Annotated in this window: 49 protein-coding genes and 5 tRNA genes (1 of these 54 running past the window's edge); 13 read left to right on the top strand and 41 right to left on the bottom strand. The window is 54.0% G+C overall.

Annotated features, from left to right (window positions below):
* A protein-coding gene (gene pldA / locus TU92_RS06765; protein WP_112165541.1) for a phospholipase A crosses the window boundary here: on the bottom strand, positions 1-591 show its 5' portion. It extends 288 nt beyond the left edge of the window; only the first 591 of its 879 coding nucleotides appear in the window; the start codon lies at positions 589-591; the stop codon falls past the left edge of the window.
* A 238-nt stretch (positions 592-829) separates the two neighbouring features.
* On the opposite strand from pldA, the gene TU92_RS06760 reads away from it, so the two are divergent.
* Together TU92_RS06760 and rarD are read left to right on the top strand one after the other, a co-directional pair.
* On the top strand, positions 830-1,312 hold the full coding sequence (locus TU92_RS06760; protein WP_112165540.1) for a thioesterase family protein: 483 nt from the start codon (positions 830-832) through the stop codon (positions 1,310-1,312).
* An 80-nt stretch (positions 1,313-1,392) separates the two neighbouring features.
* On the top strand, positions 1,393-2,301 hold the full coding sequence (rarD, locus tag TU92_RS06755; RefSeq protein WP_112165538.1) for an EamA family transporter RarD: 909 nt from the start codon (positions 1,393-1,395) through the stop codon (positions 2,299-2,301).
* A gap of 51 nt (positions 2,302-2,352) precedes the next feature.
* On the opposite strand, the gene corA is transcribed toward rarD, so the two are convergent.
* Positions 2,353-3,303 carry a magnesium/cobalt transporter CorA gene (gene corA, locus TU92_RS06750; protein WP_112165536.1) on the bottom strand — a complete coding sequence of 317 codons (951 nt, stop codon included), beginning with the start codon at positions 3,301-3,303 and terminating at the stop codon, positions 2,353-2,355.
* Between the two features lie 419 nt (positions 3,304-3,722).
* On the opposite strand from corA, the gene TU92_RS06740 reads away from it, so the two are divergent.
* Complete coding sequence (locus TU92_RS06740; protein ID WP_112165532.1) at positions 3,723-4,199, top strand: WbuC family cupin fold metalloprotein; 477 nt, start codon at positions 3,723-3,725, stop codon at positions 4,197-4,199.
* Between the two features lie 121 nt (positions 4,200-4,320).
* On the opposite strand, the gene uvrD is transcribed toward TU92_RS06740, so the two are convergent.
* The 7 genes from uvrD to TU92_RS06700 form a co-directional block, all read right to left on the bottom strand.
* Entirely contained in the window at positions 4,321-6,486 is a 2,166-nt protein-coding gene (uvrD, locus tag TU92_RS06730) for a DNA helicase II (protein ID WP_112165529.1), read from the bottom strand.
* A gap of 97 nt (positions 6,487-6,583) precedes the next feature.
* Entirely contained in the window at positions 6,584-7,300 is a 717-nt protein-coding gene (yigB, locus tag TU92_RS06725) for a 5-amino-6-(5-phospho-D-ribitylamino)uracil phosphatase YigB (RefSeq protein ID WP_112165527.1), read from the bottom strand.
* Positions 7,300-8,211, bottom strand: a complete 912-nt coding sequence (xerC, locus tag TU92_RS06720; RefSeq protein ID WP_112165525.1) for a tyrosine recombinase XerC — start codon at positions 8,209-8,211, stop codon at positions 7,300-7,302. The genes yigB and xerC overlap by 1 nt, the downstream gene beginning before the upstream one ends.
* Positions 8,208-8,912: a DUF484 domain-containing protein gene (locus TU92_RS06715; RefSeq protein WP_112165523.1), complete on the bottom strand. Its 705-nt coding sequence runs from the start codon at positions 8,910-8,912 to the stop codon at positions 8,208-8,210. Before TU92_RS06715 ends, xerC begins: the two co-directional genes overlap by 4 nt.
* Positions 8,909-9,733, bottom strand: a complete 825-nt coding sequence (gene dapF, locus TU92_RS06710) for a diaminopimelate epimerase (RefSeq protein WP_112165521.1) — start codon at positions 9,731-9,733, stop codon at positions 8,909-8,911. The genes TU92_RS06715 and dapF overlap by 4 nt, the downstream gene beginning before the upstream one ends.
* Positions 9,734-9,830: 97 nt before the next feature.
* Positions 9,831-10,034: an LPS translocon maturation chaperone LptM gene (gene lptM, locus TU92_RS06705; protein ID WP_112165520.1), complete on the bottom strand. Its 204-nt coding sequence runs from the start codon at positions 10,032-10,034 to the stop codon at positions 9,831-9,833.
* 158 nt (positions 10,035-10,192) lie between these two features.
* Positions 10,193-12,751 (bottom strand): class I adenylate cyclase, encoded by a 2,559-nt coding sequence (locus tag TU92_RS06700; RefSeq protein ID WP_112165518.1) that lies wholly within the window; start codon positions 12,749-12,751, stop codon positions 10,193-10,195.
* Between the two features lie 330 nt (positions 12,752-13,081).
* On the opposite strand from TU92_RS06700, the gene hemC reads away from it, so the two are divergent.
* From hemC to hemY, 4 genes are read left to right on the top strand one after another with little or no spacing between them, the layout of a single operon-like run.
* Entirely contained in the window at positions 13,082-14,023 is a 942-nt protein-coding gene (hemC, locus tag TU92_RS06695) for a hydroxymethylbilane synthase (protein ID WP_112165516.1), read from the top strand.
* Positions 14,020-14,769: a uroporphyrinogen-III synthase gene (hemD, locus tag TU92_RS06690; protein ID WP_112165514.1), complete on the top strand. Its 750-nt coding sequence runs from the start codon at positions 14,020-14,022 to the stop codon at positions 14,767-14,769. Before hemC ends, hemD begins: the two co-directional genes overlap by 4 nt.
* Before the next feature lie 13 nt (positions 14,770-14,782).
* Positions 14,783-15,934, top strand: a complete 1,152-nt coding sequence (gene hemX, locus TU92_RS06685) for a uroporphyrinogen-III C-methyltransferase (protein WP_112165512.1) — start codon at positions 14,783-14,785, stop codon at positions 15,932-15,934.
* Positions 15,935-15,937: 3 nt separating this feature from the next.
* Positions 15,938-17,134: a protoheme IX biogenesis protein HemY gene (hemY, locus tag TU92_RS06680; protein WP_112165510.1), complete on the top strand. Its 1,197-nt coding sequence runs from the start codon at positions 15,938-15,940 to the stop codon at positions 17,132-17,134.
* Between the two features lie 661 nt (positions 17,135-17,795).
* Here hemY and TU92_RS06675 read toward each other — a convergent pair.
* From TU92_RS06675 to trxA, 17 genes are all read right to left on the bottom strand, one after another.
* A tRNA-Pro gene (locus TU92_RS06675) sits at positions 17,796-17,872 on the bottom strand.
* Positions 17,873-17,933: 61 nt separating this feature from the next.
* Positions 17,934-18,019: transfer RNA gene (locus TU92_RS06670), tRNA-Leu, on the bottom strand.
* A 31-nt stretch (positions 18,020-18,050) separates the two neighbouring features.
* Positions 18,051-18,126: transfer RNA gene (locus tag TU92_RS06665), tRNA-His, on the bottom strand.
* Positions 18,127-18,198: 72 nt separating this feature from the next.
* Positions 18,199-18,275 (bottom strand) — tRNA-Arg (locus TU92_RS06660).
* Positions 18,276-18,418: 143 nt separating this feature from the next.
* Positions 18,419-19,813, bottom strand: a complete 1,395-nt coding sequence (gene thrP / locus TU92_RS06655; protein WP_112165508.1) for a bifunctional threonine/serine APC transporter ThrP — start codon at positions 19,811-19,813, stop codon at positions 18,419-18,421.
* Positions 19,814-20,057: 244 nt separating this feature from the next.
* Positions 20,058-20,801: a lipopolysaccharide N-acetylmannosaminouronosyltransferase gene (gene wecG / locus TU92_RS06650; protein ID WP_112165506.1), complete on the bottom strand. Its 744-nt coding sequence runs from the start codon at positions 20,799-20,801 to the stop codon at positions 20,058-20,060.
* On the bottom strand, positions 20,791-22,164 hold the full coding sequence (gene wzyE, locus TU92_RS06645; RefSeq protein ID WP_112165504.1) for an ECA oligosaccharide polymerase: 1,374 nt from the start codon (positions 22,162-22,164) through the stop codon (positions 20,791-20,793). Before wzyE ends, wecG begins: the two co-directional genes overlap by 11 nt.
* The gene (locus TU92_RS06640) at positions 22,161-23,243 is read right to left on the bottom strand and encodes a TDP-N-acetylfucosamine:lipid II N-acetylfucosaminyltransferase (RefSeq protein ID WP_112165502.1); all 1,083 of its coding nucleotides are present in this window, start codon (positions 23,241-23,243) and stop codon (positions 22,161-22,163) included. Before TU92_RS06640 ends, wzyE begins: the two co-directional genes overlap by 4 nt.
* A complete protein-coding gene (gene wzxE, locus TU92_RS06635; RefSeq protein ID WP_112165499.1) occupies positions 23,240-24,490 on the bottom strand; it encodes a lipid III flippase WzxE in 1,251 nt (416 codons plus the stop codon). The genes TU92_RS06640 and wzxE overlap by 4 nt, the downstream gene beginning before the upstream one ends.
* A 1-nt stretch (position 24,491) precedes the next feature.
* Positions 24,492-25,622, bottom strand: a complete 1,131-nt coding sequence (gene rffA, locus TU92_RS06630) for a dTDP-4-amino-4,6-dideoxygalactose transaminase (RefSeq protein WP_112165497.1) — start codon at positions 25,620-25,622, stop codon at positions 24,492-24,494.
* Positions 25,623-25,626: 4 nt separating this feature from the next.
* On the bottom strand, positions 25,627-26,331 hold the full coding sequence (rffC, locus tag TU92_RS06625) for a dTDP-4-amino-4,6-dideoxy-D-galactose acyltransferase (RefSeq protein WP_208640485.1): 705 nt from the start codon (positions 26,329-26,331) through the stop codon (positions 25,627-25,629).
* On the bottom strand, positions 26,322-27,584 hold the full coding sequence (gene wecC / locus TU92_RS06620) for a UDP-N-acetyl-D-mannosamine dehydrogenase (RefSeq protein WP_112165493.1): 1,263 nt from the start codon (positions 27,582-27,584) through the stop codon (positions 26,322-26,324). Before wecC ends, rffC begins: the two co-directional genes overlap by 10 nt.
* Entirely contained in the window at positions 27,581-28,711 is a 1,131-nt protein-coding gene (gene wecB / locus TU92_RS06615; RefSeq protein ID WP_112165491.1) for a non-hydrolyzing UDP-N-acetylglucosamine 2-epimerase, read from the bottom strand. Before wecB ends, wecC begins: the two co-directional genes overlap by 4 nt.
* Positions 28,708-29,760 carry an ECA polysaccharide chain length modulation protein gene (gene wzzE / locus TU92_RS06610; RefSeq protein ID WP_112165489.1) on the bottom strand — a complete coding sequence of 351 codons (1,053 nt, stop codon included), beginning with the start codon at positions 29,758-29,760 and terminating at the stop codon, positions 28,708-28,710. Before wzzE ends, wecB begins: the two co-directional genes overlap by 4 nt.
* A 41-nt stretch (positions 29,761-29,801) precedes the next feature.
* Positions 29,802-30,887 (bottom strand): UDP-N-acetylglucosamine--undecaprenyl-phosphate N-acetylglucosaminephosphotransferase, encoded by a 1,086-nt coding sequence (gene wecA, locus TU92_RS06605; protein WP_112165488.1) that lies wholly within the window; start codon positions 30,885-30,887, stop codon positions 29,802-29,804.
* A 298-nt stretch (positions 30,888-31,185) separates the two neighbouring features.
* Positions 31,186-32,445 carry a transcription termination factor Rho gene (gene rho / locus TU92_RS06600; protein WP_056772325.1) on the bottom strand — a complete coding sequence of 420 codons (1,260 nt, stop codon included), beginning with the start codon at positions 32,443-32,445 and terminating at the stop codon, positions 31,186-31,188.
* Between the two features lie 414 nt (positions 32,446-32,859).
* Entirely contained in the window at positions 32,860-33,186 is a 327-nt protein-coding gene (trxA, locus tag TU92_RS06595; RefSeq protein ID WP_013577537.1) for a thioredoxin TrxA, read from the bottom strand.
* A 118-nt stretch (positions 33,187-33,304) separates the two neighbouring features.
* Between trxA and rhlB the strand changes: the two genes are divergently transcribed.
* Positions 33,305-34,597, top strand: a complete 1,293-nt coding sequence (gene rhlB / locus TU92_RS06590; RefSeq protein WP_112165487.1) for an ATP-dependent RNA helicase RhlB — start codon at positions 33,305-33,307, stop codon at positions 34,595-34,597.
* A 6-nt stretch (positions 34,598-34,603) separates the two neighbouring features.
* Positions 34,604-36,097, top strand: coding sequence for a guanosine-5'-triphosphate,3'-diphosphate diphosphatase (gene gppA, locus TU92_RS06585; protein ID WP_112165484.1), 1,494 nt, complete (start codon positions 34,604-34,606; stop codon positions 36,095-36,097).
* A gap of 66 nt (positions 36,098-36,163) precedes the next feature.
* On the opposite strand, the gene rep is transcribed toward gppA, so the two are convergent.
* On the bottom strand, positions 36,164-38,188 hold the full coding sequence (gene rep / locus TU92_RS06580) for a DNA helicase Rep (RefSeq protein ID WP_112165482.1): 2,025 nt from the start codon (positions 38,186-38,188) through the stop codon (positions 36,164-36,166).
* Positions 38,189-38,364: 176 nt separating this feature from the next.
* On the opposite strand from rep, the gene ppiC reads away from it, so the two are divergent.
* Positions 38,365-38,646 carry a peptidylprolyl isomerase PpiC gene (gene ppiC / locus TU92_RS06575; protein WP_112165480.1) on the top strand — a complete coding sequence of 94 codons (282 nt, stop codon included), beginning with the start codon at positions 38,365-38,367 and terminating at the stop codon, positions 38,644-38,646.
* A gap of 136 nt (positions 38,647-38,782) precedes the next feature.
* Here the strand turns inward: ppiC and ilvC are convergent, their stop codons facing one another.
* Positions 38,783-40,258 (bottom strand): ketol-acid reductoisomerase, encoded by a 1,476-nt coding sequence (gene ilvC / locus TU92_RS06570; RefSeq protein WP_112165478.1) that lies wholly within the window; start codon positions 40,256-40,258, stop codon positions 38,783-38,785.
* Positions 40,259-40,444: 186 nt separating this feature from the next.
* On the opposite strand from ilvC, the gene ilvY reads away from it, so the two are divergent.
* On the top strand, positions 40,445-41,326 hold the full coding sequence (gene ilvY, locus TU92_RS06565) for an HTH-type transcriptional activator IlvY (protein WP_112165476.1): 882 nt from the start codon (positions 40,445-40,447) through the stop codon (positions 41,324-41,326).
* 58 nt (positions 41,327-41,384) lie between these two features.
* Here the strand turns inward: ilvY and ilvA are convergent, their stop codons facing one another.
* From ilvA to TU92_RS06530, 7 genes are all read right to left on the bottom strand, one after another.
* Positions 41,385-42,929, bottom strand: coding sequence for a threonine ammonia-lyase, biosynthetic (gene ilvA / locus TU92_RS06560; protein WP_112165474.1), 1,545 nt, complete (start codon positions 42,927-42,929; stop codon positions 41,385-41,387).
* 5 nt (positions 42,930-42,934) lie between these two features.
* Complete coding sequence (gene ilvD, locus TU92_RS06555) at positions 42,935-44,785, bottom strand: dihydroxy-acid dehydratase (protein ID WP_112165472.1); 1,851 nt, start codon at positions 44,783-44,785, stop codon at positions 42,935-42,937.
* A gap of 72 nt (positions 44,786-44,857) precedes the next feature.
* The gene (locus tag TU92_RS06550) at positions 44,858-45,787 is read right to left on the bottom strand and encodes a branched-chain amino acid transaminase (RefSeq protein WP_104924025.1); all 930 of its coding nucleotides are present in this window, start codon (positions 45,785-45,787) and stop codon (positions 44,858-44,860) included.
* An 18-nt stretch (positions 45,788-45,805) separates the two neighbouring features.
* Entirely contained in the window at positions 45,806-46,069 is a 264-nt protein-coding gene (ilvM, locus tag TU92_RS06545; protein WP_013577547.1) for an acetolactate synthase 2 small subunit, read from the bottom strand.
* Positions 46,066-47,712 (bottom strand): acetolactate synthase 2 catalytic subunit, encoded by a 1,647-nt coding sequence (gene ilvG / locus TU92_RS06540; RefSeq protein ID WP_112165470.1) that lies wholly within the window; start codon positions 47,710-47,712, stop codon positions 46,066-46,068. The genes ilvM and ilvG overlap by 4 nt, the downstream gene beginning before the upstream one ends.
* A gap of 147 nt (positions 47,713-47,859) precedes the next feature.
* Positions 47,860-47,961 carry an ilv operon leader peptide gene (ilvL, locus tag TU92_RS06535; protein WP_112165468.1) on the bottom strand — a complete coding sequence of 34 codons (102 nt, stop codon included), beginning with the start codon at positions 47,959-47,961 and terminating at the stop codon, positions 47,860-47,862.
* A gap of 132 nt (positions 47,962-48,093) precedes the next feature.
* The gene (locus tag TU92_RS06530) at positions 48,094-49,332 is read right to left on the bottom strand and encodes an MFS transporter (protein ID WP_112165466.1); all 1,239 of its coding nucleotides are present in this window, start codon (positions 49,330-49,332) and stop codon (positions 48,094-48,096) included.
* A 364-nt stretch (positions 49,333-49,696) separates the two neighbouring features.
* On the opposite strand from TU92_RS06530, the gene TU92_RS06525 reads away from it, so the two are divergent.
* On the top strand, positions 49,697-51,232 hold the full coding sequence (locus TU92_RS06525; protein ID WP_112165463.1) for a YifB family Mg chelatase-like AAA ATPase: 1,536 nt from the start codon (positions 49,697-49,699) through the stop codon (positions 51,230-51,232).
* A 24-nt stretch (positions 51,233-51,256) separates the two neighbouring features.
* Here the strand turns inward: TU92_RS06525 and TU92_RS06520 are convergent, their stop codons facing one another.
* Entirely contained in the window at positions 51,257-51,595 is a 339-nt protein-coding gene (locus TU92_RS06520; RefSeq protein WP_112165461.1) for a MaoP family protein, read from the bottom strand.
* A gap of 118 nt (positions 51,596-51,713) precedes the next feature.
* Between TU92_RS06520 and hdfR the strand changes: the two genes are divergently transcribed.
* Positions 51,714-52,538, top strand: a complete 825-nt coding sequence (hdfR, locus tag TU92_RS06515; RefSeq protein ID WP_112165626.1) for an HTH-type transcriptional regulator HdfR — start codon at positions 51,714-51,716, stop codon at positions 52,536-52,538.
* A gap of 11 nt (positions 52,539-52,549) precedes the next feature.
* Here hdfR and yjfF read toward each other — a convergent pair whose 3' ends face one another.
* From yjfF to TU92_RS06490, 5 genes are all read right to left on the bottom strand, one after another.
* The gene (yjfF, locus tag TU92_RS06510) at positions 52,550-53,536 is read right to left on the bottom strand and encodes a galactofuranose ABC transporter, permease protein YjfF (protein WP_112165459.1); all 987 of its coding nucleotides are present in this window, start codon (positions 53,534-53,536) and stop codon (positions 52,550-52,552) included.
* The gene (gene ytfT, locus TU92_RS06505; RefSeq protein WP_112165457.1) at positions 53,536-54,555 is read right to left on the bottom strand and encodes a galactofuranose ABC transporter, ATP-binding protein YtfT; all 1,020 of its coding nucleotides are present in this window, start codon (positions 54,553-54,555) and stop codon (positions 53,536-53,538) included. Before ytfT ends, yjfF begins: the two co-directional genes overlap by 1 nt.
* Positions 54,556-54,565: 10 nt before the next feature.
* Positions 54,566-56,047 (bottom strand): galactofuranose ABC transporter, ATP-binding protein YtfR, encoded by a 1,482-nt coding sequence (ytfR, locus tag TU92_RS06500; RefSeq protein ID WP_208640486.1) that lies wholly within the window; start codon positions 56,045-56,047, stop codon positions 54,566-54,568.
* A gap of 111 nt (positions 56,048-56,158) precedes the next feature.
* Positions 56,159-57,115 carry a galactofuranose ABC transporter, galactofuranose-binding protein YtfQ gene (gene ytfQ / locus TU92_RS06495; RefSeq protein WP_056772381.1) on the bottom strand — a complete coding sequence of 319 codons (957 nt, stop codon included), beginning with the start codon at positions 57,113-57,115 and terminating at the stop codon, positions 56,159-56,161.
* A 406-nt stretch (positions 57,116-57,521) separates the two neighbouring features.
* Positions 57,522-57,597: transfer RNA gene (locus TU92_RS06490), tRNA-Trp, on the bottom strand.
* Positions 57,598-57,671 lie beyond the last annotated feature (74 nt).

The raw sequence follows: 57,671 nt of genomic DNA, 5'->3' as shown, positions 1-57,671 counted from the left end.
ATACCACGGCTTGAGATCTACCTGCCAGTTGCCGTGCTGGGCCATAAAGCGCGCATAGACGCGGTTCCAGCTGCGCGACGTCGGGTCTGAGCGACCGTTTGACTGGTGGCTCACGCCGTATTCAGCTTCACGCAGCGTCCAGCCCAGGAAGTCGTAATCCGTCGCCCACGCCAGGAATAGCTGCGGTTCGTAGTTAGTTTCACGGAAAGGTGAAGACTGCCCACTGTTAGAAAGCTGCCAGAAGGATTTCTGTGTATAGGATGCACCGAGCACCGAGTTATCACCGGCAATGCCACGCCACAGCGGGAAGGCCAGGCTCAGCTGGAAGGCGACTTCGTCATGACGCGCTTTATTTGCCCAGTCATAAGACTGGATGGCTTTCTTGTTGATATTGCTGGTATCGGTATAAAGCAGGTAGTTCGATTCGTAAGGATAAAGCGTGAACGGGTTATCGTGATCCTGCAACATGCTGGCGATGATGCTGCCACGCACTGCCGGTTTATCATGCACTTCCTGTACCGTTGCTTCTTCTGCATGTCCCAGCAATGGCAACGCCAACATGGTGGCCCCGACAGCCCAAGTTTTACGCATTTTTTCCTCACCCTATAGTGTTTAATGTTTTTTAGAATTGATGGTTTGAAATAGCCAGCTAAAGGCCGGTATTCAGAAACAAAGCAGAGCATTTTACACACATATACATTCGCGCAAGAGTAATGAATAGATTTATCATGCACGAGGTAGAATTCACTGTCCTTGGCACATAAAATCAACATTTCGTTAACTAGTTGGGCGACTATAACGCTCAGTCGTTTGGATCAGGAAACCTTTCATGTCCGCGTCATCCCTCAGCCACGAAGCTGCCCTGCAGCTGATTGGCAATATTTTCGTTTATGACATGCCTTTTAACCGCGAACTCGGTCTGGAGCTTAAACGTCTCGACTGCGATTACGCGGAGCTGAAATTCGCTAATCAAACCAAACTGGTTGGCAACGCAGCACAAAAAATCTTACACGGTGGGGTGATCGCCGCAGTGCTCGACGTCGCTGCCGGGCTGGTGTGCGTCACCAGTTCGTTGATCCGCCGCGACAAACCCGACCACCCGTTGCTCGAAGCAGAAATGCGCCAGCGCCTGTCAAAAATGGGTACTGTCGATTTACGGGTCGATTACCTGCGCCCCGGCCGTGGCGAATATTTTATCGCCTCAGCCAGCCTGATCCGCGCCGGGAATAAAGTTTCTGTCGCCCGCGTCGATCTGCACAATGACACCGGCGTACATATAGCGACAACGACCGCGACCTACATGGTTGGCTGAGACGTCGAAAAAGAAATCAGGCGACGTAAACCCGTTACACTCGCAACCTTTCCTTCTTATTTTTTACTTCAGGTACCCACATGGATGCACAACGTACCCGGCAAGGCGTCATTTTTGCCTTTATCGCCTATTTGATTTGGGGGATCGCTCCGGCGTATTTCAAGCTCATCAAAGAAGTGCCTGCCGATGAAATCCTTACCCATCGGGTCATCTGGTCGTTCTTCTTTATGTTAGTGCTCCTGTCCGTCAGCCGCAGCTGGGGTGACGTCCGGCGGGTACTCGCACAACCAAAGAAAGTCGGCATGTTACTCATCACCGCCCTGTTTATCGGTGGGAATTGGCTGATTTTTATCTGGGCGATTAACAATAACCACATTCTCGAAGCTAGCCTTGGTTACTTTATCAGCCCGCTGGTGAATGTCGTGCTCGGCATGCTGTTTTTGCGCGAAAGGTTCCGGAGTTTGCAATGGCTCGCGGTGGTGCTGGCATTTGCCGGTGTGCTGATTCAGGTCTGGATGTTTGGCTCGGTGCCGATCATCGGGCTGGGGCTGTCGCTCACGTTCGCTTTTTACGGCCTGCTGCGTAAGAAAATCGGTGTGGATTCTCAGACCGGCATGCTCATCGAAACACTTTGGCTGCTGCCGCTGGCGGGCGTTTATCTGTTCTTTATCGCTAACAGCCCGACCAGCAATCTGTCGGCGAATCCATGGTCACTGGATTTACTGCTGATGGCGGCGGGGATCATCACCACCATTCCGCTACTGTTCTTTACCGCAGCGGCTGCACGGCTGAAGCTCTCGACGCTGGGCTTTTTCCAGTATCTCGGCCCGACGTTGATGTTCCTGCTGGCGGTGGTGTTCTACGGCGAAACGGTAAATACCTCGCAGCTCATCACCTTCGGCTTTATCTGGGCCGGCCTGCTGTGCTTTATCACCGACGCGCTTTACACGCAGGGCCGTCTGCGTCGAGGTATGACGGCGAAAGCCTAACAGCAACAAAAAGCCCCGTTCAGGGGCTTTTTGTTGTCCGCGTAAAAACGATTACAGCCAGTTTTTACGTTTGAAATACAGGTACGGCGCCAGCCCGGCGATGATCATCAGACCGATTGCGCCCGGATAACCAAATGCCCATTTCAGCTCAGGCATGAATTCGAAGTTCATCCCGTAGCTTGATGCCACCAGCGTCGGCGGCAGGAACACCACGGAAACGACCGAGAAGATCTTGATGATGCGGTTCTGCTCGATGTTGATAAAGCCCATCGCCGCCTGCATCAGGAAGTTCACCTTCTGGAACAGGGATTCGTTGTGCGGCAGCAGGGATTCGATATCGCGCAACACTTCGCGCGCCTGCTCCAGCTGGCCTGCGGGTAAGCGGGCTTTGCGCACCAGGAAGTTCAGCGCGCGTTGGGTATCCATCAGACACAAACGCACTTTCCAGCCGATATCCTCCAGCTCTGCCAGCGTGGACAGCGCGGCGTCATATTCGTCGCCCTGATGCCCTTCCATGATCACGCGGCTGAGTTTTTCCAGATCGCTATAAATATTTTCGATTTCATCCGCCAGCTGTTCGATTTTGGTTTCGAACAAATCCAGCAGCAGCTCGTAAGCATTGCCATCGACCAGCGTCTGGTTTCTGGCGCGCATACGGTAAAGACGAAACGCCGGTAACTCACGCTCGCGCAGGGTGTAAAGACGACCTTCACGCACGGTAAATGCTACGGTGCTGTTGCCCGCGTGGTCTTCGGCATCTTCATAGTAAAAGAAGGAGTGAATGTGCAGGCCGTCTTCGTCTTCGAAGAAACGTGCGGAGGCTTCGATGTCATCCAGTTCGGGACGCGTCGCCAGGCTTTGCCCTAATTCATGTTGAACGCGCTCGCGCTCTTGCTCATCAGGCTCGACCAAATCAACCCACAATGAGGTTTTGAGATCGTCTGCCTCGTCCAGCTCTAAACGGGATAAGCGGCTGTTTTCTAATTTAAAAGCACTCAGCATGTGCCCGTTCTCCCAAGAATGACAGAAAGTGGACAACGCGTTGAAGCACAGAAAATCACGGGGCGAAAAGAGTCACCGGCGTAATTCAGACCAAATTCAGATCCGACTCACAGCGACAGAACGGGGGTCGCTGACAACCACTAAGGCCATCAGCATAGAGGAGGGCCTTAGAAGTGGTACCTAACGAACAGGTTATTGAGCCAGTATCTACTGGGTGTGTCCAAGGCGCAGTTCCTCATTGATAATAGTGCGCGCATGTTACGCCGAGAAGAAAAAGACTGTCAACCGCGAACAAATCTATTCCCGCAACATTTATGCATAAAATACAGACGATATTGGCAACCTTTGACCGCTTATGTCAGAACCCTTTTTTGGCTACACTCAGAGACCTGAGCCCCTTTCTATTTCTGAAGCCAACTATGATTAAGCAGATTACCCAAGACACGCTGTGCGACCTGATCACTCAGGCCGCGCATTCACCGCGACTGCGCCAGAATCTGAACATCCATCCGGTACCGGAAGATGACGTACAACGCCTGGCGATCGCCATGGAGCCGGGGACTTACGTGCGCATACACCGTCACCCGCACACATGGGAAATGCTGACCGCGCTGCGTGGCCGTTTTCTGGTGCTGACTTACGATGAGAGTGGCAAGGTCACCGAACGCCTGTGGCTCGGCGCTGAAACCAAACTGCTGGAAATCCCGGCCAACACCTGGCATAGCGTATTATCGCTTGATGAAGGTGGCGTGATTTTCGAAGTGAAACACGGCGCGTATCAACCCGTTCAGGAACAAGATTACCTGCCCGGCACACCGCCAGAAGGCGACGAACGCGTGAAAGCAATGCTGGAATGGTATGCAAAAGCGGAAGTGGGCGACGTTTATACCCTTTAATACACCGTGATGCACGCGTCAGCGGCGCAGCGAAATTGAGCCCGGCCAGCGCGGAGACACCGGAATGGACACGCAGTCCATGAGGATCTCGGGCACTGCCTGGGCTCAGGACGCAAGTAAGCTAGCTTGCGGCTTCCAGCTTAGCGTAGGCGGCGACCAGCCATTTGATCCCTTCTCCCGGGAACGCCACCTGAAGGCGGCTGTGTTCGCCGCTGCCTTCCATGTTCACGATGGTGCCTTCGCCGAATTTAGGATGTACGACGCGCTGACCGAGTTTGAAGCCAGTATCGCTGACGCTGGTTGGGGTGCCGACGCTGCGGTTGTTCATCGGGCGCGAGACGTTAGCGCGCATTCGCACTTCTTCCACGCAGTCTTCTGGCAGCTCGCCGACAAAACGCGACGGCTTGTGCGAGACTTCTTTGCCATACAGACGACGAGTTTCAGCAAAGGTGAGCGTCAGTTTTTGCATCGCCCGCGTCACACCCACATAGGCCAGACGGCGCTCCTCTTCCAGACGACCGCTTTCTTCCAGCGACATCTGGCTCGGGAACATGCCCTCTTCCATCCCGACGATAAACACCTGCGGGAATTCCAGCCCTTTTGCCGAGTGCAGCGTCATCAGCTGCGCGGCGTCCTGATTGGCGTCGGCCTGACCTTCGCCCGCTTCCAGCGCAGCATGTGACAGGAACGCCTGCAACGGCATCAAATCTTCGTCTTCATCCTGATAGCTGAACTGGCGTGTTGCCGTCACCAGTTCCTCTAAGTTTTCGATTCGCGCCTGGCCTTTTTCACCCTTTTCCTGCTCATACATGATGAACAGGCCGGAATCTTTGATCACGCGGTCAGTCTGAACGTGCAGCGGCATATCGGCGGTTTCATGCGCCAGCGCATCCACCAGTTCAGTGAAGCGTTGCAGCGAAGAGGCTGCGCGGCCCGCCAGCACTTTGTCTTGCAACAGAGCGCGCGTCGCCTGCCACATGGTCAGCTGACGGTCACGGGCAGTGTGACGAACGACGTCCAGCGTGCGGTCACCGATGCCGCGCGTCGGTGTATTCACCACGCGCTCAAAGGCGGCGTCGTCATTGCGGTTAGCCATCAGACGCAGATATGCCAGCGCATCTTTGATCTCCTGACGATCGAAGAATCGCTGCCCGCCATAAATGCGGTACGGCATCGCCATCTGCAATAACGCTTCTTCCAGCACGCGCGACTGGGCGTTGCTGCGATAGAGAATGGCGCAGTCTTTCAGCGCACCGCCGTTGTCCTGCCACGTTTTGATGCGGTTCACCACAAAGCGCGATTCATCGAGCTCGTTGAAGGCGCAGTAGAGGGAAATTTTTTCGCCCTCACCGTCTTCGGTCCACAGGTTCTTACCCATACGACCGCTGTTGTTCTCGATAAGCGAGTTGGCGGCTTTGAGAATGGTGCTGGTGGAGCGGTAGTTTTGCTCTAAGCGGATGGTTTCCGCGTTCGGAAAATCTTTCAGGAAACGCTGGATATTCTCAACCTGCGCACCGCGCCAGCCGTAGATCGACTGGTCATCGTCGCCGACGATCATCACGTTATTATTGTCACCCGCCAGCAGACGGATCCACGCGTACTGAATGCTGTTGGTGTCCTGGAACTCATCCACCATCAGGTTGGTAAAACGCTCACGGTAATGTTGCAGGATATGCGGCTTGTTCAGCCACAACTCATGCGCGCGCAGTAACAGCTCGGCGAAATCCACCAGTCCTGCGCGGTCGCAGGCTTCCTGATATGCCTGATAGATACGCAGCCAGGTGGCTTCAATCGGGTTGTTGTAGGTTTCGACGTGATGCGGGCGCAGACCTTCGTCTTTTTTGCCGTTGATGTACCACATCGCCTGACGCGGCGGCCACTGCTTATCGTCGATGTTCAGCGCTTTGAGCAGACGCTTAATTAAGCGCAGCTGATCGTCGCTGTCGAGGATCTGAAAATCCTGCGGCAGTTTGGCGTCCAGATGGTGCGCACGCAGTAAGCGGTGCGCGAGCCCGTGGAAAGTGCCGATCCACATGCCGCCCTGACTGGTGCCAATCAGGTGTTCGATACGGTGACGCATTTCCGCCGCCGCCTTGTTGGTAAAGGTCACCGCCATAATGGAATACGGCGAGCAGTTTTCTACCGACAGCAACCAGGCGATGCGATGCACCAGCACGCGGGTTTTGCCACTGCCTGCCCCGGCCAGCACCAACAGATTGCTGCGCGGCGCGGCCACGGCTTCACGTTGTTTTTCATTCAGGCTGTCGAGCAGGTCAGAAACGTCCATAGGCACCGTTTGTCAGGATGAGAAAAGCACCCCGGCGATAAATGCCGCCATGAACGCTTTTCTACTGTGAATTTATACAGAGTAATTGATGAGGGGATTATAGCAATGCTGTCAGCGATGCCAACTGCGAAATCTCAATATGCGGTAACAGGCGGGCATCACGGATGTGCATCAGGTTGCCTTCGCGCAGGTTTATCCAGCACGCCTGCATTCCGCAGGCCACGGAACCCGCGACGTCGGTCGTGAGATCGTCGCCTACGTGCAGAATATTTTCCAGCGGAATGCCAAGCTTATTCGACGCCTTTTTATACATGTCGGCATACGGCTTCGCCCGGCCATGATCGCCCGCGCGCAAGGTAAACTGGAAATACTGCGCCAGACCGCAGGCATGCGGATCGGCATTACCATTGGTGACGGCCACCAGCGGCCAGCGTTCGGCGAGAGCGGCCAGCGCATTATGATTTTCTTCCGGCACATAAATCTTACTACGCCAGTAGGCGAAGGTTTCCATAGCGGCTTTCGTGCCCTGCCTGGCATCACTCTCACTCAGACCGGCGCGGGTCATGGCCAGCAAAACTGCCTGACGCCGCCATTCGGTCACGTCATGATAAATCTGTGCATCTTCTGCCAGCAATTCGGCGCGCATCAGGCGGATGGCATCCGGCGACATCTCAGCCAGTGCGGGGTGGAAACCCTGAATAAACTTCAGCGTTTCGGAATCGGTACGGCGGATAACGTCATAATTGTCATACAACGTGTCGTCTAAATCGAAAGTGATCGCTTCAATGCGTTTCAGCGGACGATAGAACTTCATCAGGATTTGCCTCGTTTTGCGCGGGGATGGGCGGCATCGTACACCGTCGCCAAATGTTGAAAGTCGAGGTGGGTATAGATTTGGGTGGTAGACAGATTGGCGTGGCCCAGCAACTCCTGCACCGCACGCAGATCACCACTCGACTCCAGAACGTGTGTCGCAAAGGAGTGCCGCAACTTATGCGGATTGATATGGCTGTTCACACCCTGTTTTACGCCCCACTCGGCAAAGCGTTTTTGTACGTTGCGCGCTGAAATGCGGTTACCCTGACTGGATAAAAACATCGCATCATCCTGCGGGCCAAACAGCGGACGTCGTTCCAGCCAGTGTTCCAGCCAGGTGACGGCGGTGCGGCCAATCGGCACCTGACGCTCTTTGCTGCCTTTACCCATGACGCGGACTTCGCCAGAGGCCATATCGACATGTTTACAGTCGATACCGACCAGTTCCGATAAACGAATGCCAGCGCCGTACATCACTTCCAGCATCGCGCGGTCACGCACTGAAAGCGGATCGTCGAGATTGATTTCCAGTAGCTTATTCACTTCATCGACGTCGAGATTCTTTGGCAAATGCTTCGGCGAACGCGGCGTGGATATGCCTTTGGCAGGATTGGCGCTCAGGACGCCCTGACGCACCAGCCAGTCGAGGAAACTGCGCAGCGAAGACATGCGCAGCGCCAGACTCGCCGGACCTAAACCCGCGCGTTTGCTACGCGCCAGCAGCATACGAACTTTCGGCGCATCAAGCTGTTGCCAGTGGGAAATACCGATTTCAGCGGCCATCTCGATCAGTGCGTCAAGCTGGCGGCTGTAGTTGGTCGAGGTCAGCGGACTGAGCTGACGCTCGACGTGCAGATAACGCAGAAACGCCTCAACTGCGGGATACAGGGGCGATTCAGTCTGTGTCATACCCGTTCTATCCAGCGTTCCAGTAAACCAGGCAGCATTTTTGCCAGCTGGTCGAGCAACACGGTGCCCATTCCCGGCTGATAGTGCTGCGGATCGCGGCTGCTGAAGATGAGAACGCCCAGTTCACCCTGCTCGCCCATCAGCGATAACGCGACGGAACCGACGGCTTTCGCCTGCGGCAAGAGTAACAGTAATTCCGGGCCGTTCAGACTGCCGAGGTAATGCGGAGTTTCGCCCAGACGCTGAATGCGCATGGATTCAAACGCGCTGCGGCTGACCGCCAGATGGGTGAAATCCGATGGCGCGCCGATGCGCCAACTTTCACTGAACAGGCGCACGTTCGCCCCTGCCAGACCGAGGCTGCGCGACCAGCGTTGCAGGCGGTTGAGCATATCCTGCAAGCCACTGGCGGCGGCAAGCGTCGCCTGCAGCTCGATCATCCGTCCGAAGAGGGATTCGTTGATCGACGCCTGTTCCATCAGCAGTGTGATTTCTTCTTCAAGCTGAGCAATCTGATGACGCTGACGCCCGAGTTGCCATTCAACCAGCGAGGTGCTGCCTTTCACCGGATGCGGTACGTGCAGTTGCTCGACGCTGCGGGCATTGCGAATAAAGAAATCCGGGTTTTGCAGCAGATACTGCATCACGCTGTCATCGTCGAGTGCTATCACCGGGTCAATCTGGTCATCAAGATTGTTCATAGATGAATAAATCCGTCGTAAACATGAGTGGCAGGTCCGGTCATATACAGCGGATGACCCGGCCCTTGCCAGCGAATTTCGAGGCTGCCTCCCGGCAGTTCCACCTGTACTTCTTCTGCGAGTAATCCTTGCTGAATCCCAATGGCCACCGCAGCACATGCGCCGCTTCCGCACGCCTGTGTTTCGCCAGCGCCGCGCTCGTAAACACGTAACTTGATGGTATCCGGGCTGACTATCTGCATGAAACCGACGTTCACGCGCTCAGGGAAACGTTCATGGCTTTCGAGGATCGGCCCGAGAATATCGACTTCGGCCGTCAGCACGTCTTCAACCTGCAACACGCAATGCGGATTGCCCATTGAAACCACACCGCAAAATACTGTGCGCTCTTCGGCGCGCAGAATATAGGTCTTTTCCGGTTTCGCGGCACGGAAAGGTACCTGCTGCGGTTCAAAGACCGGCTCGCCCATGTTCACCTGAACATCTTCATCTTCGGTGACCGTCAGCGTCATGCGACCTGTCTGCGTACTGACGCGGATATCGCGTTTGTTGGTCAGCCCTTTGATACGGACAAAACGGGCAAAACAGCGCGCGCCGTTGCCGCACTGCGCAACTTCACTGCCGTCGGCGTTGAAGATACGGTAATGAAAGTCTAACTCAGGATCGTAAGGTGGCTCTACCACCAGCAGCTGGTCAAAACCCACGCCACGATGGCGATCGGACAAACGGCGGATCAACTCAGGGGAGAAATAGACATTTTGAGTAACGGCGTCAACAACCATAAAGTCGTTGCCCAGACCGTGCATTTTGGAGAACTGCATAACTGACTCCGTTTACCGCTGGTCAAATCCAGTCGCGATGATCCCTTAATGAGACGGACCCGGCGGAAACCCGCCGGAACCTCAGCCCGAGGGCTGATTAATCTCTGGAATTCGTCGAGAGATCTTCTGGTGATACACCTTTTTGCTGCGATGAACCGTCGTTAGCGGTGCCCGGAACCTGACTGGTTTTCTGCGTGGAAGATTTATCCGCAGGCGGGAAATATAACGGCCCTTTCAGTCCGCAACCGGAGAGAGAAAATAATATCGTCGCGGCCAGAGACCAGCGTAAAGCGTTTTTCATTTTATGAATGCCTGTAATTCATGCGACCAAGCTCTCTATAATCGCAGGTGGATCATGAAAAGCAACAGGAATCGATAAAACCCGCAGGCACATTTTCAGCAGTGAAAGGGAAGGAAAGCCGGATAATCTGCCGCGCGCAGGCGATGCAGAACCTTTTTCTAATGGAGCTGAAATTGCTGTGTCAGCCGGGAAGGTTCGATCTCGCTTTCGGGCAGCGTGGCGCAGACGGCAGATAACGCATTGCTGCGAAAAGGGATCACCTGAATACGATCATCAAGGGACACTATCTGATAGAACTGCGGCAGGTTGAAGTTGATGAAGCTTGAGCCGTATGTGAAACGGTCGTGCGAGGAAGAATAGAAGCGGCTGACGTCGCGCACCAGATCCTCTTTACTGCCTTCGCAATGGTGGTACACCTCAACGCGGTTCGACTCATCGAGAATATAGATGTTAAAACCGATTTCATCCGCGCTGTCTTCAAAGAAGAACTGAATAATCCCTTCGCTGGCGTAGCCGTCAATCACCGCAGGCAGGTGCGCCTGATCGGTCTGCAATTTCACCGACAAACCGTGCAGTTTGTTATTAGAAATTGCGCCGTAGAATTCGATCGCATTTTCCAGCTTCTGCACCGACACGCTCAGGCGTTCGAAGAACAGACCCCAGGTTTGTCCGGCAACGCGCACGGCTTTGAAACGGCCCGGTTCGAGGCGTTTACTCGACAGACGCAGCTCGATGCACTCAGTCACCAGCTGCTGAATACGCGTGCGGATAAGGCCGCGCAAATGCTGGCTGTAGCAGAATACTTCCACCGACTCCGGCGGTGCTGCGTCCTGATGCATTTTGCCCAGAATGGTTTTCAACGCTTCCAGCACCGCCTGCTCACCGCTGAAATGCAGCGTACGCACTTCGTTCCACGAGTTGCGATACAGCAAATCAATACTGCCGACCATGCATTCCTGATTCTGCCCGAAGCTGAACACATCCAGCTTACGGAAATCAAAATGCACCACCTGGTTACGGAAGGCGGCGGTCGGATCATGTTCGAGATTGACGATGATCGCCAGATGACGGATTTCACACGGGCTGTACAACGCTTTTGGCGTCGGTGCCGCTAAACGCAGCGGGAAGTTGTGCGAGACATCCGCCACCAGCTCGCGCAGTTTGGCGATGTCGCACAGGCCGCCACTTTTGATGTGCAGGCGCGTGGTGGACGTCAGCAACCCGTTGAAATATGCCCACGCCACCAGTTTATTGAGGTAGCGGTTATATTCCAGCGGCTGATGGCTGACGATCGATTCCATCGACGGTGACTGGTTATACAGATACCAGCCGGTGCGGTTGGCGCGGCCAATCGGCACATGAATAAAGGTTAAATCGTTCTCTGACAGGTCAGGCGAGATCTGCGGGTTCACGAGTGTCACTTTGCCCGGCAGCGCTTCGAAAGCTGCGTACAACTTACGGGTCAGCACGCCGATATCCTGCGGGCTGGCGCTGACGCTTAAATTGTTGCGACGGGCAAAGCGGATGAGGTTGCGATAGCTCTGCATCATGGCATCAAGCAGTTCGTTATGCGCTTCTCGCACGCGCTCGATTTTCCAGTTAGCGCGGTTATCCAGCATCACCAGACGCTCTTCATCCCAGCCCCATTCGGCCACCAGCTGGCTGAGAATTTCACGACGCCAGCCGACTGACGCTCGGGCGCGGGAGAGTTTTTCGCAGACTTTGAGATAGAAACAACGGCGGACTAAATCGAGGCGGGTAGTGTCTTCAATCTGGGTCAGGTAACGGGTCACGCGGTCGAGCATCATACAATAGGAATCCAGACCGAAGTTGACGATCTCGCCCTGGTGCAGACGCTGTTTGATGTCCATCGCCAGTAACTGCGTTTTTGGATATTCCCAAGAATAGGCTTCCAGCAGCAACGTTTTGAGCACCGCTTTGTACGGTGAATCGATACTTTTATACAGCTGCCACAGACTGGCGCCGAAATACTCTTCCGCTGACAACGTGCTGAGTCCGCCAAGATCGAGCCATTCGTTTGGCGTCAGTGCGCCTTGCGCATACAAAGAAAGCACATATTCATCGTAATGCGCCTCTTCTTCACCCGGCACCATATTCCACAGAATACGCTTGCCGCCCATACGCACGGCCGTCCGGTAGAATTCGTCGAGCAATAAGATGTACTGCGTGGAACCGCAGTCTTCCCCACCCAAACTACCGCTTTCGTTGTGACGGAAACGGTTTTCGTCGATCAGGAAGAAGCTGACTTCCACGCCGAGCGACGCGGCCCATTTTTCCAACAGGCTGCATTTTTCCTGTAAGCGGTTGCGTTCTTCATTATCAAGCCAGGACTGATGGCAGACCCAGATATCCAGGTCGGAGCTCTGGCTTTGACCGATTGATGATGTGCTGCCCATCGAATAGACACCGGTTATCGGCAATTCGCCCTTCGCCATAGGCTCAAGTGCGCTGCCCCATTTGTCTTCGAGGTCGGTCAGATAGGTTTTTTGCGATTCATCAGGCGTGAAGAGGCAGATACCATGCGGAACCTTACCTTCAAGGTATCCCGGTATCAGAGGGTGATGATGATGTAAAAAGACGGGAAGCAACGTGTAGACCTGTTGAAACGCAGGCCCCATTGCCGCCAGTGCACGATCGACTCGTAACTGGTTGATCGCATCCAATCTTTGCTTCAGTGTCTCGATGTAGAGGTACAAGACGTTTCGCCTGATTATACAGTGTCTGGAAAGAACCCCGTTCCAAATCCGCCATTTATCGTGATGCTTATGCTTTGAACAACCGCGATTGTGCAAATAGTTGACGAATTATTGCTGGAAACGTGATCAATTTAACACCTTGCTGATTGACCGTAAAGAAAGTAACGCACCACAATTACTCTTCCGCTTCTCTCGATTTTACCGTTTGCTGTCAAACAGAACAAATCTCCTTTACGCCCGTTACCCTTCTTTTGCGAATGGCTTCTTACGCTGACAGCTTTCTATTGTCAGTGGTAGGATGGTCACAGAGACAGATAAACGGTAACAAACATGTTAGACAAAATCATTCGAATTGCCACCCGCCAGAGCCCGCTGGCTCTGTGGCAGGCACAATATGTTCAAAGCCAGTTAATGGCTTGTCACCCCGGTTTGCAGGTCGAACTGGTTCCGATGGTCACCAAGGGCGATATCATTTTAGATACCCCGCTGGCCAAAGTGGGCGGCAAAGGGTTGTTTGTGAAAGAACTTGAGCTGGCGATGCTCGATGGCCGTGCGGATATTGCCGTGCATTCTATGAAAGATGTACCGGTCGAGTTCCCGGAAGGTCTGGGGCTGGTGACGATTTGTGAACGCGAAGACCCGCGCGACGCGTTCGTCTCCAACCATTACACCTCTCTGGCCGAATTGCCGCATGGCAGTGTGGTCGGTACATCCAGCCTCCGCCGCCAGTGCCAGCTGCGTCAGCAACGACCTGATCTGCAAATCCGCGATCTGCGTGGTAACGTCGGCACCCGTTTATCCAAGCTGGATAACGGCGATTATGATGCCATTATTCTCGCCGTCGCTGGCCTGAAACGTCTGGGGCTCGAAAACCGCATCCGTACAGCGCTGACCCCGGAAGAGTGCCTGCCCGCCGTCGGGCAAGGTGCCGTCGGCATCGAATGTCGTCTCGACGATCATCACACCCGCGAATTACTCGCCCCGCTGGCGCACCGTGAAACCACGCTGCGCGTTCAGGCGGAACGTGCCATGAACATGCGCCTCGAAGGCGGATGTCAGGTGCCGATCGGCAGTTACGCTGAACTTGAAGGCGACCAGCTATGGCTGCGTGCGCTGGTTGGCGCACCGGACGGCAGTCAGATGGTTTGCGGCGAACGCCGTGGTCCTGCGGCCAGTGCGGAAAGCATGGGCATCAGTCTGGCTGATGAGTTGCTGGCAAACGGTGCACGTGAAATTCTGCAAGAGGTCTATCAGGGGAACGCACCAAAATGACCATTCTGGTTACCCGTCCTTCTCCCGCAGGAGAAATGCTGGTCAGCCGGCTGCGCGCTCTGGGTCGGGTCGCCTTCCATTCCCCGCTGATTGAATTTGCGCCGGGGAGCCAACTCGCTATGCTGCCGAACCTGCTATCCTCTTTAGATCAGCAGGATCTGGTATTTGTGCTGTCACAACATGCCGTGAACTACGCCGATCGCGCATTACGTCAGTCCGCCACCCGCTGGCCGGGCAATGTGAATTATTACGCGATTGGCCGCACCACCGGCCTGCTGTTTCATCGTGCAAGCAGTCTGCCGGTTCTCTATCCCCAGGATGGCGAAACCAGCGAGATGTTGCTGAACCTTCCGTCTTTGCAGCGTATTCATGGCAAGAAAGCGCTGATTTTACGCGGCAATGGCGGACGCGAAAAACTGGCGGAAACGCTGACTGAACGCGGCGTCGAAGTATCGTACTGCGAGTGTTATCAGCGCAGCCCGATCCACTACGACGCCAGCGAGCAAAGTGCCGTATGGCAACGCGCCGGTGTGGATACGCTGGTGGTGACCAGCGGTGAAATGCTGCAACAGTTGTATACGTTAGTTCCTGATTATTACCGACATTCATGGTTACTGCGCTGTAGCCTGGTGGTGGTCAGTGAACGTTTGGCAATCCTCGCCCGCCAGCTCGGCTGGAGCGCTATTCGGGTTGCCGAGAATGCAGACAATGATGCGCTGATTCGCGCATTACAATTACCTGACTAAGGGAAGTGCCAAAATGACGGAACAAAAAAATCCTTCCGCTCCGGATGATGAAATTGTTATCGCCCCGGCGGTTGAGAGCCCCCAGCCAGATGCTTTTGAACGGGATCAGGAGCTGAAAACCCTGCGTAAAAAGCAGCGTACTGCGCCCGTCCTGGGCGCTATCGCCATTGTGTTAGTGATCGCGCTCGGCGCGGGTCTTTACTATCACGGCCACCAGCAGGCGCTGGCTCAGGCCGCCTCGGATGAATCGCTTTCTGAACAACTCGACAGCCTGCAAAAAAGTCAGCAACAGGATAAACAGCAAATCGCTGCCCTGCTGGCTCAGCAGGAGAAAACCCAGCAGGCCGCCGATCGCCAGCAGGCGTCGTTTGGCCGTCAGCTGAACGAACTGCAGGATAAAGTCGCCAGCATTTCCGGCAGCGATGCCAAAACCTGGTTACTGGCTCAGGCCGATTATCTGGTGAAACTGGCCGGTCGCAAACTGTGGAGCGATCAGGATGTCACTACCGCCGCAGCGTTGCTGAAAAGCGCCGACGCCAGCCTTGCGGACATGAACGATCCAAGCCTGATTGAAGTGCGCCGCGCGCTCAATGAAGACGTGAGCAGTTTGTCTGCGGTCACACAGGTCGATTTCGACGGCATTATTCTCAAGCTGAATCAGCTGTCGAATCAGGTGGATAATCTCCGCCTGGCCGATAACGATACCGACGATTCACCGATGGACAGCGACAGCACCAGCCTGTCTGGTTCACTGACCGAATGGCGGCAGAACCTGACCAAAAGCTGGCACAACTTTATGGATGATTTCATCACCATCCGCCGCCGTGATTCAACAGCTGAACCGCTGCTGGCACCGAATCAGGACGTCTATCTGCGCGAGAATATCCGCTCCCGACTGCTGATCGCAGCGCAGGCCGTTCCGCGTCATCAGGATGAAGTCTACAAACAGTCGCTGGAAAGCGTATCCACGTGGGTTCGTGCCTATTTCGATACGACCGATCCCTCGACCAAAGCGTTCCTGGAAGAACTGGATAATCTCAGCCAGCAATCCATTTCGATGGACGTGCCGGATCAGCTGAAAAGCCAGCCGATGCTGGAAAAACTGATGCAAACCCGCGTGCGTAATCTGCTTCAGCAGCCCGCCGCCGCAACGCAGGGGGAATAACGCATGTTACGAGTTTTCGTGTTATTTCTGATTGTGTTTGCCGGGATTATCGTCGGACCGATGCTGGCAGGCCATCAGGGCTATGTGCTGATTCAGACCGATAACTACAACATCGAAACCAGCGTGACCGGCTTAGTGATTATGCTGATCGTCCTGATTCTGGTGCTGTTTTTCATCGAATGGATCCTGCGCCGCGTTCTGCGCACCGGCGCGCGTACCCGCGGCTGGTTTGCTGGGCGCAAAAGCTCCAAAGCGCGTAAGCAGACCAAAGAGGCGATGCTCAAGCTGGCAGAAGGCGATCATCGTAAGATGGAAAAACTGCTGGCGCGCAACGCCGACCACGCCGATCAGCCGGTGGTGAACTACCTGCTGGCAGCGGAAGCGGCACAGCAACGTGGCGACACCATCCGTACCAATCAGTATCTGGAGCGCGCGGCAGAAATCGCCGATACCGACCAGATGCCAGTGGATATCACCCGCGTACGAATCCAGCTGGCGCAGGGCGAAATTCACGCCGCGCGTCACGGCGTAGACCGTTTACTCGGCCAGTCGCCGCGTCATCCGGAAATTCTACGACTGGCAGAGCAGGCTTATCTGCGCACCGGCGCGTACGGATCGCTGCTGGAAATTCTGCCGTCCATGGCGAAAGCGGATATCCATACGGATGACGAAATCCGCGTTCTGCAGGAACAGGCTTATATCGGCATGATGAATCAGCTGATGGCTGAAGAAGGCAGCGATGGGCTGAAGCGCTGGTGGAAAGATCAGAATCGTAAAACCCGTCATGAAGTCGCGTTGCAGGTCGCGATGGCCACGCATCTGATTGAATGTAACGATCAGGATCTGGCGCAGGAAGTGATCCTCGACGGACTGAAACGTCAGTACGACGATCGTCTGGTCGCGCTGATGCCGAAGCTGCGTTCAGGGGATCCGGAACAGCTGGAAAAAACGCTGCGTCAGTTGATCAAGCAAAACGGCACCACGCCGCTGCTGAGCAGTACGCTCGGTCAGTTGCTGATGAAGCATGGTGAATGGATGCAAGCTAGCGAAGCCTTCCGTGAGGCGCTGAAACAGCGTCCTGACGCGTATGACTATGCGTGGCTGGCGGATGCGTTAGATAAACTGCACAAGCCGGCTGAAGCGGCGGAGATGCGCCGTGAAGGGCTGATGTTAACGCTGAACAACTCGCAGCAACCGTAAAGACATCGCGCTATCAGAAAGGCTCCTTCGGGAGCCTTTTTTACGTCATCAAACTTATACCCTGAATCATAGGAATCGCAGGCAGGCGGCCAACACATCTGCGGCTCCAAGGATGGCGGGTATGGGCAAAAAAAAACACCTGCACAATGTCAGGTGTCTAAAACAATCAGGTCAGAACAACAGTGAGTGCCTCACTCAACGTTTTGTCATCTGCATGATAATGCCGAAGCGTTATCGGTCAGGGTGACAATAGGCACTATAAATTGGCTCTGCATCATTCCCAGGTTTATGAAGCCGGAGCAAACATAATGGGTGGAATGAGCATCTACGGCGGGAATATTGCAGGACGCGTGCCACTCTGGCAAGACCTGAGGCGAAATATTTTATCGTTATGATTATCAAGGTTTTTATTATTCGTCAAACACGCGTACTTTTTCAAACCTCCGCGAATCTCCTGCCATAGCCCCTGATCTGTCTCCTGATGACGACACCACAGAATGAAAATGAAATTACCCTATTTTATCAATGATATAAGCGTCTCAATACAGAGACAAAATGAAGGTATGAAGTCGCCGAAAGGCAACAACAGGTGTGGAAAGGGAATTGATCAAATCGCAGATAACAAAAAGCCCCGCATTTCTGCAGGGCTCTTTATTCGAATTGGTCGGCGAGAGAGGATTCGAACCTCCGACCCACTGGTCCCAAACCAGTTGCGCTACCAAGCTGCGCTACTCGCCGATGTCGTGCATCTTACTACTTCTTGACGCTAACTGCATCATTTAAATGCTTTTTGTGTGTGTGGTGCGAAGGGAGGGACTCGAACCCTCACATCCAAAGGACACTAACACCTGAAGCTAGCGCGTCTACCAATTCCGCCACCATCGCATGTCACAATCACAAAATCATTTAAAAAATTTGGGGTGGCTAATGGGGCTCGAACCCACGACAACTGGAATCACAATCCAGGGCTCTACCAACTGAGCTATAGCCACCATTTCAAACTTTTCTACATCGTGGACCGTTCAACTTCAAACAAGACCACCGCAACTCTAGCGCAAACTTAATGGTGCGCCCGACAGGATTCGAACCTGAGACCTCTGCCTCCGGAGGGCAGCGCTCTATCCAGCTGAGCTACGGGCGCTTAGCGCCGTTGCGGGTGGGGATACTACGGTTTTAACGACTAGCTGTCTAGTGCTTTTTATCAGAAATATTGCGTTTGATTACGCTTTGTCCAATACGCATTAAAAGTAAGCGCCTTACCTTCCCCACCCATGACTTACGACGTTATTTTGCCTTTTCCGTCATCAGCGCAGCACGCTTATGCATGCCAAGGCCGAAGTATATCAGGGACACTCCCGCGATGAAAATACCGCCTACCAGCAAAGAAATGCGCGTATCCGGGTTAATCGCCATGCCCACCAGTACGCAGGTCAGGAAAATCAGCGTCAGATAGTTGGTATAAGGGAACAGAATTGATTTGAACGGATGGTTCTTCAGTTTCTCTTTATGTGCTTCACGAAAACGCAGCTGGCTGATGAGCACCACGAACCACGGCACCATGCCCGGCAGGACGCTGGCACTGTAAACGTAGACGAAGACTTTCTCAGGATTCGGGATCAGGTAGTTCAGACATGAGCCGACCAGCAGACATAAAATGGTGATAGCAATGCCGTACACCGGCACGCCACTTTTCGAGACATTGCTCAAAAACGCAGGCAACTGGCGATTCTTAGACAATGCATAGAGCATGCGCCCGCAGCTGTACATGCCGCTGTTACAACCGGACAGCGCCGCCGTCAGCACGACAAAGTTGATGATGCCCGCCGCCGAGGCGATACCAATCTTCGCGAACGTCAGCACGAACGGGCTGCCGTGCGTCCCCATTTCATTCCACGGGAAGATGGTGATGATGACGAAAATCGCGCCCACGTAGAAAATCAGGATACGCCACAGGATATTGTTGATGGCACGCTTGAGCGTCACCTGCGGGTTTTTCGCTTCACCAGCGGTAATACCCACCAGTTCGACACCCTGATAAGACGCCACGACGATACACAACGCAAACAGGAACCCTTTCCAGCCACCGGCGAAGAAACCGCCGTGCGCGGTCAGATTGGCAAAGCCAACCGGTTCACCGTGATTACCGAAACCGAAGAAGATTACGGCCAGACCGACCACAATCATCACAATGATGGTGGTGATTTTGATCAGCGCAAACCAGAATTCCATCTCACCGTAAAGTTTCACGGCGGCCAGATTGGCTGCAGCGACAATTGCCACAGCCATCAGCGCCGGGATCCACTGCGGTAATTCAGGGAACCAGTATTGCGCGTAGACGCCAATAGCGGTGATTTCTGAAATCCCCACCGCTATCCACATGAACCAGTAGCTCCAGGCTGTCAGATAGCCATAGTAAGGCCCGAGATATTTGTGCGCATAAACCGCAAATGACCCGGCCACCGGCTCCAGATGCAGCATCTCGCCCATTGAACGCATGATAAAGAAGACAAAAATCCCCGCCAGAATGTACGCCAGCAGCACGGAAGGCCCCGCCCATTTCAGCGTACTCGCCGCGCCCATAAACAGTCCGACACCAATGGTACCGCCCAGCGCGATAAGCTCAATATGCCGGGCTTCCAGCCCGCGGTGTAGCCCACCCTTCTCTTCTTGATTCGCCATAGATCCTCAATTTCTCTGTGTTGGTGTTTGCCTTCCGGAATGACCGGAATGTTATTTTTATTGTGAGATCCCCCGCAGACCGCGGAAAAACGGCGTTATGGTTTCGTATTTTCAGATGAGTTGCAAACCACAATTGAGAAAGATACGCATTGATAGGCAAGACAGACTGCAAATTGCAGAGAGGAGAAGTGAGAAATGAGAGGTGACGCGCCGCCCTGAGGTTTATTCAGGACGGCGAAGATAATTACAGACTTCCCGTATAGTAATAGCGGACGAATTTGAGCAGCTTCAGCTGACGGCGCAGACGGCTCGGTTGCGAAATCAGGCGGTAAAGCCACTCCAGCCCCATCTTCTGCCAGATCTTCGGGGCGCGTTTCACATGGCCGGTAAACACGTCGTAGGTGCCGCCGATCCCCATATACAGCGCGTCCGGATGAACGAGGCGGCAGTCGCGCATCAGGATTTCCTGCTTCGGCGAGCCCATCGCGACGGTCACGATCGCCGCGCCGCTGGCTTTCACCCGTTCAAATAACGCGTCGCGCTGATCCGGCGTGAAATACCCGTTCTGGCTGCCGGCGATATTGACGTTCCATTGCGCGCGCAACTTGTCTTCGGTTTGTTGCAGAATCTCCGGTTTACCGCCGATCAGAAATACCGGCGTCCCTTCTGCGCCTGCGCGCTGCATCAGGCCTTCCCACAAATCGGCACCCGCAATGCGTGACACTTTCGCCTGGGGATATTTCTTGCGGATGGCACGCACAATGCTGATCCCGTCTGCGTATTTGTATTCTGCCTGGCCAATCAGCGTACTGAGTTCCGGGTTACTTTCGACGGTCAGTACTTTCTCAGCATTCATTGCCACCAGCGCACCGGTTTTCACCTGATGACCGGCAAACAAATAATCGAGAAAATGCGCCATATCGCGAAAGCCCCAGAGGCTTATCCCGCGTATGTCGTAGTGTGGAATGTTATTTTTTTCAGAGTTCATTGGCTTTCCTGACAGCTACCGTCCCGATGGGGTTTTCATTGCGCGGCATTTTGGCACGGATCAGCCCCGCAGCGTCCAGCATCCAGTACAACAATTTGGCTGCGATCAGACAGGCACCGAACACGACACAGAAAAACACCACCCGTGAGAAGAAGGAATCCACGCCTTCACGGGCCAGCACGATAATATTGAAGACTGCGCCGAAGCAGAAACTTTGCAGAATCGCCGCTTTATACTTATTCGCATCAGCTTTGCCTTTCTCATATAGCCAGTCAAACCACTTGATGATCATGCCCACAGCGACGGCACCGAGCGGAATAAACCACACGCCGCCCATCACCACCAGCGATCCAATCAGCGTCGGGGAAATCGCCAGACCGGAATGGTTATCGAGCACTTCCCAGGTGAAATAGTTGGCAGAGTTAAGCACCACACTCGGACGGTCGTGCCACAGCCAGCCGGGGATAAAGACGTAGAAGTCACGCACGATGGGTGCGAGACCCTGGAAGCTAATTTTGTCGTAGTTCTGCAACAACAGGCCGAGGTTTTCCCAGGGCGAGAAGGTATCGCGCGTCAGATACAGGAAGGTATAAAACGCTTCCGGGCCGCTGACGTTCAGGCCGTAGCGCTTCAGCGCCAGCCAGAACATCCCGACAATCCCCAGCACGCCTGCGGCCGCCAGCATCCACAACGAGATCCAGCCGCGCACAATGCCGATAAACAGAAACAACGCAAAAGCGATGATAATGTTGGCGCGTGTGCCGCCGACGATAACGTAAGTCAGGAAACCAAACGCAACGGTGCTGGCGAGGAAAAACAGCCAGCGGCGCACATCCGGCTTGAGGAAAAATACCACCAGCATGGCCGGGATGAAGAAATAGAAGAAGCGTTTGAGGGCCACGCCGGAGACGTCGCTGGAAAAAATCTGGCTGTAGGACTTCAGCTTAAACAACAAAAAACCGTTGTGCATAAAGAAGACAGAGACCGTTACCACAGCGATCAGCGCCAGCAGGATCCACGTCAGGTGCGTCTCCACCCGGTTCATGGTGAATATCGCCCGTGAAGGCCCGTCACGTTTGGCCTTCAGCCGCGTTTTGTAACTGACGTAGTAAATGCCGTAGAAACAGGTGGCGGCGAGCATGGCCTGCAACAGGTTTTCCACCGGCACCACTTTGACATCAAACTGGAAAACCAGCACACAGGTCAGTGGAAAACCGAAATAAAATGTCAGCAGGTACAACAACGAAAACAGGACGTTGAAGTTGAAACGCACGCGACGAAATTCTTTATAGGTCAGCGTCAGGATAAACAGCAGCGAGAGCGCGTAAACCAAAGACAGGCCACCTAACTGTGCCAGCGTCATGATGCCTCTCCCGCCGCCAGCAGCAGCGCCTGCTGCCAGCCGGTAACGTAATTCGGGTTAAAGAAAGCGATGTTCTGCCGGTCGGTATTGAGCAACTGGCGACGCGCCTCGGCCACGGTATTCGCATCCAGTGCGTCACCGTAAAACAGCACCGGCAGATGCTGTTCCGCCAGATCCTGCCAGAACGGATTCTGGCGGCTGACCACAAACGGCACGCCGAACTGGATCAGCAAACATTGGGTACCAATCGCCTGCTGCCGGTCAAAAATGAAATAGCCCAACGTGCAGCGACGCAGCACGTTGAGATAATCCTCAAACGCCATTGCATCGGTCATCAGTTCAACATGGTCAGGAGCGAAAAGTTTCAACGCTTCCGCCCGCACCAGTTCGATATAGGTCTGATTATTGGCCGGATAGCCCATCGGAATAATCACGCGGATATCCGGGCCGAACTGCTGATGCAAGGATCGCAGGGCTTCAATGTGGCGATTGCTGCGATCGCCGGAATTTCCGACCAGCACGGTCATCGGCCCTTGTGGTTCCGGCAGATCTGCCGGCTGAGTCAGCGCGGGATCCATGCGTGTCGGGAAATAGAGTAAAGATGAGGGAACACGGGGGTGCCGTTGATGGAAATGAATCAAATCGCCGCGCGTGCCAAAAACGTGCCCGATACGTCCCTGCGCCAGACGGCGCAGCATATAGAACAGCCGAAATTTGAGGCTGCCTGCCGATTCATACAAATCCGCGCCCCAGATATGCCAGCTCACCTGCTGCGATTTGATTTTGCCGGTCAGGATGGCCAGCCAGAGCGTCGGGTTAAATTGCCCGTGGAAGAAAAAGCGGTGCGTCCGCTCCTGCGCGCGGGCGATAGCCGCCGCCGCCAGCGACTTTTTGTCAGGATAAACGCGAATATCCAGACGCGTGAACGCAGCAAACGCTGACGCGTCTTTCGCTGCCACCATAAAATGGCAAATCAGCTTTTCAGGCGCGCATTCGGCCAGCACGTCGTTAAAAAAGCGCAGTACGGTGACATTATGGTGGGGAATGTCAGATCCCAAAACGTGAATCAGCGTTGTCATGCTCGTCTACGATAAAGAAGAAATACGGTGCAACACAGCGCGAAATAGACGATATACGTCGCCATATACGCCTGCGCAGCGCCCAGGGAACCGTGAATCGGGATCAGCCAGTGTGAGAATCCGGTCAGTAACGCGAACTGGCTGATTTCAGTCAGCACATAAAAACGCAACGACGCACGGGCGATCACCAGATACCCAAAAACATACGAGCCGACTTTCAGTACATCACCTACCAGCTGCCAGGCGAACAAATCGCGCATCGCAATAAACTGTTTGGAAAACAGCAGCCAGATGGCGAAATCCCGCAGCAGCCATACCGTAAAACTGACGGCAGCGACGGCGGGAAGCACGAATTTCAGCGACTTGACGATCTCATGGGAAATCGCCCGCTTGTCTTTTAGTCGCGAAAGCGTCGGCAGTAAATACACACTGAAAGAGGCGGTGATAAATTGCAGGTACGCGTCGGAAATACTGCTGACACCCTGCCAGATCCCCACCTCTTTCCAGCTGTAATGTTCTGCCAGCAGATTTCGCATCATCACATAGGCCACCGGAATGGTGACGGAGGTGATAACCGCCATCAGCGTAAATTTGCCCAGATGACTGGCGATAAACCGATCCCAGCCCGGCTTCAGATACGCCAGCGGAAAGGATCTGCGCCGCCACAGCATACCCGCTGCTGGGATAATCACCAGCGCAGGCACCAGCGCCAGCCCGGCCAGTGCGCCTTCATAACCGCCAAGTTTGAAACACAGCAGGTAGGCAAGCAATCCAATCAGGCTGCCACCGATGACCGCCAGCGCATTGCCCATCGCATCGCGATAGCCTTTCAGGATGGCCTGAAAATAGTTGGCGTAGGCGATGCCCATCTGAATAAAGGCCACGGCACGAACCACAGCCTGATAGCGATCGTGCCCAAACAGTCCGACGCTTACCGGCGCTGCCGCCAGCAGAAACACCGCCGCCAGCAGGGTAGAAAACCCTAAAATCAGCGATGATGACGTGCCAAGGACCGCTTTAAGCTGCTCAGGATTTTCGTGGTGTTCAGCGACATACTTGGTGACACCATTGAAAATTCCGGCACCGGACAATACGCCCAGCACCGTCACCAGCTGACGGAAATTCCCCGCCTGCCCGACACCTTCCGGCCCGAACGCCACGGCCAGCAGCTTGACCACCAGCAGCCCGGCCCCGATTTTGATAAGCGTTGAGCCAGCGGTCCAGACAGATGCTTTTGCCAGCGACATATCAGGCGAAGTATTGCAGCATGGCCGCAATCACCAGGCGCTGCGTGTCGTCGGTCATGTTGTAGAACAGCGGCAGGCGCACAAGACGTTCGCTTTCCTGCGTGGTAAAGCGGTCAGTGCCGTCGAAACGGCCAAAGTTTTCACCCGCCGGGCAGGCGTGCAGCGGAATATAATGGAAGACGGTGAGAATATCCGCGGCTTTCATGTGGCGGATAAAGGCATCACGGTCTTCGATATCCTTCAGACGCACGTAGAACATGTGGGCGTTTTGCACGCAATCCTGCGGAATGCCCGGCAATTGGATGCGACCGGCATCGGACAGATCCTGCAAGGCTTCGTAATACTCATTCCAGATGCACAGGCGGCGCTGGTTAATTTTCTCAGCGGCGTCCAGATTTCCCCACAGATATGCGGCCTGCAAATCCGACATCAGATAGCTTGAACCGATATCGCGCCAGGTATATTTATCCACCTGCCCCCGGAAAAACTGGCTGCGGTTGGTGCCTTTTTCACGAATGATTTCCGCGCGGTCGATGAGTTTTGCGTCGTTAATCAGCGTCGCGCCACCTTCGCCACCGGCAGTGTAGTTTTTGGTTTCGTGGAAACTGAAACAACCGATATGGCCAATAGTGCCGAGCGCTTTGCCTTTGTAGGTGGACATCACACCCTGCGCGGCATCTTCCACCACAAACAGTCGATGCTTTTCGGCCAGCGCCATAATGGTGTCCATTTCACAGGCCACTCCGGCGTAATGCACGGGCACAATCACTTTGGTTTTGTCAGTGATGGCGGCTTCAATCAGGGTTTCGTCAATGTTCATCGTGTCCGGGCGGATATCGACAAACACGATTTTCGCGCCACGCAGCACAAACGCGTTGGCGGTGGAAACAAAGGTGAAGCTCGGCATGATAACTTCGTCGCCGGGCTGGATATCGAGCAGCAGCGCGGCCATTTCAAGAGAAGCCGTACAGGACGGCGTCAGCAACACTTTCGGGCAATGAAAACGTTGCTCAAACCATTGCTGGCAGCGCAGGGTAAAGCCGCCGTCACCGCATAATTTGCCGCTGCTCATCGCCTCACGCATGAAATCAATTTCAGTACCCACGATCGGAGGCGCATTAAAAGGGATCATTGTTTCACCTGTACAGCCAGTACGCCATGCGCGTGACTTTGCCACCGCTGGCGAGATAAAGGTTTAAGGCCGCGAGATTGCCGGTTTGGGTGGCGACGTGTAAACGCAACACTCCCTGTTCAGCACACCACTGTTTCGCAGCCGCCATTAATTTCCTGCCCGCTCCCCGTCCCTGACAATCAGGTCTGACGGCCAGCAGGCCAATTCTTGCCTCTTCGGGCGAGAGCCTTCGAAGCGTAACGAAACCCAGCCCATTGCCCTGTTCATCATCGGCCCACAGGCAAAGATGGTCGAAGGTGCCGAGCACCGCTTTCTCCGCCCACATCGCGTAGAAACGCGCGCTGTCCTGCGGGTGATACCACGGCGCACGAAAACGGCTTAGCCGGAATGCCTGTCGGGCGATATCCGCCACATCAGCAATTTCCTCCGGCACGGCCAGACGCCCGGCGGCAAGCGCGGCGTCCTGCGGATTTATCGCCAAACAGACGTCGGTTTCACCCTCTGCCAGCCGGAAACCCAGCGTCGAAAGGGCATCCAGCGTATCCATACGATCGGCGTCCACTTTCGCCTGCACCAGCGCATACGGCGCAAAATCCAGTGGCGTCACTTCAGGCGCGGCGGCATCGAGCGTCAGTTTCGCGCTCTGCAACTGGAAGAATTCACTCTCCCAGCTGAGGGAATCAACATTGCCGCGCAGGCTTATCGCCATACGCCCTTGGTATCCACAATCCACGACTGCTCAATCTGATCGGCGGGAATCGCTTTGAAGGAAGCATGATCGACCAACATCACCAGCAGATCGGCATTTTTCAGCGCATCATCGAGCGTATGCAACGTCACTTTTTCGGCCAGCGAATCTGGTAACTGGTGAACATTCGGTTCGACCGCCCAGGTTTCTCCTGCGTGCCAGTCTGCTATCAAATGCGTGACTTCCACGGCCGGGCTTTCGCGCAGGTCGTCGATGTTTTGTTTAAACGCCAGACCAAAGCAGGCGATTTTGACGTCAGCTGCACGTTTGCCTGTTGTGGTCAGGCAATCAGCCAGCGCTGCTTTCACGCGATCGACCACCCAGTGCGGCTTACTGTCGTTCACTTCCCGCGCGGTGCGGATAATGCGCGCCAGCTCCGGGTTTTGGGCGACGATAAACCAAGGATCGACGGCGATACAATGGCCGCCCACACCCGGTCCCGGCTGCAAAATATTGACGCGCGGATGGCGGTTTGCCAGACCGATCAGCTCCCACACATTGATACCCTGCGCATCGCAAATCAGCGAAAGCTCATTGGCGAACGCGATGTTTACATCACGGAAACTGTTTTCAGTCAGCTTGCACATTTCAGCGGTACGGGAGTTGGTGACGACACATTCGCCTTTAAGGAAAATGTTGTAAAGCTCGCTCGCACGCTGGGAACACAGCGCCGTCATGCCGCCGATGACGCGGTCATTTTTAATCAGCTCGACCATCACCTGCCCCGGCAAAACGCGCTCCGGGCAGTAGGCGATATTGATGTCTGCCTGCTCGCCCGCCTGTTGTGGGAAGGTCAAATCGGTACGCACTTCTGCCAGTAACGCGGCCATTCTCTCGGTCGCGCCAACGGGTGAAGTTGATTCCAGAATGATCAAATCGCCTTTTTTGAGCACCGGCGCCAGAGAAAGCGCGGCGGATTCGACGAATTTCATGTCGGGCAGATGATCGCCTTTGAAAGGCGTCGGTACGGCAATCAGGAAAGCGTCTGCGGGTTCCGGCGTGGTCACGGCGCGCAGGAATCCGTCTTCGACGGCCCGCTTCACCAGCAGATCGAGATCCGGTTCGACAATATGAATCGCCCCGCGGTTAATGGTGTCGACCGCGTGCTGATTGATGTCCACGCCGACCACTTTTTTCTGGTGCGAAGCAAACGCGGCGGCGGTAGGAAGACCGATGTAACCCAGTCCGATAACAGAGATCGTATTAAAACTCATTGTGATACCCAATGATTTTTCAGTGCTTCAAGAATATGGTGACACGCATGGCCGTCACCGTAAGGATTGTGCGCGCGGCTCATGCTGTTGTATTCATTTTCATCCGTCAGCAGCCGGTTTACTTCTTCCACAATTCTGGCGGGATCCGTTCCGACCAGAATGACCGTTTTGGCATCGACGGCTTCCGGGCGCTCCGTGGTTTCACGCATCACCAGCACCGGTTTGCCCAGTGACGGTGCTTCTTCCTGCACGCCACCGGAATCGGTAAGGATCAGATAGGCCTTATCCATCAGATAGACAAACGGCAGGTAATCCTGCGGATCGATAAGCACAATGTTGTCAATACCATGCAGGATTCGGTTCACCGGCTCACTGACGTTAGGATTGAGGTGAACCGGATAGACAATTTGAACATCAGGATGCTGGCGGGCGATATCGGCCAGCGCGGAGCAGATCCGCTCAAACCCGTCACCGAAACTCTCGCGGCGGTGGCCGGTAACCAGAATGAGTTTTTTGTCAGCATCAAGGAAGGGGTAACTCGCGGCGAGCTGTTGCGCCAATGAGGTATCTCCGCTGAAGCGATCCCTGACCCACAGTAAGGCATCAATTACCGTATTGCCGGTGACATAAATGCCCTTCCCAGGGATATTTTCTTTGAGTAAATTCGCGCGGGCATTTTCGGTCGGCGCAAAATGCCACGTTGCCAGATGCCCCGTCAGCAGACGGTTAGCTTCTTCCGGCCACGGCGAGGAAAGATCGCCGGTACGTAATCCGGCCTCAACGTGACCGACCGGGATCTGATGGTAAAACGCGGCCAGACTGGCTGAAAGCGTCGTCGTGGTATCGCCATGAACCAGCACGACGTCCGGTTTGAAATCATCCAGTACGGGTTTCAGCCCGGCCAGAATGCGGCAGGTAATTTCAGTCAGACCTTGCCCCGGCTTCATGATGTCGAGATCATAATCGGGTGTAATTTCAAACAGTCGAAGTACCTGATCAAGCATTTCACGGTGCTGTGCCGTGACACAAACTCTGGATTCAAATGCCGCATCCTGCGACAAAGCATGCACCAGCGGCGCCATTTTTATGGCCTCCGGACGGGTGCCGAAAATCGTCAACACTTTCACAATGTGTTTCTCTTATTTTTACGACGCGTCAGGGCAACGCCAGCCCCGATTAAACCACCGACAACACCCCACATGATCATTAAAAATACGCGGCGCGGGCTGTCACGTTTTACAGGCTCTTCAGGCGTTCTGAGATAACGGTAAGTCTGAAACTTTGCGGTCAGCGTCGGGCCGACATTCAGCGTAGAAAGCATCGCGCGATTCTGATCATACTCCAGATCGTACCCCGGACCGGAAGCTTGTAGCAGTTCGAGACGCGCTTTCAACATCGGGACGCCCAACAGGAACATGTCGGAGTCCGGCAACTCTTCGGCTGGCGTATCCGTCACACTCTTATTGATATTCTGCTGTTGAGCGATTTTAAGCGCCTGCTCCGTATTGTTCGCAGTACGTTTGAAAATGGCCTGCGCGACTTCTTCCTGACGCTTCACCTGGGCTTTCATCGACTGCGTACGCGCGGCCCATGCGCCCTGAAGTTCATCATAAAGATGCTGGGAGGCGCGGGCGCTGGCGAAATTAACGTACTGGCGCAGCAACTTATTGGCATCGACGGAGTTATCTGCCGTCAGTTTGACGATATCATTCGGGACTTTCAGGCCGTCACGCGCGGTGAACTGAATATCGTTAACCAGATCATCAAGCAACACGGCATTCGCCCGCGCATCGCCTTCCTGATGTTGCTTGTAATACGGCGATTGCAGCCAAAAATCGCGGCGGGTGTCATAGGCCGCCAGTTGCATCACAAATTCATTATAGGATTCATCAGAAATCGGCGGGCGGCTGGAGTCAGTCTGCGGCGCATTGCGCATATCCAGATTACGCAGAAACTGCGCCTGAGAGAAATAGGACGACAGGTTGTTCACCGTCGGACGATCGGTGATCGCGGTGGCACTCCATTCCTGCTTCATCAGATAGGACGAACCGAGCGCCACGAGAGCGAAGAGGATCCCCAGACCCGCAATCCACAACTTACCGTTCCATAAGGTGCAGCAAAGGCCACGGATATCGAGTTCATTTTCGATGGCGCGTTCATTCTGGTTACTTGTCATTTCTGATTTATCCACAGCCAGTAAGCCTCGGGTTATAAATATTAGTGAACGGTGGAGCGGCGCAAACGCCTTTTGACCCGCTTAATAAACCGTGCAACCCGCCAGGCGCGTTTAATACACACGCCATAAAGCAGGAACGCGAAGAAAAATAATACTAACATCAGCCATTCAGGCACCAGCGGCAGGTGCTCCCCAATGACGCCAATTGCTGCCAGCAGCGCCGCAGCGACGGTGATCAAAACAAATGCCTGACGGGAAGTAAAACCGGCGCGCATGATCAAATGATGAATATGCTGGCGGTCAGCCGAGAACGGACTCAGCCCTTTGCGCAGACGACGGTACATAATAGCAATCATATCCATCAGAGGGATGGCGATAAGCCAAAGTGCGGTGACCGGATTCATCGGATGCGATTCCCCCTGCGTACTTTGCAACAGGATCCAAATCACCGTGAAACCAATCAGCGTACTGCCGGCATCGCCCATGAAGACTTTATAGCGGCGGCCTAAGATGCCCAGATTGAGAAGAATATAGGGAAGTGTGGCCGCAATCATCGCGAAGCACCACAGTGCCAGATCCATATGGCCGCTGTCGTACATGATGATGCCCATAGCGCCGAAGCTGACACAAGAAAGCCCGCCCAGCAGGCCGTCGATACCATCAACCATATTGAATGCGTTAATTGCAGCCCAGACGGCGAAAAGCGTGAAGAGATAGCCAAACGGCCCGAGCACCATTTCCCAGGGACCAATCAGGTGCCCAAGATTGCGCAATGTCAGATTGGCGAAGCTCATCATGGCGACGGCAACACCGGCTTGCACCAGCGCGCGAATTTTCACACTGATGTCATAGCGATCGTCCAGCGCCCCAACCAGCACCAGTAATCCTGCGCAGATGAGATAAAGGTGACCGTGGGGAATGTGGTAATCGGTGATGAAAAAGGTGTAGCAGATACCGGCGTAAACAGAGATGCCACCGACCAGCGGAACCAGACCCTGATGGCGTTTGCGGAAATTGGGTTTATCGACCAGACCAATTTTGGTCGCTACCTTTCTGGCAGCAAGTAGAAACAGGAATGAAAATAAGAAAACAATGACGAGTTCAGTACTCATAGTGAGTAGGTTCACAGTTAAGAGATCTCTGCAAAAATAAGGTGCGTGGGATTGAGCGCAAGAACATCATAAACCTCACAGCCTTATATCTATCCGGGGGTGACAGTTATGGTTTTGTCTCAGGCAATACCTTATCTGTTGCCCTTTCTTTATGTTATCAGGGAGTCCGTCGACAAAATAAAGAAAGGGCAATGGAAAAGCCATCAGCTATTATCCGAATAAACTGACTGTTTCTCCTAAGTCGCACAATGGTAGCGACCAAAAGCAAAAAACGCCACGGCTTAGCGTGGCGTTAGCTGACTTTTACACCAAATTACGAACGTTTCATCATATCGAAGAAGTCGTCATTGGTTTTGGTCATGGCAAGCTTGTTGATGAGGAATTCCATCGCATCAATCTCACCCATTGGATGGATGATTTTGCGCAGGATCCACATTTTTTGCAGCTCTTCAGACGTGGTCAACAGCTCTTCTTTACGCGTACCAGAACGGTTGTAGTCGATAGCAGGGAACACGCGCTTCTCAGCGATTTTACGCGCCAGATGCAGTTCCATGTTGCCGGTACCTTTAAATTCTTCATAGATAACTTCATCCATTTTAGAACCGGTATCGACCAGCGCGGTCGCGATGATGGTCAGGCTTCCGCCCTCTTCCACGTTACGTGCTGCACCGAAGAAACGTTTTGGACGGTGTAAGGCGTTCGCATCCACACCACCGGTCAGGACTTTACCTGAAGCAGGAACCACGGTGTTGTAAGCACGAGCCAGACGGGTGATGGAGTCGAGCAGGATGATGACGTCTTTCTTATGCTCAACCAGGCGTTTCGCTTTTTCGATAACCATTTCGGCTACCTGAACGTGGCGGGAAGCCGGTTCGTCAAAGGTGGATGCAATAACTTCGCCTTTCACCAGACGCTGCATCTCGGTCACTTCTTCCGGACGTTCATCAATGAGCAGAACCATCAGCACACAGTCTGGATGGTTGTACGCAATGCTGGTGGCAATGTTTTGCAGCAGCATGGTTTTACCGGCTTTCGGCGGCGCCACAATCAGACCACGTTGACCACGGCCAATTGGGGAAGCCAGATCCAGTACGCGCGCAGTCAAATCTTCGGTTGAACCGTTACCACGTTCCATGCGCAGACGAGAGTTTGCGTGCAGAGGGGTTAAGTTTTCAAACAGGATTTTGTTGCGGGCGTTTTCTGGTTTGTCGAAGTTAACTTCATTAACTTTCAACAGGGCAAAATAACGTTCACCTTCTTTAGGTGGGCGGATTTTACCGGAAATGGTGTCGCCAGTGCGAAGGTTGAAGCGGCGGATTTGGCTGGGAGATACGTAGATGTCGTCGGGGCCTGCGAGGTAGGAACTGTCTCCGGAGCGGAGGAAACCAAATCCATCCTGCAATATCTCCAGTACGCCATCACCGAAGATGTCTTCTCCGCTTTTAGCATGCTGCTTCAATATTGAAAAGATAATGTCTTGCTTGCGCATGCGGGCCTGGTTTTCCAGTCCCATATTTTCGCCGAGTGCAATCAGGTCAGAGACCGGCGTATTCTTTAATTCGGTAAGATTCATAATGGTGGGTTCTTAAACTCGGGGTATGTCTCGAACATCTGTCGTGAATGGGTATGGCAGGGTCATCCGTGCCTGTTTGTGTAGAACAACACTCAAATAACAGCTTAAAAATCCAGCCGATGGCAGTCGCCAGCGGGCGATTTTAGAGGGGCAAACTGATATTGAGGTGTCTTAAAGCCGATTTTTTCAAAACCGTTAGATGGTCAAGCACAGTGCCAGTTCAATATAATTTTTATTCAAAGAAACTATCAGGCAGATGTTTTTGACACAACAGAGTAAAACGTAAGAATCAAACTACAGGTAAGCTCTATTTGCAGTAAGCGTAAACTTAGCACGCTTCGTGACAGGCGTCTAGCGGACATTGTGAAAAACACGGCAGCCCGCTAAACACCTGGTCTGGGTCATCCCGACCGCTTACAGATTAGCTGTTAAGAACTCTTTCAGCTGACCTTTCGACAGTGCGCCAACTTTAGTTGCTGCGACTTCGCCGCCTTTAAATAACAGCAGTGTAGGAATACCACGGATGCCGTATTTAGGTGCAGTACCTGGGTTTTCATCAATGTTCAACTTCGCGATAGTCAGCTTGCCTTCGAACTCAGTGGCAATTTCATCGAGAATCGGAGCGATCATCTTGCAAGGACCACACCACTCTGCCCAGAAATCGACCAGCACCAGCCCTTCGGCTTTCAATACGTCGTTGTCGAAACTGTCATCGGTCAGGTGAATAATTTTATCGCTCATGTTCTACTCCAAAGGATTATCTTTACCTTGTTGATGTAGCATTAACCAACATTAGGTTGACTTTATTTCACCGGATACGCTTTCGTAAAGCAATAGTTAGCTGATATTCTACCACACTATGAGCAAAACACACTTGACCGAAAAGAAGTTTTCCGACTTCGCCCTGCACCCGCTTGCAGTAGAAGCCCTTGAAAAGAAAGGGTTCCATTACTGCACACCTATCCAGGCATTAGCTTTGCCAATCACGCTCGCTGGGCGTGATGTTGCAGGTCAGGCGCAAACCGGTACCGGCAAGACGCTGGCTTTTCTAGCGTCTACTTTCCATTATCTGCTTTCTCACCCTGCTGCGGAAGGTCGTAAGACCAACCAACCGCGTGCCTTGATCATGGCACCGACGCGTGAACTGGCTGTGCAGATCCACTCTGATGCCGAAGCATTATCCGAGTCTACCGGGCTGAAATTAGGTCTGGCATACGGCGGCGACGGCTACGACAAACAGCTTAAAGTACTGGAAAGCGGCGTGGATATCCTCATCGGAACCACTGGCCGTTTAATCGATTATGCAAAACAGAACCACATCGACCTGGGCGCGATTCAGGTGGTGGTACTGGATGAAGCAGACCGCATGTTCGATCTGGGCTTCATAAAAGATATCCGCTGGATCTTCCGCCGGATGCCGCCAGCAACACAACGTCTAAACATGCTCTTCTCCGCTACTCTTTCCTGGCGTGTGAAAGAGTTGGCGTTCGAAAACATGAATAATGCCGAGTCGATTGAGATCGAACCGGAACAAAAAACCGGTCACCGTATTCAGGAAGAGCTGTTCTACCCTTCTAATGAAGAAAAGATGCGCCTGTTACAGACGCTGATTGAAGAAGAATGGCCAGACCGCTGCATCATTTTCGCTAACACCAAGCACCGCTGTGAAGACGTCTGGGGCCATCTGGCTGCCGACGGACATCGCGTGGGTCTGCTGACCGGTGACGTCCCTCAGAAAAAGCGCCTGCGCGTTCTGGAAGACTTCACCAAAGGCACGCTGGATATTCTGGTGGCGACTGACGTAGCCGCACGTGGTCTGCACATTCCTGCCGTAACACACGTTTTCAACTATGACTTACCTGACGATTGTGAAGACTACGTTCACCGTATTGGCCGTACCGGCCGTGCTGGCCTGAGCGGTCACTCCATCAGCCTGGCGTGTGAAGAATATGCGCTGAACCTGACGGCAATCGAAACCTATACCGGCCACAGCATTCCGGTCAGCAAATACAGCAGCGAAGCACTGTTAACCGATTTGCCTGCTCCGAAACGTCTGGCGCGTGCACGTACCGGTAACGGTCCACGCCGCAACAGCAATTCGTCTTCGCGTCGCAGCAGCGCACCGCGTAGCAACCGTAAACGTCCGGGCTGATAACCTATGCTAAGCTCCACCTCACTCTACGCAGCAATCGATCTGGGCTCTAACAGCTTTCATATGCTGGTTGTTCGTGAGGTGGCAGGCAGTATCCAGACCCTCGCCAGAATAAAGCGCAAAGTGCGTCTGGCCGCAGGTTTGGATAAGCAAAACCTGCTTTCTCAGGAAGCGATGCAGCGCGGCTGGCAATGCCTGAAATTGTTCTCTGAACGATTGCAGGATATCCCGCGCGAACAAATCCGCGTGGTGGCGACTGCCACCTTACGACTCGCAAGCAACGCCGAGGAGTTTCTCGGTAAAGCGCAGGACATTCTCGGTTGCCCGATACAGGTCATCGCCGGGGAAGAAGAAGCCCGTCTGATTTATCACGGTGTCGCCCATACCACGGGTGGTCCGGATAAGCGTCTGGTGGTCGATATTGGCGGCGGCAGCACCGAGTTAGTGACCGGCGTTGGTGCGCAGGCGACCACGCTGTTCAGTTTGCCGATGGGCTGCGTCACGTGGCTTGAGCGTTATTTTAGCGATCGCAATCTGGCGAAGGAAAACTTCGATCAGGCCGAACAGGCCGCGATCGACATGATCCTGCCCGTTGCGCCGGATCTTATCGCTAACGGCTGGCAGATTTGCGTCGGCGCATCCGGTACGGTGCAGGCTTTGCAGGAAATCATGGTGGCGCAAGGCATGGACGAGCGCATCACGTTGCCGAAACTTCAGCAGCTCAAACAGCGCGCGATTCAGTGCGGCAAACTGGAAGAGCTGGAAATTGAAGGTCTGACGCTGGAACGTGCGCTGGTTTTTCCAAGCGGACTGTCGATTCTCATCGCCATCTTCAAAACCCTGAATATCGAAACCATGACACTGGCTGGCGGAGCACTGCGCGAAGGTCTGGTGTACGGGATGCTGCATCTGCCGATCGAACAGGATATCCGTCAGCGCACATTGCGTAATTTGCAACGTCGCTATCTGCTGGATAACGAACAGGCGCAACGCGTGGCACAGCTGGCCGAGAACTTCTCGATACAGGTGTCACAGGAATGGAAGCTGGATGCCCGTGCCCGTGAGTTGCTTAACAGCGCCTGTCTGATCCACGAAATCGGTTTGAGTGTCGATTTCAAAAAAGCCCCGCAACACGCGGCATACCTGATCCGTCATCTGGATTTACCGGGTTTCACGCCGGCACAGAAAAAACTGCTGGCGACGCTGTTGCAGAATCAAAACGGCACGCTCGATTTACCTTTGCTCAATGAGCAAAATGCTCTGCCGCCGCGTCTGGCGCAGCGCCTTTGCCGCATTCTGCGACTGGCGATCATCTTCGCCAGCCGTCGTCGTGACGACACATTGCCTGCCGTGCGTTTACGTGCGAATGATGATGAACTGAGTGTGATTGTGCCGCAGGGCTGGCTGGAACAGCATCCGCTGCGCGCCGAAGAGTTAGAGCAGGAAAGCCACTGGCAAAGTTATGTCCACTGGCCATTGTTTGTCGAAGAGCAACGCTGATTTCCTGATAAATCAGTAGATTATTGAGGCAGGGTTGATCCTCTGCCTTTTTTACATCTTAATCTTTCAGTTTCCGCCTTTGGCTTTTGCCAGCTGTTCGCGGATTTTCTCCAGATGGCTCTGCCCTTTCACCATCCTCTCCTGCGCACTCACCACCTTACGTTCGCTTTCCCATGCCAGATCGTCTTGCGGTAACTCCATCAGGAAACGGCTCGGCTCGGGGCGGATCAGCTCGCCGTACTGGCGACGTTCGCGGCACAGCGTAAAAGTCAGCTCTTTCTGCGCACGGGTAATGCCCACGTACGCAAGACGCCTCTCTTCATCCACATTGTCTTCATCAATGCTGCTCTGGTGCGGCAATAACCCTTCCTCCATGCCAACCAGATAAACATACGGGAACTCCAGCCCCTTGGAGGCATGCAGCGTCATCAGCTGAACCTGATCCAGCTCTTCATCATTTTCCCCGCGCTCCATCATGTCGCGCAGCGTAAAGCGTGTCACCACTTGAGTGAGCGTCATCGGCTCATCCAGATCGGTGCCTTCGAGCATTTCAGTCATCCAGCTGAAGAGCTGGTTGACGTTTTTCATGCGCATTTCTGCTGCTTTCGGGCTCGGTGACGTTTCGAACAGCCAGCTTTCGTAATCGACGCCGTGAATCAAATCCCGCACGGCGGCTACCGGCTCGCGTTCGGCCAAATCGGAAATCGTGCCCATCCAGTGGGTAAAGCGCTGTAAGGATTCAAGCCCGCGCCCGGTCAGCGACTGGCTCAGCCCCATGTCGAAGCTGGCTTTAAACAGGCCTTTGTTGCGCTGATTCGCCCACTCGCCGAGCTTCTGCAAGGTCGCCGCACCAATTTCGCGGCGTGGCGTGTTGACGATGCGCAGGAATGCGCTGTCGTCGTCAGGATTGGTCAGAACGCGCAGATAGGCCAGCAAGTCTTTAATCTCAGGGCGGGAAAAGAACGAAGTGCCGCCGGAAATTCGGTACGGGATGCGGTTTTGCATCAGCATTTTTTCAAACAGGCGCGACTGATGATTACCGCGGTACAAAATAGCGTAATCACCATACTGAGTTTTGTTGATGAAGTGATGGGCAATCAGCTCGCCGACCACGCGCTCGGCTTCATGATCTTCATTGTTGGCCGTCACCACTTTCAGCGCTTCGCCGTACGCCAGCTCAGAAAACAGACGCTTCTCGAAAACGTGCGGGTTATTGGCGATCAGAATGTTAGCGGCTTTCAGAATACGCTGCGTCGAACGGTAGTTTTGCTCGAGCTTAACGACCTGTAATTGCGGGAAATCTTCTTTCAGCAGCACCAGATTCTGGGGGCGCGCACCACGCCAGGAGTAGATCGACTGATCGTCGTCGCCGACCACGGTAAAACGCGCACGGTTGCCGACCAGCAGCTTCACCATCATGTACTGGCTGGTATTGGTGTCCTGGTATTCATCCACCAGCAGATAGCGCAGCTTGTTCTGCCAGCGTTCGCGCACTTCTTCGTTTTTCTGTAACAGCAGCGTCGGCAACAGGATCAAATCATCAAAATCGAGAATATTGCAGGCGCGCATGTGGTCATGATAAAGGCTGTAACAGTGTGCGAAGATCTGATCACGTTCGGATCGTGCAAGGCCAGCAGCATGGGAGGGATCTACCAGATCGTTTTTCCAGTTTGAGATCGTCGAAACCAACTGCTGCAGCAACGTTTTATCGTTCTCCAGCCACTTTTCGCTCAGCTCTTTAAGCAGCGCCAGCTGGTCCTGATCGTCGAACAGGGAGAAGTTAGATTTCATGCCCAGCGCAGCGAATTCGCGCTTAATGATTTCAAGACCCAGCGTATGGAACGTGGCAATCAGCAAACCACGCGCTTCTTTGCGCCCGAGGGTTTGCCCGATACGCTCTTTCATTTCGCGCGCGGCTTTATTGGTAAAGGTGACGGCCGCAATATGGCGGGCCTGATAGCCACATTCGCGGATCAGGTGCGCGATTTTATTGGTAATTACCCTGGTTTTACCGGAGCCAGCACCCGCCAGAACCAGGCAGGGTCCGGTGACGAATTCGACGGCGTGTTGTTGGCTGGGGTTTAATCGCATGGCGTATTTTTGCTCACCTGATAGACAAGGACGGCGATTGTAGCAGAAACGTCGCCTGAGATTGACAGGCTTTACCGCGCAATTTGTTGCTTGTGGAATGCAGGCCGAAGTCCACATGTGCGGTTGCAAATGTTACATTACGCCTTTGGAACATATCTCGAGAAAGGGTCTTAATCATGGCAAAAACCGCAGCAGCAATGCATATCCTTGTTAAGGAAGAAGAACAGGCGAATGAAATTCTGGCCCAGTTGAAAAACGGCGGCGATTTCGAAAAGCTGGCAAAAAAACACTCTACCTGCCCGTCAGGTAAAAAAGGCGGCCATCTGGGCGAATTCAAGCAAGGTGCCATGGTGCCTGCTTTCGATAAAGTGGTGTTTTCCGCGCCGCTGATCGAGCCACAAGGCCCACTGCACACTCAGTTTGGTTACCACATCATCAAGATTTTATACCGCAACTGAGTTTCCGTTTCGGCGCAGTCGCAGTAAAAAGAAAGGGCACCGCATTTTCATGCAGTGCCCTTTTTTTGCATCTGGAGACCCGAATAATTCGATCTACAGGAAACCAACGCATCTGTAGTTCGAACGATGAAGGATATCAGCTGGCTACAGCGATACGTTTCATATCAGTCATATAGCCACGCAGGGTGCGACCAATGGATTCGATCGGGTGGTTGCGGATAGCTTCGTTAACGTCACGCAGCTGCGCGTTATCAACCTGAGTCTCAGCAACGGATTTACCCAAATCACCCGCCTGCAGGGTGGTCATGAATTCTTTCAACAACGGTACTGCTGCGTTAGCAAACAGGTAGTTACCGTATTCTGCGGTATCAGAGATAACCACGTTCATTTCGTACAGACGCTTACGCGCAACGGTGTTGGCGATAAGCGGCAGTTCGTGCAGTGATTCGTAGTAAGCAGATTCTTCAATGATACCGGACGCCACCATGGTTTCGAAGGCCAGCTCAACGCCCGCTTTCACCATCGCAATCATCACAACACCGTGGTCGAAGTATTCCTGCTCGGAAATTTTACCGTCGAACTGTGGTGCGTTTTCGAACGCGGTAGCGCCCGTTTCTTCACGCCAGGTCAGCAGGTTTTTGTCGTCGTTCGCCCAGTCAGCCATCATGCCGCTGGAGAATTCACCCGAAATGATATCGTCCATGTGTTTCTGGAACAGCGGTGCCATGATGCCTTTCAGCTGCTCGGACAGCGCATAAGCACGCAGTTTCGCCGGGTTAGACAGTCTGTCCATCATCAGCGTAATGCCGCCTTGTTTCAGCGCTTCGGTGATGGTTTCCCAGCCGAACTGCAGCAGTTTTTCTGCGTAGGCTTCATCAACGCCGTCAGCGACCAGTTTGTCAAAGCACAGCAGAGAACCGGCCTGCAACATGCCGCACAGAATAGTCTGCTCGCCCATCAGGTCAGATTTTACTTCAGCAACGAAGGAAGATTGCAGAACGCCGGCACGATGGCCGCCGGTAGCCGCAGCCCAGGCTTTAGCAATCGCCATGCCTTCGCCTTTAGGATCGTTTTCCGGGTGAACGGCGATAAGCGTTGGAACACCGAAACCACGTTTGTATTCTTCACGGACTTCAGTACCCGGACATTTCGGAGCCACCATCACTACGGTGATGTCTTTACGGATCTGCTCGCCTACTTCAACGATGTTGAAGCCATGAGAGTAGCCCAGTGTCGCGCCGTCTTTCATCAGTGGCTGAACTGCTTTAACCACTGCGCTGTGCTGTTTGTCTGGAGTCAGGTTAACGACCAGATCCGCCTGCGGGATCAGTTCTTCGTAGGTGCCGACTTTAAAGCCATTTTCTGTCGCTTTACGCCATGAAGCACGCTTCTCAGCAATCGCTTCTGCACGCAGGGTGTAGGACACATCCAGGCCAGAATCACGCATGTTCAGACCCTGGTTCAAACCTTGTGCGCCACAGCCCACAATCACCACTTTTTTACCTTTGAGGTAGCTGGCTTCGTCTGCGAATTCATCGCGACCCATGAAGCGGCATTTGCCCAGTTGTGCCAGCTGCTGACGCAGGTTCAGTGTGTTGAAATAGTTAGCCATGTCTTGCTCCGTTCTTTCGAGGTAAGTGCTGTTATTTTTTGTTTCACCCGTGAACCGGTGAACGCCGTGAATTCACTATATGTCATGCGACACATTGCTTAAATTGATATATTACGAAGATGACGTTGCAAAATCTGCAATACTCTTGTTTTGTCATCTGTGAAACCAAAGAGCCGGGTAATCTTTATGGACTTACGTGATCTGAAACTGTTTTTGCATCTGGCGGAAAGCCGCCATTTTGGCCGTTCATCGAAGGCGATGCATGTCAGCCCGTCAACGCTGTCGCGCCAGATCCAACGGCTGGAGGAAGAACTTGGCCAGCCGCTTTTTCAGCGTGATAACCGCACAGTGCAACTGACCAGTGCAGGCGAACAACTCAAAAACTTTGCCCAGCAGACGCTGCTGCATTACCAGCAGCTGCGCAGCGGGCTGGATCAGCATGGTCCGACGCTGAGCGGCGAACTGCGTTTGTTCTGCTCGGTAACCGCCGCGTACAGCCATCTGCCGCCCATCCTCGACCGCTTCCGCGCGCAACATCCGCTGGTAGAAATCAAACTGACCACCGGTGATGCCGCCGATGCGGTTGAGAAAGTGCAATCCACCGAAGCGGATTTAGGCATCGCCGGGCATCCTGAAACGCTACCGGGCAGCGTCGATTTCACAAAAATCGGTGAAATTCCGATGATCCTGATTTCGCCCTCCCTGCCCTGCGCGGTTCGGACGCAGGTCAGTGAACCACATCCCGACTGGTCGCAAATTCCGTTCATTCTTCCGGAACACGGCCCGGCACGAAAACGCATCGACATCTGGTTCAAACGCAACCGTCTGAGCAATCCGCTGATTTATGCCACTGTCTCCGGCCACGAAGCGATTGTTTCGATGGTGGCGCTCGGTTGCGGCATCGCGCTTATCCCGTCAGTCGTCGTCGATAACAGTCCGGAATCCATCCGCAACCGCATTACGATTCTGGATAACGTCACGGTCGGCGCACCGCTGGAGCTGGGCGTCTGCGTGCAGAAAAAACGCCTGAACGAACCGCTGATCGACGCGTTCTGGCAACTGTTATAACCCGCGTTCACGACAAAATGATGGCAAAGAAAAAGGGCCCGTGCGGGCCCTTAGATTTTTAGCCCGCTAAGAAGAAGCGGAACGCAGGATTATCACTTTCGTTATGGCAGTCATAACCCAGCGCCTTCAGGTTCTGTTCGAACTCCGGTTCCTGTTCATTCAGCTCGAACGCGGCCAGCACGCGGCCAAAATCGGTGCCGTGGCTGCGGTAATGGAACAGCGAAATATTCCAGTGCGTGCCCAGCGTATGCAGGAATTTCAGCAACGCGCCCGGTGATTCCGGAAACTCAAAGCTGTAAAGCCGCTCGCGCAAAGGCTTGGTTGGACGCCCGCCCACCATGTACCGCACGTGAAGTTTCGCCATTTCATCATCAGAGAGATCCACCACCTGATAGCCATCGCGATTCAGCTCGTCGATGATTCCCAGCCGCTCTGCGTGGCCGCGCGTCAGACGCACGCCCACGAAGATGCAGGCGTTATCCGCATCGGCATAACGGTAGTTGAACTCGGTCACCGAACGGCCACCCAGCAGCTGACAGAATTTCAGGAAGCTGCCTTTGCGCTCAGGAATGGTCACCGCCAGCAGCGCTTCGCGTTGTTCGCCGAGCTCGCAGCGTTCCGATACGTAACGTAAACCGTGGAAGTTGACGTTCGCGCCTGATAGCACGTGCGCCAGACGTTCGCCCTGAATGTTGTGCTGCTGCACGTATTTCTTCAGTCCCGCCAGCGCCAGCGCCCCGGAAGGCTCGGCAATCGCACGCACGTCTTCGAACAAATCTTTCACCGCGGCGCAGATGGCATCGCTGTCGACGGTTATCACGTCATCAAGATATTCACGGCACAGGCGGAACGTTTCGTTACCGATACGCTTCACCGCCACGCCTTCAGCGAACAGCCCGACGCGCGCCAGATCAACAGGTTCACCGGCATCCAGCGCTGCGCGCAGGCAGGCAGAATCTTCGGCTTCGACGCCAATCACTTTGATCTGCGGCATGAGCTGTTTGATCAACACCGCGACGCCCGCTGCCAGACCGCCGCCGCCGACCGGCACGAATACGCGGTCGAGATGCGCATCCTGTTGCAGCAGCTCCATCGCCAGCGTGCCCTGCCCGGCGATCACCGCCGGATGGTCAAACGGCGGGACAAACGTCATGCCCTGCTGCTGCGAAAGCTCGATAGCTTTGCCTTTGGCTTCGTCGAAATTCGCGCCAAACAGCAATACTTCACCACCGAAACTGCGCACCGCATCGACTTTGATGTCCGCGGTCGCCACCGGCATCACTATCAGAGATTTGATGCCCTTTTTGGTGGCCGACAGCGCAACACCCTGCGCATGGTTACCGGCCGAGGCCGTGATCACGCCACGGGCGGCCTGCTCTTCGGTCAGGCTGGCTATCATGGAATACGCGCCGCGCAGTTTAAAACTGTGAACAGCCTGGCGGTCCTCCCTCTTCACCAGAATGGTATTACCCAGCCGGGAAGAGATCTTTTCCATGACCTGCAAAGGGGTCACCTGTGCGACTTCATACACCGGCGCACGCAGCACGGCGCGCAGATATTCAGCGCCGCACGGCTGGTCGGGCAAAGGTTGAGATACCGCCATGGCCTTTAGCCTCCCAGCTTAGACTTGTCGCGAACGGCGCCTTTGTCGGCACTGGTCGCCAGCATGGCGTAAGCACGCAGCGCATAGGAGACTTCACGCACGCGGTTCTTCGGCGTCCACGCCTGATCGCCACGAGCCTCTTCTGCTGCATGACGCGCTGCCAGTTCGGCTGCCGGAACGTCCAGCACCATGCTGCGGTTTGGAATGTCGATGTCGATAAAGTCGCCATCCTCAACCAGCGCAATCATGCCGCCGCTGCCCGCTTCAGGAGAAACGTGACCGATAGACAGGCCGGATGTGCCGCCTGAGAAACGACCGTCAGTGATCAGCGCACACTCTTTGCCGAGCCCCATGGATTTCAGATAGGTAGTCGGATACAGCATTTCCTGCATACCCGGCCCGCCCTTTGGCCCTTCGTAGCGGATAACCACGACGTCGCCTGAAACGACTTTGCCACCGAGGATCGCGCTCACGGCATCGTCCTGGCTTTCGTAGACTTTGGCCGGGCCACGGAAGGTCAGGTTAGATTTATCCACGCCTGCGGTTTTCACGATACTGCCGGCTTCGGCGATGTTGCCGTACAGCACGGCCAGCCCGCCTTCCAGACTGAACGCATTTTCCAGCGAGCGGATACAGCCTTCGGCGCGGTCATCATCCAGTGTGTCCCAGCGGCAATCCTGTGAGAACGCCTGCGTGGTGCGGATACCGGCCGGACCGGCGCGGAACATTTTTTTCACGGCTTCATCTTTGGTCAGCATGATGTCGTACTGATTCAGCGTTTCCGTCAGGTTCAGGCCAAGGATGTTTTTGACGTCGCGGTTCAGCAGGTTCGCGCGGTCCAGTTCGCCCAGAATCGCCAGTACGCCACCGGCGCGGTGAACGTCTTCCATATGGTATTTCGGCGTGCTCGGTGCGACTTTACACAGGTGCGGTACGACGCGTGACAGACGGTCGATATCGATCATATCGAATTCGATTCCGCCTTCCTGCGCGGCAGCCAGCAGGTGCAGAACGGTGTTGGTCGAGCCGCCCATCGCTATATCCAGCGTCATGGCATTCTCGAATGCCGCTTTGCTGGCGATGTTGCGTGGCAGTGCGGTTTCGTCATCTTTTTCGTAATAACGTTTGGTCAGCTCAACGATGCGGCGACCGGCGTTCAGGAACAGTTCGCGGCGGTCAGCGTGCGTCGCCAGCAATGAACCGTTACCCGGCTGCGACAGACCCAGCGCTTCGGTCAGACAGTTCATGGAGTTGGCGGTAAACATACCGGAACAGGAGCCGCAGGTCGGACAGGCAGAACGTTCGATCTGCTCGCTGTCGGCGTCGCTGACGTTCGGGTTTGCGCCCTGAATCATGGCATCGACCAGATCGAGCTTGATGATTTTGTCAGACAGCTTGGTTTTACCGGCTTCCATCGGGCCGCCGGAAACAAAGATCACCGGAATGTTCAGGCGCAATGACGCCATCAGCATTCCCGGGGTGATTTTGTCGCAGTTGGAAATACACACCATGGCATCGGCGCAGTGCGCGTTCACCATGTATTCGACGGAATCGGCGATCAGTTCACGGGAAGGCAATGAATACAGCATGCCGCCGTGCCCCATCGCGATACCATCATCCACTGCGATAGTGTTGAATTCTTTTGCCACACCGCCGGACGCTTCGATTTGCTCAGCAACCAGTTTACCCAGATCGCGCAAGTGCACGTGGCCTGGTACGAACTGGGTAAAGGAGTTAACGACGGCAATAATTGGCTTGCCGAAATCATCATCGGTCATGCCGGTGGCACGCCATAATGCGCGGGCGCCAGCCATATTACGGCCATGAGTGGTGGTATGGGAACGGTACTTAGGCATGCTCAGTTACTCCAAATCATTTCTGTTTAGCAGGCAGCGAAATCGCCACCTGCATCATTCTTGTTCTTTAGATTACTGTGGATTAATTGGGTCCAACCATCCCCATTTGTCTTCGGTTTTGCCGGTGAACAGGCCGAAGAACGCATCCTGAATTTGTTTCGTGACCGGACCGCGTTTGCCGATTCCGACCTGAATGCCGTCCACGCTGCGTACAGGAGTGATTTCCGCCGCAGTTCCGGACATGAACACTTCGTCAGCCAGATACAGAGATTCGCGGGACAGCACCTGCTCACGCACTTCCAGACCCATGTCTTTCGCCAGTTTAATGATTGCATCGCGGGTAATGCCCGGCAGTGCAGAAGAGGTAAACGGCGGTGTGAACAAGATGCCTTCTTTCACTTCGAACAAGTTTTCGCCCGCGCCTTCTGAGACGTAACCGTGAATATCCAGCGCGATCCCTTCCTGATAACCGTGACGGCGTGCTTCGCTGCCGACCAGCAATGAGGACAGGTAGTTACCACCGGCTTTTGCGGCGGTCGGAATGGTGTTGGCGGCAACGCGGTTCCATGAGGAGACCATTGCGTCGATACCCTGCTCAAGGGCTTCTTCACCCAGATATGCGCCCCACGGGAAGGCGGCGATGATGACGTCAGTTTTGTAGCCATCCGGCGGGTTCACGCCCATACCGACATCGCCCACAAACACCAGCGGACGAATATACGCGCTGACCAGATTGTTTTTACGCAGCGTTTCGCGGCAGGCTTCCATCAGTTCATCAACGCTCTGAGAAACCGGCATACGGTAGATTTTGGCGGAATCGCGCAGACGCTGCATATGTTCACGGTGGCGGAAAACGACCGGGCCTTTATGGGAGTCGTAGCAACGCACGCCTTCGAAGACTGAGGTGCCGTAATGCAACGCATGGGACATCACGTGAACCTTTGCTTCTGCCCACGGAACCATCTCGCCATTGAACCAAATGTAATCAGCTTTCTTCGTCATTCTATTCGTCCCTATTACTCACGCATTCGCGCGTATTTGTTGTGATGTGTGTTGCTGGATTTCGACACAGGCGACATCCATAAGTTTGCGTAACTGTGAAGACAGTAAATCTACCGGCCGCTGGCTGGCAACGGTCAATTCGATATTTATATTTTCTGCATTGACCATCGGGGTCATGTTCATCGCACAGACCTGAAAACCACGGTGGCGAACAACGCGTAATACGCGCTCCAACATTTCAGGGCGGAAACGGGCCTGGATTGAGACGTTATGCTGCATCATGACATTTTCTCCAACATGGTTTCGTTGCCTGCGCCCGGTGGTACCAGAGGCCAGACATTTTCATTTTCGTCGATGGAGACATGAAGCAAATACGGGCCTTTGCTGTTGAAAAAGGCATCCAGTGCGGCATCGACTTGGTCTTTACGGCTGATACGTTGGCCGGGAATATTGAATGCGCTGGCCAGCGTCACAAAATCGGGGTTATCGGAGAGGTTGGTTTCACTGAAGCGTCCGTCGAAGAACAATTCCTGCCACTGTCGAACCATCCCTAACCGCTGGTTATCCAACAGCAGGATTTTTACGGGCAACTGTTTTCGCTTGATGGTGCCCAGTTCCTGCACATTCATCATGAAGGAGCCATCGCCCGAAACGCAGATCACCATATCGTCAGGGCGTGCAACCTGCGCACCGACGGCAGCAGGTACGCCGAAGCCCATCGTGCCCAGACCGCTGGAAGTGATGAAGTTTTCAGGACGCGAGAACTGCATGTGCTGCGCGGTCCACATCTGGTGCTGGCCGACGTCGGTGGTCACCACGGTAGTGGCATCTTTGCGATCGGAGATTTGTTTCAGCAGCAGTGGCGCGTAGATGGCCTCGCCCGGATGATCGTAACGCCATTCGCCCTGGGCTTTCAGGGTCATCACTTCGTCACGCCATGCATCGATGCTCAGTGGTTGTTGCAGCGCCGGTAACAGTGCATTTAAATCGCCCTGTAACGCGACGTGTGCCTGACGCAGTTTGTTCAGCTCCGCCGGGTCGATATCCATATGGATAACGGCGGCGTGCGGTGCGAAAGTGTTCAGCTTGCCGGTCACGCGGTCATCGAAACGCGCACCAACGGCGATCAACAAGTCAGAAGACTGCACCGCCAGATTGGCCGCTCTGGTACCGTGCATACCCAACATGCCCAGATAACAAGGGTCGGTGGCATCCGGTGCACCCAGACCTTTCAGCGTCGCCACCGCGGGAATACCGGTAGTAGAGATGAATTCGCGTAAGGCAGGCACTGCCTGAGCCATGCCAACGCCGCCGCCGATGTACAGCATAGGTTTTTGGGCCGCAGCGATCATTGCGCGGGCTTGTTCCAGTTCAACAGCCGGATGCGGGAAGGATTCTTCGACGGCCAGCAGGTGCGGCGGCAGTTCACCCGTTGCCAGCTGGATATCTTTCGGAATGTCGATCAGCACGGGGCCTGGACGGCCAGAGCTGGCGATGGCGAAAGCTTCGGCCATGATTTCAGGCAGCGCATCCAGCGATTCCACCAGGAAACTGTGTTTGGTACAGGCCAGAGATAAACCTAAAACGTCGATTTCCTGAAAGGCGTCAGTGCCGATAAACGCGGAACCCACCTGACCGGTGATTGCCACCAGAGGAACGGAATCCAACAGCGCGTCAGCCAGACCGGTGATCAGGTTGGTGGCGCCGGGACCGGAAGTGGCGATACACACGCCGACTTTTCCGGTTGAACGGGCATAGCCGATGGCGGCCATTGCGGCACCTTGCTCGTGCCGGCACAACAGGTGTTCCACGCCGCCGTCATACAGTGCATCGTATACCGGCATGATTGCTCCGCCGGGATAACCAAACACCATATCTACCCCCTGCGCACGCAACGCTTGTACTACCCACTGTGCTCCGTTCATCCTTATTCTCCTGCCTTTTTGCGACAAGTGCAGAATATTATGCTGTTGCTCATTTTCCGACCTCGCTTCATTGTTCACTGAAATCACCGAACCAAAAAAAAACCCCGGACCTTTCGGTGCGGGGTTTCTTTTCAGGTTCAGGCTTGTTTAATAAGCCTTTCTTCGTCCAAGTGCAGCCCCGCACGGTGGGATAATAATCACCACCACGCGAATCACGACTAGGCTAACTACGAGGAGAAGGGCTTTCATTTTTAGGTTTCTATAATTCATATTGCGAACGATTGCCTACAGAGTTATCACAGTAATGCATTTAATGACAACATTTTTCTTGCGTTATTATTTGCGCACCGTTGCACAATCCGCCAAAAAAAATCTGGAAAATCAAACCTTAGCGGGTTGATCCGCCGTCTGATTATTTATTGCACCTGTTATGGCTTTTCCGCGCGTATCCCGCCCAAACGCAACCAGTATGGAAATCACGATTGCCACCGTCCCGGCAACAATCGCCATCGCCAGGCCGTAGTTATGTCCGTGGCTTTCGGCGATGCTCGCCTGCAAGGTAGCGTTGACCGATGCCAGCAGATTCCCCAGCTGATAAACGAATCCGGGCAGCACGGCACGGGTATTCGCGGGCACCAACTCGGTTAAGTACGATGGCACCACGCCCCACGCGCCCTGCACCATAAACTGCATCAGAAATGCGCCCAGACCGATAGTCCAGGTTCCGCTGGAGAAGGCCCACAACGGGATCACCGGTAAAGAGAGTAACGCCGCGATAATAATGGCTTTTTTGCGCCCGATTTTCTCCGACAGCGTGCCAAAGAAGATACCGCCAATGATTGAGGCGATGGTGTAACCGATCGCAATCAGGCTGACCGTATGGGCATCAAAACCGTGCTGAACTTTCAGGAATGAAGGGTAAAGATCCTGCGTTCCGTGGCTGAAGAAATTAAACGCCGCCATCAGCACCACCAGATAGACGCAGAGCTTCCAGTGCGATTTCAGCACCGGTAACAAAGCGGTACTTTCCTTGCGTTCGCGGGCGGCGAGCCAGACCGGCGATTCCTGAACTTTGAACCAGATGAACGGCAGCAGAAAGACGGGGACAGCGCCGATCACAAACATGCCACGCCAGCCGACCAGTTCAGAGAACAAGCCGTAAACCACCGCCGCCAGCAGGTAACCAAACGGATAACCGGCCTGAAAAATCCCGGACATCATCCCGCGTGAACGGTCTGGGATGGTTTCCATCGCCAGTGATGACGCCACGCCCCAGACTCCGCCCATCGCCACGCCGTAAATCACTCGCAGGATCAGGAAAACGGTCAGTGAAGGCGCCACTGCCGTGCAAAGTTCGAAAATTGAAAAGCAGGCAATGTTAACCATCAGCACCGGTTTACGGCCATATTTTTCCGCTGCCCGCCCGAACAACAATGCCCCTATTGGCCGGACTGCCAGTGTCAGCAAAATCGCCAGCGTCACCTCTTTGATATCCACCTGAAATGCCGTCGCTATATCACTGAGCAGAAAGACTAAAATGAAAAAATCGAAGGCATCGAGGGTCCAGCTTAAGAAACTGGCGATGGCAACATTTCGTTGCCGAGAAGTCCAACCAAACATGGGTGTATCCCTATTCCGGAAAGATGTAGGCAATGCGCTCACGAGCCGATCCGGAAAATCCTCTGTGAGGCAGAGAGATGTTAATTAATAATGCGTATTTGTTTATTTATTGTTAAATACACTCAAATTAAACACCTCTGCCTCGCAAACCGGCAACTTAATTAGCCAGCTAATTTGTTTCCAGAAACCTCAGGCTGTTAAAGAATGTTGCAGACTTTGCGAGACATCGCACAGCCTTTTGATTTCACGGTGTAATTTCTAAAAATTTTTCACGCGATGCTGCGCAAGGCTGCCATCTTATTTCCGCTGCGGTTTTGCATTCCGGCATGCTACTGACAGGAATTTTCACAGCAAAGGAAAAAGCATGTCATTAGCCGTGGTGTATACACGCGCATCGCTCGGTGTTCAGGCGCCCGGTGTTTCTGTCGAAGTGCATATCAGCAACGGTTTACCGGCACTGACGCTGGTGGGGCTGCCCGAAACCACCGTCAAAGAGGCCAGAGATCGCGTGCGCAGCGCCATCATCAACTGCGGATTCACCTTTCCTGCCAAGCGCATCACCGTCAATCTCGCCCCGGCAGATTTGCCCAAAGAAGGCGGGCGATATGACTTATCGATCGCGCTGGCGATTCTGGTGGCTTCTGAGCAGTTGCAGGGCGATAAGCTGGAGGCCTACGAGTTTTTGGGTGAGCTCGGGCTTTCTGGTGCGTTACGCAGCGTTAATGGCGCGATCCCGGCAGCACTTGAGGCGCAGAAAGAGGGGCGGATACTGATCCTGCCGCAGAACAACCAGATGGAAATGACGCTGCTCGATCCGGGGGTAGCGCAGATCGCCGGGCACCTGCTACAGGTTTGCGCTTTCCTGCAAGGCGAAGACAGCCTGCCGCCCATCGACTATCCCACAGAGCCACCCGCCTCTGTGCATCAGCCCGATATCGCGGAGATCATTGGCCAGGAGCAGTCCAAGCGTGCATTGGAGGTCGCCGCAGCGGGCGGACATAACCTGCTGCTGATTGGTCCGCCGGGAACGGGCAAAACCATGCTCGCCAGCCGGTTACCGGGATTATTGCCGCCGCTAAGCAATGAGGAGAAGCTGGAAACAGCGGCCATCGCCAGCCTGGTGTATAACCCGGAGGAGGACGGTGAGTTCTCCCGCGTGCGGCCTTTTCGCGCACCGCATCATAGTACGTCGATGAGCGCACTGGTCGGTGGCGGCTCGCTGCCGAGGCCCGGAGAAATTTCGCTGGCACACAACGGCGTTCTGTTTCTCGATGAGCTGCCGGAATTTCAGCGGCAGGTGTTAGATGCGCTGCGCCAGCCGATGGAGTCCGGCGAAATCACCATTTCCCGCGCCAGAGCGAAAGTGCGCTATCCGGCAAGAGCACAACTGATCGCAGCCATGAATCCCAGCCCGACAGGGCATTATCAGGGCATTCACAACCGCACACCGCCCCAGCAGGTTCTGCGCTATCTGGGCAGACTATCAGGCCCTTTTCTGGACCGGTTCGATTTATCGATTGAAGTGCCACTTTTACCGCCGGGGATCCTCAGCCAGCAAAACCATGCACCGACCGCCAGGGAAAGCAGTGCAGAAGTTCGGGAACGGGTGCTGACAGCCAGAGACGTTCAGTTAAAACGTGCGGGGAAAATCAATGCACATATGAACAGCAGTGAGGTGGAAACGTATTGTGTGTTAACGAAGGCGGATGCTGAGTTTCTGGAAGAAGTGCTGCATAAACTGGGATTATCGGTGAGAGCCTGGCATCGCATTCTGAAAGTCGCGAGAACACTGGCCGATCTCGGGGGGAGTGAAGCCATTGAACGCAAACATATTGCTGAGGCGCTGAGCTATCGCACCATGGATAGGCTATTGTTAACTCTGCATAAGAGTCTGGCATAAAAAACGGGGCATAGCCCCGTTTCATTAGTCGTCGCTTTCCGTGTAGTCTTCTACAGCGTCTGCCTGCGGTTTACCGCCGGACAGCGTGTGGAATTTCTTCGGACGACGGGTGCGGATGATGTACTTATTCCACACTTTTTCAGCTTCCGTTACCGGTTCGCGCGTACCGCGGCAAACCTCAAGGAACAGCTTTTCTTCATCGGTTGCTGGCTCGCGTTTTCCCAAATCCAGTTCGTTAAAGGCAAAGCCGTAACGTTCTAGCATTTGCGCTTCTTTAATGGTGAAATCGCCATGCCGGGAGAACCCGCGAGGGTAATGTTTATTATCAAAAAAACGACTTGTCGTGGTGAAGCTTTCCGCCATCTGACACGCTCCTAATTCTCTCATGGTCGTGCTGTTATGGCGCGGAGTATTAGTTAGGCTTGACATTGTGTAAAACAAAACATTTAAATCTTAACGACAAAAATAATTGGAGATGGTTTTGGACACGGAATTACTGAAAACCTTTTTGGAGGTCAGTAGAACTCGCCACTTTGGTCGGGCAGCGGAATCGCTTTATCTGACGCAATCCGCTGTCAGCTTTCGTATCCGGCAACTGGAAACCCAACTTGGCGCAAATTTGTTCACCCGCCATCGAAATAATATCCGCTTAACGCCCGCAGGAGAGCGTCTGCTGCCTTACGCCGAGAATCTGATGTCTACCTGGCAATTGGCGAAAAAAGAGGTGTTACGCTCGTTACAGCACACAGAATTGTCGATTGGTGCCACGGCCTCGCTATGGGAAGCCTATCTGACGCCGTGGATGCAGTCGCTCTACGTGCAACGTGATACTTTGCGGCTGGAAGCACGCATCGCGTTGCGCCAGTCGCTGGTAAAGCAATTGCATGAAAGACAACTGGATTTGCTGATCACCACCGAGCCGCCAAAAATGGACGAGCTCTCAAGTCAGCTGTTGGGTAATTTCTCGTTACGACTTTTTTCATCGAAGAAAACAGTCAGAGGGGAACAATCGCCTTATGTGAAACTGGAATGGGGCGCCGATTTTCCTCAGCAGGAAAAGTTGCAAAACAGCGATCAGGAACCCGTTCTGACCACCACATCAGCGCATCTGACGCGACAATTACTGGAGCAGACCGGTGGCTGCGCTTTCCTGCCGTCACACTGGGCAAAAGAATATCCCCAGTTGGCAGCGCATGAAGAGATTCCACCGGTTATCCGCCCGCTGTACGCCGTATGGCTGCAAAATAGCGATCAGCAGGTTCTTATCCGTCAGTTACTTAAAACGCCGCTGATCACCCATCTCTGAGCCCTCCGCCATCAGGTCGGCTCGGGGCGCGGATGCCGTGCTCTTCTGGCGGTCCAGAATGAGCTCATGCCCTTCTGCAAGCCGATAAAGACAAACAGCAGGATACCCATGACGATTTTGGTCCACCACGAGCTGAGTGTACCGTCGAACGTGATGTAGGTTTGGATCAGGCCCTGAATCAGAACGCCGAACAGGCTTCCAAGTACGGTCCCTACGCCGCCGCTCAGCAAGGTTCCCCCGATGACGACAGAAGCGATAGCATCCAGCTCTACCCCACTGGCTGCCAGCGCGTATCCGGCGGAGGTGTAGAGTGAAAACACGATGCCGGAAAGGACAGCCAGCGTGCTCGACAGCATGTAGATGTAAATCGTTGTCCGCCTCACCGGAACGCCCATCAGCGCCGCCGACACGTTACTGCCACCGACCGCGTAGACGTTGTTCCCAAAGCGTGTCCGGTGCGCCAAAATAATCCCCACGAAGACGACCAGCAGCATGATTAACGCCAGCAGCGTGAAACGTCCCCCGCCCGGCATTTTCCATGCGTAATTCGCCAGAAAATCATAAACTGGATGATTAATGGGCAGCGATTCTTCGGAAACGATAAAGCTCATACCGCGAACGAAAAACATTCCTGCCAGGGTAATAATAAACGCCGGAAGCTTCAGCGTATCGATGATCCAACCCATCAGTGCGCCAAACATCGCTCCCATCAGCAGGACAATCACGAAGGCATAACCGGGCGCAACGCCGTAATCGCCAATCAGTTTCGCCAGTAAAACGCCGGTAAAAGCGATCACTGAGCCTACCGACAAATCGATGCCGCCTGAGAGGATCACGAAGGTCATCCCGACGGCTACAATCCCGAGAAAGGCATTATCTGTCAGTAAATCAAAGAAGACGCGCGTGGAGGAGAATCCGGGAAACTGGGTGAAGCAATAACCATATCCGGCCAGAAACACCACGATAGTAATCAGCAGGGGCAGATTTCTTTTGAGCATTATCCCTTCCTCCGAAACAGATTACTGAGCGACACCCGGGGCGACTGCACCACCAGCACGGCCAGCACCACCAACGCTTTGAGTACCAGATTAAACTCAGGTTTAAAACCGGAGAGCAGAATGCCGGTGTTCATGCCCTGAATGATGAGCGCACCGATAACCGAAAGGAGCAGATTAAATCGCCCTCCGAGCAACGAACCACCACCAATGACCACCGCCAGAATCGCATCCAGTTCCAGCCATAAACCGGCATTATTGGCATCGGCACCGCGAATATCCGCCGTGACGATAACCCCCGCGACCGCTGCACAAATCCCGCAAATTACATAAGTAGAAATCAGCACCAGACGCGCATTTACCCCGGCGTTGTATGCGGATCGGATATTGATCCCGACGGATTCAATAAATAGCCCAAGCGCCGTTTTACGCGTCAGCGCCCACACCAGAACCAACATCACGACCACAATGATCACCGGCATCGGCAGATAAAACAGGGAACCGCTGCCGAACTGCGATAAACCATTGTGTTCGAACGTGACGATTTGTCCCTCGGTGATGAGCTGCGCGATTCCGCGACCAGCGACCATCAGCATCAGCGTCGCCACGATCGGCTGAATCTGCAGCACGGCGACCAGAAAGCCATTCCACAGGCCGCAAACCGCACCTACACCGACGGAAGCCAGGAGCACCATTGCCAGCGGATAACCTTGCACCGTCATGGTGGCCGCCGTTGCTCCGGCAATGGCCATCACGGCACCCACCGAGAGATCTATGCCTCCTGTCGCAATCACCAGCGTCATACCGAGAGCCAGCAGAGCCACCGGCGCACCGCGGTTAAAGATATCCACCAGACTGCCAAATAGCCGGCCATCCTGAATGTGGATTGAGAAAAAGCCCGGCGCGACCAGGCTATCGATCAGTAAAATGGCAATGAATGCCCCGATTTGCGTAGCACCCTTTGGAAATACCCATCGAACTTTGCGCGGTGATCCTGTCATCGGCAGACTCCTGTTACTCATCGATATCTCCTCATTGCGCCGCGATGGCTTTCATAATGGCTGGCACGGAGATTTCAGCCTGCTCAATTTCGGCAACATGACGGCGATCGCGTAACACCACGATGCGGTCTGCATAGCCCGACAACTCTTCCAGCTCGGATGAAATCACCAGCAATGCCAGCCCCTCATCGCACAGTTTTTCAATCAGGCGAATGATTTCAGCATGCGCGCCGACGTCAATGCCGCGGGTCGGTTCATCGAGGATGAGAAAGCGAGGATTGGTGGCAAGCCAGCGCGAAAGCAGGACTTTTTGCTGATTCCCGCCGGAGAGATATTGAATTTCCTGCTCGGTGCCGGGTGTTCGAATGCCGAGAAGTTTGATGAATTTCTCTGAGATCTGATGCTGCTCTTTCATCGGCAGAGGTCGTAACCAGCCGCGCTGAGCCTGTAGTGCAAGAATGATATTTTCACGGACGGTGGCTGCGCCGATAATGCCATCGGTCTTGCGATCCTCAGGGCAGTAACCAAATCCGAGTTTGGCCGCTTTACGCGGCGTACTGATGGTCTCTTCCTTGCCATCAACCCGAGCTTTGCCGCTGTCATGACCTTTGATGCCGAAAATCAACTGAGCGGTTTCTGTCCGCCCGGATCCCAACAATCCGGCAAGGCCGACAATTTCACCACGACGGACTTTCAGATCGAAATTCTCGACCACGCCACGACGGCCATAATCCTTAAATTCCACCAGCGGTTCACCGGTGACATTGCGATGTTCAGTACGTTTAAGCAGACTTTCATCAAAGCTGTGTCCCAGCATCATCGGCACGAGATCCATACGTGGTAAATCAACCGTGCGCTCTGACCCCACACGTTTGCCGTTGCGCAGCACTGTAATACGGTCGCTGATGCGGTAAACCTGATCGAGGAAATGGGTCACGAAAATCATCCCAACACCTTTGTCACGCAGCTGCACGAGAATATCCAGCAGCATGCTGACTTCTTTAGCATCGAGACTGGCGGTAGGTTCGTCGAGGATTAATACCTGCGCAGAAAGGTCGACAGCTCGCGCAATCGCCACGATTTGCTGGATGGCAATGGAATAGGTGGAAAGCGGCTGGCTGACATCGAGATATAATCCGTAGCCCTCCAGCAGCACCTCTGCCTGTTGTTCCATTTTGCGCTGATTGACCAGACCAAACCGGGTAGGTTCGCGACCAATAAAGAGATTAGCCGCCACGGAAATATTCGGCAGGAGATTCACTTCCTGGTAAACCGTACCAATCCCAAGCGACTGCGCATGGGCCGTATTGACCGGTTCGATGGGAGTACCATTCAAATAAACCTGCCCGGCAGAACGTTTATATACGCCGGTCAGGGCTTTAATCATTGTGGATTTACCGGCACCGTTCTCCCCTAAAAGGGCCACGATCTCACCACGTTCGAGAGTAAAATCGACATTTTCCAGTGCCTTAACGCCGGGGAATTCTACTGAGAGGCCACGCACATCAAGCAGCACTGCTGAACCTGGATTATCCGTCACATCACTACTCCTGCTGCATCCGCTACCGGCGGAATGGGAATAATTTTTACCGGCCTGCCCGTGAGACAGACCGGTAAAATCGGCTTAATAACCCATGTCTTTTTTCATGTCATATTCTTTCTGAGCCATGTCCGGCAGGATAAGCGCAGACTGCGTCTGAATAAATTTCTTCGGTTGAGTACCGTCTTTTTTCATGGCGATCAACGCATCAAACGCCGGGCCAGCCATGTTTGGTGTGAGCTCGACAGAGGCATTCGCTTCGCCATTCAGCATCGCTTTGTAGATATCAGGAACCCCATCAATTGAAACGATTTTGATCTGCGAACCCGGTTTCAGACCGGCTTCTTTGATGGCCTGAATAGCACCGATCGCCATGTCATCGTTATGTGCGTAGACGGCACAAATGTTTTTGCCATTTTGCTCAGCCTTGATGAAGCTCTCCATGACTTCTTTACCTTTACTGCGGGTAAAGTCACCGGATTGAGAACGAATGATTTTGACATTCGGCGCGGCTTTGAGTGCATCAGCAAAACCTTTTTTACGGTTTAACGCAACGCTCGCGCCGACGGTTCCCTGAAGTTCGACCACGTTACACGGCTTGCCGGCCACATCTTTCACCAGCCAGTCACCGGCGACTTTACCTTCATACACGCTGTCAGAAGCCACAGCTGCGGTATACAACGATGGATCGCTGACTTCAATCGTGCGGTCTAAGAGGAATACGGGGATTTTCGCCTCTTTGGCTTCGGTCAGAACGGGGGCCCAACCGGTTGCGACAACCGGTGCAATAAAGATCGCATCGACACCTTGCGCAATGAATGAGCGGATTGCCTTGATTTGGTTCTCTTGTTTTTGCTGAGCATCCGCAATTTTCAGCGTGATCCCGCGTTTCTCCGCTTCCGATTTGGATACCTTAGTTTCTGCAGAACGCCAACCAGACTCTGATCCGATCTGAGAAAAACCTACAACCAGCGGAGCTGCCTGTGCCGCGCCACAAAGTGCTGTTGCTACTGCTGCTGCCACAAATAAGCGTTTGTACATGTCTCTTTCCTCGCGTGTAGTCTGAGCTACTTTTTGTTATGACTCGTTGGGTACGGCCAGAACATTCACCGGATATATGTTCTCGCTCATTACGATAATTACGCCGTAAAAAGAACGAAAAAAGTCATGCCCGGTTCTGGTTGTCGTCATAGGACGATGATTAGGTTTAGTACACAGGGAAAAAGGGAGCATGAGCGGGGTCACATACGGGAATAACAATCATTTAGTGCATGTATTTAGCCAAAATATAACCAAAAATAACCAGGAAAATAAAAAGAATTGAACTGAAATGGTGCAAAAAGACGCAGGAAAAGGATCAGTGGTGAGGATTAATTGAGCTAAAGAGGGGAAATTGCAGGATTTAAAACAAAAAAAAGCCCCTCGCTTTCGCGAAGGGCTCTTAATATGGCAGGGGCGGAGAGACTCGAACTCGCGACACCCGGTTTTGGAGACCGGTGCTCTACCAACTGAGCTACGCCCCTAAATTACGCTTAACATTATGCCTGCTAAAGTTAGCAGGCATAATTTTTAATAATTGGCGGAACGGACGGGGCTC

Origin of the sequence: Rahnella inusitata (assembly GCF_003263515.1) — a bacterium.
Taxonomy (GTDB): domain Bacteria; phylum Pseudomonadota; class Gammaproteobacteria; order Enterobacterales; family Enterobacteriaceae; genus Rahnella; species Rahnella inusitata.
This window is presented reverse-complemented; position numbering and strand designations above follow the sequence as displayed.

Excerpts from the sequence above, each read along its gene's own strand:
- ilvA (WP_112165474.1), bottom strand. The coding sequence starts at position 42,929 with ATGGCGGTATCTCAACCTTTGCCCGACCAGCCGTGCGGCGCTGAATAT.
- rarD (WP_112165538.1), top strand. The coding sequence starts at position 1,393 with ATGGATGCACAACGTACCCGGCAAGGCGTCATTTTTGCCTTTATCGCC.
- ytfQ (WP_056772381.1), bottom strand. The coding sequence starts at position 57,115 with ATGTACAAACGCTTATTTGTGGCAGCAGCAGTAGCAACAGCACTTTGT.
- gppA (WP_112165484.1), top strand. The coding sequence starts at position 34,604 with ATGCTAAGCTCCACCTCACTCTACGCAGCAATCGATCTGGGCTCTAAC.
- TU92_RS06640 (WP_112165502.1), bottom strand. The coding sequence starts at position 23,243 with ATGACAACGCTGATTCACGTTTTGGGATCTGACATTCCCCACCATAAT.
- hemX (WP_112165512.1), top strand. The coding sequence starts at position 14,783 with ATGACGGAACAAAAAAATCCTTCCGCTCCGGATGATGAAATTGTTATC.
- hemY (WP_112165510.1), top strand. The coding sequence starts at position 15,938 with ATGTTACGAGTTTTCGTGTTATTTCTGATTGTGTTTGCCGGGATTATC.
- wecC (WP_112165493.1), bottom strand. The coding sequence starts at position 27,584 with ATGAGTTTTAATACGATCTCTGTTATCGGACTGGGTTACATCGGTCTT.
- TU92_RS06550 (WP_104924025.1), bottom strand. The coding sequence starts at position 45,787 with ATGACGAAGAAAGCTGATTACATTTGGTTCAATGGCGAGATGGTTCCG.
- rhlB (WP_112165487.1), top strand. The coding sequence starts at position 33,305 with ATGAGCAAAACACACTTGACCGAAAAGAAGTTTTCCGACTTCGCCCTG.
- rep (WP_112165482.1), bottom strand. The coding sequence starts at position 38,188 with ATGCGATTAAACCCCAGCCAACAACACGCCGTCGAATTCGTCACCGGA.
- wzzE (WP_112165489.1), bottom strand. The coding sequence starts at position 29,760 with ATGACAAGTAACCAGAATGAACGCGCCATCGAAAATGAACTCGATATC.
- yigB (WP_112165527.1), bottom strand. The coding sequence starts at position 7,300 with ATGAAGTTCTATCGTCCGCTGAAACGCATTGAAGCGATCACTTTCGAT.
- TU92_RS06760 (WP_112165540.1), top strand. The coding sequence starts at position 830 with ATGTCCGCGTCATCCCTCAGCCACGAAGCTGCCCTGCAGCTGATTGGC.
- ppiC (WP_112165480.1), top strand. The coding sequence starts at position 38,365 with ATGGCAAAAACCGCAGCAGCAATGCATATCCTTGTTAAGGAAGAAGAA.
- ilvL (WP_112165468.1), bottom strand. The coding sequence starts at position 47,961 with ATGAAAGCCCTTCTCCTCGTAGTTAGCCTAGTCGTGATTCGCGTGGTG.
- ilvM (WP_013577547.1), bottom strand. The coding sequence starts at position 46,069 with ATGATGCAGCATAACGTCTCAATCCAGGCCCGTTTCCGCCCTGAAATG.
- TU92_RS06715 (WP_112165523.1), bottom strand. The coding sequence starts at position 8,912 with ATGAACAATCTTGATGACCAGATTGACCCGGTGATAGCACTCGACGAT.
- corA (WP_112165536.1), bottom strand. The coding sequence starts at position 3,303 with ATGCTGAGTGCTTTTAAATTAGAAAACAGCCGCTTATCCCGTTTAGAG.
- uvrD (WP_112165529.1), bottom strand. The coding sequence starts at position 6,486 with ATGGACGTTTCTGACCTGCTCGACAGCCTGAATGAAAAACAACGTGAA.
- TU92_RS06530 (WP_112165466.1), bottom strand. The coding sequence starts at position 49,332 with ATGTTTGGTTGGACTTCTCGGCAACGAAATGTTGCCATCGCCAGTTTC.
- ilvY (WP_112165476.1), top strand. The coding sequence starts at position 40,445 with ATGGACTTACGTGATCTGAAACTGTTTTTGCATCTGGCGGAAAGCCGC.
- wecG (WP_112165506.1), bottom strand. The coding sequence starts at position 20,801 with ATGAACTCTGAAAAAAATAACATTCCACACTACGACATACGCGGGATA.
- TU92_RS06520 (WP_112165461.1), bottom strand. The coding sequence starts at position 51,595 with ATGGCGGAAAGCTTCACCACGACAAGTCGTTTTTTTGATAATAAACAT.
- dapF (WP_112165521.1), bottom strand. The coding sequence starts at position 9,733 with ATGCAGTTCTCCAAAATGCACGGTCTGGGCAACGACTTTATGGTTGTT.
- lptM (WP_112165520.1), bottom strand. The coding sequence starts at position 10,034 with ATGAAAAACGCTTTACGCTGGTCTCTGGCCGCGACGATATTATTTTCT.
- hemC (WP_112165516.1), top strand. The coding sequence starts at position 13,082 with ATGTTAGACAAAATCATTCGAATTGCCACCCGCCAGAGCCCGCTGGCT.
- ilvC (WP_112165478.1), bottom strand. The coding sequence starts at position 40,258 with ATGGCTAACTATTTCAACACACTGAACCTGCGTCAGCAGCTGGCACAA.
- hemD (WP_112165514.1), top strand. The coding sequence starts at position 14,020 with ATGACCATTCTGGTTACCCGTCCTTCTCCCGCAGGAGAAATGCTGGTC.
- rffC (WP_208640485.1), bottom strand. The coding sequence starts at position 26,331 with ATGGCGATAAGCCTGCGCGGCAATGTTGATTCCCTCAGCTGGGAGAGT.
- trxA (WP_013577537.1), bottom strand. The coding sequence starts at position 33,186 with ATGAGCGATAAAATTATTCACCTGACCGATGACAGTTTCGACAACGAC.
- TU92_RS06740 (WP_112165532.1), top strand. The coding sequence starts at position 3,723 with ATGATTAAGCAGATTACCCAAGACACGCTGTGCGACCTGATCACTCAG.
- ilvD (WP_112165472.1), bottom strand. The coding sequence starts at position 44,785 with ATGCCTAAGTACCGTTCCCATACCACCACTCATGGCCGTAATATGGCT.
- yjfF (WP_112165459.1), bottom strand. The coding sequence starts at position 53,536 with ATGCTCAAAAGAAATCTGCCCCTGCTGATTACTATCGTGGTGTTTCTG.
- rffA (WP_112165497.1), bottom strand. The coding sequence starts at position 25,622 with ATGATCCCTTTTAATGCGCCTCCGATCGTGGGTACTGAAATTGATTTC.
- wzxE (WP_112165499.1), bottom strand. The coding sequence starts at position 24,490 with ATGTCGCTGGCAAAAGCATCTGTCTGGACCGCTGGCTCAACGCTTATC.
- wzyE (WP_112165504.1), bottom strand. The coding sequence starts at position 22,164 with ATGACGCTGGCACAGTTAGGTGGCCTGTCTTTGGTTTACGCGCTCTCG.
- ytfT (WP_112165457.1), bottom strand. The coding sequence starts at position 54,555 with ATGAGTAACAGGAGTCTGCCGATGACAGGATCACCGCGCAAAGTTCGA.
- ilvG (WP_112165470.1), bottom strand. The coding sequence starts at position 47,712 with ATGAACGGAGCACAGTGGGTAGTACAAGCGTTGCGTGCGCAGGGGGTA.
- TU92_RS06525 (WP_112165463.1), top strand. The coding sequence starts at position 49,697 with ATGTCATTAGCCGTGGTGTATACACGCGCATCGCTCGGTGTTCAGGCG.
- xerC (WP_112165525.1), bottom strand. The coding sequence starts at position 8,211 with ATGACACAGACTGAATCGCCCCTGTATCCCGCAGTTGAGGCGTTTCTG.
- thrP (WP_112165508.1), bottom strand. The coding sequence starts at position 19,813 with ATGGCGAATCAAGAAGAGAAGGGTGGGCTACACCGCGGGCTGGAAGCC.
- rho (WP_056772325.1), bottom strand. The coding sequence starts at position 32,445 with ATGAATCTTACCGAATTAAAGAATACGCCGGTCTCTGACCTGATTGCA.